The following is a 51,223-nucleotide window of genomic DNA, read 5'->3' on the forward strand; positions in this document are numbered from 1 at the left end:
GAGAGGTGACCCTGAGCTCGCCCTCGGTCAATCAGCTGGTCGAGGGTCGTGGGTGGGGTCGCCACGGCGGTTCGGGGCATGAGGACACCTCCTCCATACGGAGTCGAATTCGATCAGACCAAGATTGTGGTGGGGCGGCTGCGGCCGCTCGGCGCACCAGTATCAATAACGCTGTTCAGCGCTATTTGTTCCCGGAGGGACAAAAAAGGGGGCGGACCGCCCTAAAGGTGACCCACCCCACACGCGAGGAGCGTCACTCCCCGGTGGTGAACTCGCCTGGCTTCACCTCGGGCATCGGCATGGGCTGGGCGTCCTCCATGCGCTTGTCCGTCCAATACTCGATGACCTTCTGCGGGTCCGGGTTGAGCTCCTTGGACACGACGGTGCCATCGCTCGGCGTGGGCGAGACGGTCAGCTCCGAAAGCTGATCGTTCTGGACGGACGGCGGCTGGGCGGACGGTTCCTTCTCCACCACTGCTCTGGTCTCCCTGCCGACCCTCTCGAGCCTGCCCGCCGAGGCGGCCGCCGCGACTGAGACTCCGCCGACGAGGATCACACCGACGACCGCCGCGGATGCCCACATCTTGCGGGTCTGGTTCATGAAGGCTCCCTCCTTGCTCTCCTCCATAAGACGCACCCGCAACTCATCAGGTTCCTGTCCTAAGGCTAACGAGATCCGTTTTACCATTCGCTAGCAGTGGCAAACGGGACATCAGTCGCAGTTGGCGCGGCGCGGCGTAGGCGGGGAGCCGGTCGGCGGCGTAGGCGCGGAGCTGATCCAGCGTGGGCGGGCCCGCGGGGTCTGCGGGCACCACGACGGCGACCACGATCTCGCCCCATTCGGGGTCCGGCCGGCCGATCACGGCCACGTCGGCCACCTCGGGGTGGGCGCCGAGCACCTCGGCCACCGAGGCGGCCACCACCTTCTCACCGCCGGTGTTGATGACGTCGTCGGCCCTGCCCAGCACGCGCAGCCGGCCTCCGGTCAGCTCGCCCAGGTCGGAGGTGACGTACCAGTCGCCGTCGAAGGGGGCGGGCTCGCCGAAGCGGTAACCGGAGAACAGCACCGGACCGGCGACGCGGATGCGCCCGTCGTCGCCGATTTTGAGATCTACATTGTAAAGGGGCTGGCCGTCGTACACGCAGCCGCCGCTCGTCTCGCTCATCCCGTACGTCGTGAACACCCGAGCACCGAGCGCCCGAGCCTCGGCGACCAGGCCGGCCCGCGGGGCGGCGCCGCCGAGCACGATGGAGCGGAACACCGACAGGTCGGCGTTCAGTTCGACCAGCCGGTGAAGCTGGGTCGGCACCATCGACACGTGTTCGGCGCCCGAGGTGAGCACCTCGTGGGGGTCGAAGCGCGGGTGGATGATCGGCTCGCTCTCGCAGAGCAGGGCGCGGACCAGCACTTGCAAGCCGGACACGTGGGAGGGCGGCAGGCAGCACAGCCAGCGCTCGCCCTTGACCGCCTCCAGGCGGCGCAGTGAGGAGGCCGCCGAGGTGCGCAGCGCGGTGGCCGACAGCATCACGCCCTTGGGCGCTCCCGTGCTGCCGCTGGTGGCGATCACCACCGCCACGTCGTCGGGCACGCCCTCGCCGTCGTCCTGGCGGGCGCCGTTGACGTGCGTCGGGCGGAGCGCGCCGGGGGCGCTTGCGGCGGGCAGGGGGAGGATCGCCGGGCCGTCGCCGGACAGGGCAGCGCGGATCGCCGCGAAGAGCTCAGGTCCTGGGGGTCCGACCACGGCGTGCAACGGCCGGTCCGGATGCGACGGCTTCCTCAACATGCTCGTAAGGTTAATGGCGACAGGTCGGTCAGCGGTGCAGGGAGGGTCGTGACGCGTTCTCCCGTGCAATTCCGGGCTCCCGTCGTCTTCCGGGTCGCGATGCGCACCCGTTTCCGTGGTCAGACCGTCAGGGAAGGCGTTCTGCTGCACGGTCCGGCCGGTTGGGGCGAGTTCTCGCCCTTTCCCGAGTACGGTCCGCGCGAGTGCGCCCGCTGGCTGGTGTGCGCCCGCGAGGCCGCCTTCGAGGGCTGGCCGGAGCCGGTGCGCGACAGTGTGCCGGTCAACGCGACCGTGCCCGCCGTGGCCGCCGAGCAGGCCTTCGAGCTCGTACGCGGGTCGGGCTGCGCCACGGCGAAGGTCAAGGTGGCCGAGCGGGGTCAGACGTTCGCCGAGGACCTGGCCCGGGTGGAGGCGGTGCGTGACGCGCTCGGCCCGGCGGGCAGGCTGCGCGTCGACGCCAACGGCGCCTGGGAGGTCGGCGAGGCCGTACGCCACCTGAAGGAGCTCGACCGCTTCGACCTGGAGTACGCCGAGCAGCCCTGTGCCACGCTCGAGGAGCTGGCGGCGGTGCGGCGGGCGGTCGACGTGCCGATCGCGGCCGATGAGTCGATCCGGCGCGCCGAGGACCCGTTGCGGGTCAGGGCCGCGGAGGCGGCCGACATCGCGGTGGTGAAGGCGCAGCCGCTCGGCGGGGTGCGTAACGCGTTGCGGGTGGTGGAGGCGTGCGGGCTGCCGGCGGTGGTGTCGAGCGCGGTGGAGACCTCGGTGGGGCTGGCGGCGGGTCTCGCGCTGGCCGCGGCGCTGCCGGAGCTGCCGTACGCGTGCGGGCTGGGCACGATGCCGCTGCTCACGGGTGATGTGGTGGACGATTCGCTGGTGCCCGTGGACGGGCGGCTGGCCGTACGACGTCCTGCGGTGAATTTTCAGCTTTTGTCGGCATTTGAGATTGAATCTCCCTCGTGGCTTCGCCGGATGCAGGAGGCGTCACTGTGAACCCCGCTACCGCGCTGGCCACGGTCCTGGTCGACGAGCTGGTGCGCTGCGGCCTCACCGACGTCGTGATCGCGCCCGGCTCGCGCTCGGCCCCTCTGGCGCTGGCGCTGCACGCCGAGTCGCGGGTGCGGCTGCATGTGCGCATAGACGAGCGCTCGGCCTCCTTCCTGGCGCTCGGGCTGGCCAGGCGCGCCGAGCGGCCGGTCGCGCTGATCTGCTCGTCCGGCACGGCCGCCGCCAACTTCCATCCGGCCGTCGTCGAGGCGAGCGAGTCGGGCGTCCCGCTGCTCGTGCTCACCGCCGACCGCCCGCCCGAGCTGCGCGGCACCGGCGCGAATCAGACGATCGACCAGATCAAGCTGTACGGCTCGGCGGTGCGCTGGTTCGCCGAGGTGGGCGTGCCCGAGGACCGGCCGGGGCAGGTGGCCTACTGGCGGTCGCTGGCCTGCCGGGCCTACCAGCGCGCCTCCGGGCCCGCCGCGCCGGGGCCGGTGCACCTGAACCTGGCGTTCAGGGAGCCGCTGATCCCCGACGGCGACACCTCGTGGTGTGAGTCGCTCGACGGCGACGCCAACGGCCCCTGGGTGCGCGCCCGCGTCGCGCCGCCGCCCATCGCCCTGCACATCCCGCCGACCAGGCGCGGCGTGCTGGTGGTCGGCGACGGCGCCGCGAACGTCCGCCGCTACGTCGCCGCGGCCGGCATGGCGGGCTGGCCGGTGGTGTCGGAGCCGAACGGCGGCGGGCGCTACGGCGACCACGCCGTGTCCACCTATCACTATCTGCTCGGCACGCCCGAGTTCGCCGACGCTCACCGCCCCGACGTGGTGGTCACGCTCGGCCGTCCCGGGCTGTCGCGGCCGCTGCTGTCGTGGCTGCGGCGGGCCGGGGAGCACATCGTGGTCGCCACCGACCTCGATCGCTGGCCCGATCCGACCCGGTCGGCGACGCAGGTGGCGCAGGCGGTGGAGATCCCCGTCGCCTCTGGTGACGACACGTGGCTGCACGCCTGGCGGCAGGCCGATCAGGCGGCCAGGTCGGCCATCGACGAGGTGCTCGACGCCTCGGGCACCAGCGAGCCCCGGCTGGCCCGCGACCTGGTCGACGCGATGCCGAACGGGGCGCTGCTGTTCTGCGGCTCCTCGATGCCGATCCGGGACCTGGACCAGGCGATGCGCCCCCGGCGGGGGCTGCGGCTGCTGGCCAACCGGGGCGCGTCGGGTATCGACGGGCTGGTGTCGTCGGCCATGGGGGCGGCGCTGGCGCACAACGGGCCGTCGTACGCGCTCATGGGCGACCTGTCGTTCCTGCACGACCAGAACGGCCTCATTCTGGGCCCCCGGGAGCCGCGGCCCGACCTGTGCCTTGTGGTGGTGAACAACGACGGCGGCGGTATCTTCTCGTTGTTGCCGCAGGCGGCGGTGAGGGATCCGTTCGAGCGGGTCTTCGGTACGCCGCACGGCGTCGATCTCGGTTACGTGGCCGCTTCGACGGGCACCCCGTACCAGCTGGTGGAGGATCTGTCCGACCTGCCCAAGGCGCTGCGCGGCGAGGGGCCCCGCCTGGTGGAGGTGCGTACGGACCGGGAGGCGAACGCCGTGGTGCACGCCCGGCTGCGCGAGGCCGCCCATGCCGCGATCCGGGACTGCATGACCTGATCCGTCAGGTGGGTGATTCCCGGTGATTTGGCCGGTCTTCGCGTATCGTGCGGCTGATGGCCGCCTCCAGCGAGCGGGCCCGGTCGCTGGAGCTGTCGCAGCTGCGGTACGCGCAGGGGCCCTGCCTGGACTGCCTCGGCGGTGGCGAGGTCGTGCACTGCCCGGACAGGTACGGCGCCGAGGCGCGCCGGAGTTGGCCGCGCTTCGCCCAGCGGGCCCGCGGCCATGGGTTCGCCGCGGTGAGCGCGCTGCCCCTGCGGGTGCGCGAGGAGGTGGTCGGCGCGCTCGACCTGTTCCATGAGGCCCCTGGCGACCTGCATGCCGAGACCGTCGCGCTGGGGCAGGCACTGGCCGACATGGCCACCATCGGGCTGCTGCACGAGCGGGCCGTGCGAGCGGAGCGGCTGCTCGCCGAGCAGCTGCGGAGCGCGCTCACCAGCCGCGTGGTCATCGAGCAGGCCAAAGGGGTGCCGGCCGAGCGGGACGGCTGGGCGATGGATGAGGCGTTCGCGCGGTTGCGCGGGCATGCCCGCGACCACAACCGGCGGCTGGCGGAGGTGGCGCGGGAGGTCGTGTCGTACGGGGGCGACCTCGACGACCCGTCCCTGGGGCGCCGTTAGTCCTACAGGGGTTTGTACGGCGGCGGGCCTGTGGGGAACTGGCGGTTGAGCCCGGTGATCAGGAGTAGCCGGTCGATCTGCGGTGGGACCCCGGACAGCAGCAACGGTATGGCGTTGCGCCGCGCGTGGTCCTGAATGCTCACCAGAGCGCCCAAGCCGGCCGCGTCGATGAACGACAGCCCGCTCAGCTCCATGACGACCTCGTCGATCTTCCGGTGTCCGTTGGAGGTCTCCCTCAGGATGTCGAGCAGGTGGTCACGCAGCACCGATGTGGTGGCGATGTCCAGCTCCCCGGAGACGTGCACGATAACTTTCGCCCCCTGACGGTTTGTTGTCAGGTGCAGTGGCTCCATGTGCTCGGCTCCCCTGTTGTGTTCCCACACTGGAACATCTGCCGACTGTGGGAGCCTTTTGGGGTATGCCCGGCCGCCAACTTCGACACCTGACGTGGCGCGGGGTCCGGACGCCACGAGGAATCGCAAATGCGATTTGCACCAGATGTGTGGATTGTCACTTTATGTAACCGTGTGCTTCCAGAACGAAGTGTACAAGTCCTTTAGCGCTCGTAGGGTCAAGAGCTGTGATACCAGCCAGAAATGATGACCACAGTTCACTAACTGCTCTGACGGGCGCCTCTGAGGCTGGAGCCTTCCGGCACCAGCCGCGCAGGCGTTGGAGGCCCAGTCGGCGCCGGTCAGGTGGGGTTCGTGGGCACGGCGCCACGCATGGCCTCCTGCGTGGTCCTGATCAGAGCGTCCAGGGAGTGCCGTGCACGGGCGAGCTCGTCCGACTGGGCGTCGATGAGGTCGCGCTCGGCGGTGAGCTGGCGTAGTACCGCCGGAGGGCAGCATCCCCCGGGATCCTTGAGATGTGGCAGCAGCGCGGCGATGACCTTGCCGGTCATTCCTACAGCGAAGAACTGCCTGATCAAGAGCATCCGGCTCACGGCGTCCTCGTCGTAGTGGCGCTGCCCGCTCGCACTGCGCTCGCTGGAGAGCAGGCCCTGCTCCTCGTGGTGGCGCAGGGAGCGCACGCTGGCGCCGGTCCGCTTCGCGAGATCGCCGAAGTGGCGCGCCTCACTGGCCGCTGGACGTGGTTTCGCGTCGCGCGCACGAGTCGTTCCAGCGGCAGTTCCGGCCGAAGGCCGAGTCTGCCCGACCGGGCTTTCAGTGTTCGCGGTGCGGCCCCGGCCGCCGGCGATGGGCAGGGCGCTGCGGTCCGGGGCTCCGGTGGGGCGAGCGAGCAGGGTTGCCACGCTGGGCGCGATGAGCCCCGCCAGGCTGTCGGCTCCGATCCCCGCGCGAGCGCTGGCGCCGTCGAAGACCACGCTGAGCTGCCGGGCCAGCAGGTCCGGATCGCTCGCCTCACCCTGTTCGGCCTCGGCCCGGAAAAAGGCCGTCAAGTTCCCCTTCTCTTGGTAGATGAGCGTGCCCGCCGCCCGGTCGAGGAGCCCGGACAGCGGGGTCGTCCCGTCGCAAGGACCTCACGCAGTGCGTACCCTCACGATCATGTTTCCAGCAGGACGCGCACGTCCCAGGGGCCGAGCCGTACCTGTGCGCCGGGCTCGTGCCCGATGTCGTCGAGCACATCGCGCACTGCGACCGGGATGGTCACCGTCGTCTCCTGCCAGGTCCAGTTGTGCAGGAAACGGACCCGGCGGCCGTCCGTGGCGGTGGCGCCGGTGCAGGTGACGCCGGTCGGCAGCAGCCCCCAGGGTCCGGCATCCGGCAGCAGCCAGCGGAACAGGGACTCGCCCAGGGCAGGGTTCGGGATGGTGCCGACGTAGGTGATCCGGCCCTGCCCATGTCGGTGGGTGGTGACGGCGGCGAACCGCCCGAAGTGCGGGTGGTCATAGGCGGCGAGAACGTCGGCGCCGTCGGTGTGCAGCCCGTCCGCCCAGCGGGTGCCGGCCGCGTCTTCGGGCAGGGTCAGCGGCGAGTCGTCAGGGGCCTGCAACGGCAGCTCCGCGTCGAGGTTGCTGAACTCGTCGTACCAGGCTCCGGCGGCGTCGGCGAGGCGGGCGGGCTGGACGTCGCGGCGGGCGCGGGCCTCGTGGTCGGCGTAGCAGGACCGCGGCCCCAGGACCAGGTGCCCGCCTGCACCGGCGTAGGCGGCCAGCCAGTCCAAAGTGGCGTCGCCGGCCACGTACAGCCCGGCGGCCACCATCACCGGGTGCCTGTTGGCCATTTCGGCCGGGTCCTCGGCAACGGCTTGCCCGGCATGCAGCACTCGCGTCTGAAGGCCGGCGTCGAACGCGCCCCGGTAGAAGGCGTCGAAGATGGCCTCGTACGAGCGCCCGTCCGGGCCGCCGTCGGATGTGGCCAGGGCCGGCTGGGCGATCATGGCCCACTTGCTGGGGTGGGAGTACAGCATCGCGACGTCCGCGTCCGGCGTCAGATTCGCGACCAGGTCGCCGGCCCGCTCCAGCTCGACGCCGATGCGGGCGATCTCCCGATAGGTGCGGCCGGGGCGCCCGCTGTGGGGCAGCACGCCGCCCCAGTAGGTTTCGCCGCCGAACACCAGCGTCCGCCAATGCCAGTACTCGACCATGGACGCGCCACGGGCGACGAGCGCCCAGGCGGCCTGGCGCCACTGCCCGTCGTATCCGGGCTGGTTGACCCAGGACGGGCCGATGGCTTGGGCGTTGGTCTCGGTGACGAGGAACGGCTCCTGGCGGGAGGAGTACATCCTGTCGGCCGCTCGGTAGAACGCCCACGTGTCCTGGCTCGCCCAGTTCTGGCCGCCGCCCCGCTGCGCCGGCAGGGCGAGAGCGTCCTGCATCCCGTAGTAGGGGTTGCCGGTGGCGACGTCGAGCCGCCGGGTCAGGTCGTCGTCGGCGACGGCGGGCCGATCGTAGGCGATGCAGGTGGTGACGAACTGGCCGGGGCGGCTGTACTCCCTGACGATTTCGGCCTGCCAGGCGATGAACTCGGTGACCTGGTCGACCTGGAAACGCCGCCATGCCTGCTCGTACTGCGGTTGGGTGTTGCCGTCCGGCGTCCACAGATCGGCCCAGTCCAACAGCCGGTGCGACCAGTAGACCAGGCCCCACTCCTCGTTCAGCCTCCGCACGTCGCCGTACTGTTCGCGCAGCCGGTTCACGAAGCGCTGGAAGACGCCGTGGTTGTGCAGCAGGTGCGGGCCCGGCTCGTTGTCGACCTGGTAACCGATGACGGCTGGGTGATCGGCATAGCGCTCGACGACCTTGCGGATGATGCGCTCGGCGTGGAAGCGGAACGCCGCGTGGGTGAAGTCCATTTCCTGGCGCGCACCCCAGCCCATACGTTGCCCGGTCGCCGCCTCGCCGGCGATCTCCGGGTAGAGGCGGGCCAGCCATGGCGGCGCGGCGTAGGTGGGCGTACCGAGGATGACGCCGATGCCGCGCTCGTGCGCGCCGTCCAGCGTCGGTTGCAGCCAGTCCAGGTTGAAGTGGCCGTCGTCCGGCTCCCAGGTGGACCAGACGGATTCGCCGACCCGGATGACGGAGAAGCGCGCCTCGGCCATCAGGTCAAGGTCGGTCTTCAGCAGTTCGGCGGGGTGGTATTCGGGGTAGTAGGCGGCGCCGAACAGTACTCGCGACATGCGGATTCCTTTGCGGTCGTGGTCTCGGACAGGAAGGCGCGCTCGCTGCTGGTGAGCACGCGGGGCTTGCCGATCAGCTCGAACGATCCGGTCAGCGCGCGGTCGTCGGAGTCGAAGCCGAGGAAGACCTCGACGGTGGCGGGTTCGACGGCGAAGTCGTGGGCCAGGTTGGTGCAGCCGAGCTGGGCGGCCGAGACGTGGAAGGTGACGCGGCAGGACTGGCCGGGGGCGAGTTCGACGCGGTGGAATCCGGCGAGCTGCTGCGCCGGGCGCGTGACGCCCGAGGTGTTGATCCGCAGGTAGAGCTGGACGACCGTGGCTCCGGCGAGCGTTCCGGTGTTGGTGACGGTGGCGCTGATGCCTGCCGTGCCGGTCGTGTCCACCTCGGGATCGCATGCCAGGTCAGTGAGCGTGAAGTCGGTGTAGCTCAGACCGTGGCCGAAGGCGTACAGCGGTGTGGCCTCCATGTCCAGGTAGTGCCGGGGGATGTGGGCCGGGAGCGGGCTCCGGTAGCCGGTGCCTGCCTTCTGGTGGTGATGGACCGGGATCTGGCCGCTGTGGCGGGGGACGCTGTAGGGCAGCTTGCCACTGGGATTGACGGCGCCGAAGAGCACCTCGGCCACCGCCTTGGCCCCGTACGGCCCGCCGAAGGTGCTCACCACGATCGCGGCGGCGTCGCGTACCACCTCGGGCAGCGCGTAGGCCCGCCCCTGGACGAGCACCACCACGAGTGGCTTGCCGGTGGCGGATACCGCCTCGGCGAGCCGGGCCTGAGCGGCGGGCAGCGAGATGTCGGCGGAGTCGCTGTCCTCTCCCTCGGTGCGTTCACCGGTGAACCACAGACTCGCGCCGCCCAGGGCGAGCACCACGACATCGGCTCCGCGGGCGGCTTCCACGGCCCGCTCCACCGCCTCCTGCCCCAGTGGCCGGGTCATCGTGCAGCCCGGCTCGGGCAGCACGTCGCCGGCGAATGTGGCGATCTCCTCGGCGAGCGGACGGGCTCCATAGCGGTCGCGGGCCAGGGCCGCCACGTCCACCGGTGAGAACAGCCTGTCGAACCATGAGGATTTGATCTCCTCGGCGCCCGCCATGGTGCCGTGTTCGCCGAGCTCCAGGCCGTTGACCGCTTCCCGCCACGCCGGATAGGTGTAGGCGGCGAACTGCCGGAGCACGGCGTCGGCGTGCGGGCCGATGACCGCTACGGTCAGCCCCTCCTGAGGCAGGGGCAGGGTGCCGTCGTTCTTGGCGAGCACCACCGACCGGCGGGCGAGCTGCTGCGACAGCGTCTCGCCCTCGCGTGCCACGGCGGTGATGTCGATGTGCTCCTGCGGATACGGGTTCTCGAACAGCCCGAGCTCGAACTTGGCCCGCAGCACCCGCCGTACGCAGGCGTCGACGTCGCGAACGTCGAGCCGCCCCTCTTCCACCTCCGCGACGAGCGCGGACCCGTAGGCGAACGGTGTTGGGAACTCGACGTCCAGCCCGGCGGCGATCGCCAGCCGGCCCGCCTCGCCGGGGGTCGACGCGGCCCGCTGCCGGGTGACCACTTGTTCGAGGGTCGCGTAGTCGGCCGACACGAAACCGTCGAAGCCGAGTGTCCCGCGCAGCAGGCCGGTGAGCATCTCCCGGGAGATGCCCGCTGGGACGCCGTCGATGTCGGCGTAGCCGTTCATCACCGACTTCAGGCCGGCGATCTGGATCGCCGCCTCGAAGGGGTAGGCGAACAGGTCCCGGGTCTGCCGGGAACCCGCCTCGAACGCCGACTGGTTGCGCCCGCCCGCCGTGACGGCATAGCCGAGGAAGTGCTTGCCCGTGGCGACCACGCCCTCGGCGAGGTCGGCGCCCTGCAGACCGCGGGTGAAGGCGACGCTGAACGCGGCCGCCAGGTACGGATCCTCGCCGTAGGTCTCGTGCACCCGGCCCCACCGGGGATCGAGCGCGACGTCCATCACCGGTGACAGCGCATGCGCCAGCCCTGTGCGGCGCATCTGGCGGCGGATGAGGTCCGTCATCTCCTCCACCAGCTCAGGGCTCCAGGTGGCGGCGAGCCCGATGGCGGTCGGGAAGACCATGTGACCGCCCGCGAGGAACCCGTTCAGCGCCTCGGCATGGAGCAGCGCCGGAATGCCGAGCCTGGTCCCCGTCACGAACCGATGCTGGATCGTTCCTACCAGGCGTGCCAGTTGAGCGGGGTCGTCGACGATCAGCTGGGCGACATGACCCGGCGGATTCACCAGCAGCTCCTCGGCGCCCTCCGCGGCTGAGCCGTCCGCGCGGACCAGGGACCACGGCATGACCGAGGTGAGCTGGCCGCACTTCTCCTCCAGGGTCATCTCCCTCAGCAACAACTCGGCTCGGTCATCGGCCGGCAAGCCGGTATCGCAATGGTTCGTCACTGTCGGTTCCTCAGTCGATGAAGGTGTGGGTGCCCGGACCGGCGCTCTCGTGACGGCCGCTGGGCAGGACGACGGTGGCCTCGGTTCCGGCGGGCACGGCCAGGCGTACGTGAACAACGCCGTCGTCGAGCCGCCACCCGGCCTCGATCCGCCCGTACGGCGACTCGTGGACCGCCTCAGCCCAGGTCAGGCCGCCGCCGGGGCGAGGTCGCACCAGGAAGCGCCGGTAGCCCGGTTCGAGCAGCTCAAGTCCGGCCACGTAGCTGTGCAGGAACGAGACGACCGCGCCCTTGGAGTAGTGGTTCAGCGACGCGGTGGCCTCCCCGTCCGAGGAGATGCCGTCCCAGTGCTCCCAGACGGTGGTCGCACCCCGGTCGATCATGAGGAGCCAGGACGGCTCGGTGTCCTGCGTCAGCAGTTCGTAGGCGAGATCGAGGTGACCGGTGTCGGCCAGCACCGGCAGCAGGTACGGTGTCGCCAGGAATCCGGTGCCCAGGTGTGTGCCAGCCTCGCGTACGAGCTCGGCCAGCCGTGCGGCCACAGGGGGCCGCAGGGCATCGTCGACGAGATCGAAGGCCAGGGCGCGCACGTGATCGGCCTGCGTCAGCGGCCCGCCGGCGTACTCGGCCTGCCACGCGGCGCGGACCTTCTCGCTAAGATCGCGATACCGCTCCGCCTCCTGCCTCCGGCCGAGCACCTCGGCGATCCGCGCCGCCAGCCCTGAGCTGTACGCGTAGAAGGCGGTGGCCAGGGCTCCGTGGTCGAGCCGGGCAAGGTCGGCGATGTCGAGGTGTTCGCCGGGCGCGCACCATTCGCCCCAGTGTGCGCCCGTATCCCACAGATATTCCTCATGAGGCGCGGGAACGGCTGTTCGCAAGGGGTGCCGCCGGGTGCGGGCGAGGTGTTCGGTACGGTTCAGCCACGCCACGACGCTCGGCCACGCTTCGGCCAGGATCTGGACGTCGCCGTAGGCCCGGTACAGCTCCCACGGCACGATCACGGCGGCGTCGCCCCACCCGGCCGATCCGTGGAGGTGGGCGGCCAGGCTGCCCTGCGCGTCATGCGGAGAGCAGGGAACGACGTTGGTGACGGTCCCGTCGGGCCACTGGTCGGCGGCCAGGTCGCGCAGCCATTTGGTGGAGAATCCGGCCACGTCGAACAGGAACGCGGCGGTGGGCACGAACAGCTGCCAGTCCCCGGTCCAGCCGGCGCGCTCGCGCTGCGGGCAGTCGGTCGGGATGTCGCACGCGTTGCCGCGCAGGCTCCACACCGCCGCCTCGTGCAGCCGGTTGATCCGCTCGTCGCTGCAGGAGAACCAGCCCGTGCGCCGCAGATCGGTGTGCACCACGACGCCGGTGACATCCTGCGGCGTCAGGTCCTCAGGGTGGCCTTCGATCCGGACGTACTGGAATCCATGGGTCGTGCGGCGTGGTTCGAAGACGTCACCGGGGACTCCGGCCGAGATCACCTCGTCGATCTGCCCGGCCGGCAGCGGCTCCGCGACGCCGGGCACCCACGGGCGCAGGTGGTCGGTCGTCACGTCGCCCGAGGCGTCGAGTGACTCGCCGTGGACCAAGCGGATCGTCGTCCCCGCCGGGCCGAGCTCGGCCAGCCGGACCCAGCCGTTGATGTTCTGCCCCAGGTCGACGACCTGCCGGTGCTCATCCAGCCGCCGTACCGACACCGGCGTCAGCTCCTGCACCCGCCGCACGGGCGGCGCGGGGGAGCCGACCAGCTCATCGAGGCCGCGCGGGTCGGTCGTGACCGGTAGCCATGCCGAGTCGTCGAATCCCGCCCGTGACCAGCCGCGCGGCAGACGGCGCAGATCCCACCGCTCCCCGGCGATCAGGTCGGCGGCCACCACGTGGCCTTGCGCGCCGCGCCACCCCGGCCCGGTGCCGAGCACCGTCATCGTGCCGTCGGCATGGGTCAGGTGCAGTTGCGTCAGCAGGGCCGGCCGTTCACCCCATTGATCGGCCACGCGGAAGTAGCCGATGAGGCCGCGGTACCAGCCATCGGCCAGGATGACGCCGAGCGCGTTGCGGCCCGGCTGGACAGCGGCCGTGATGTCGTAGGTCTGCACCTGCAGCCGGGTGCGGTACTGGGTGAAACCCGGCGCGAGTTCGGCGTCCCCGATCCGTTCGCCGTTGAGAAAGCCCTCGTAGATGCCGTGCGCCGTGCCGTACAAGCGGGCCGAGACGATGGGTGCGGCCACCTCGAACTCCCACCGCAGCAAGGTCGCGGGCCGCTCGCCGGGCGGGCCGTCGGGGCTCTCACCGGGGATGATCCATTCTGCCTGCCAGTCGGCGGCGGCGAGCAGTCCCATCTCAAAGGCGGCCGGCGCCGACCACTCACTCTCGCCGGTGTCGGTCCACACCTTGACCTGCCATTCCACCTGTTCGGCCGAGCGCAACGGCGGTCCGGCGTAGGGCACCAGGACGCTTTGGGCAGAGGAGATCCGGCCGCTGTCCCAGCCGTTGCTCGTCCGGATCCGATAGGCGCTCTGTTCGGCGGAGCCTGCGGGCGGCCGCCATGACAGCCGGGGTTGGGTGACGCGGATGCCGAGCGTCTCGTCGAGGTGCTCGACACGCAGGGTTGTCGCAGGGGGCCTCATGTCACTTCCTGGTGCGATGAGTGAGGATCATGTCGCGGTACGCGCGCCTTCAGGGTTCACCGGAAGGCGCCGGGGCGGATGGGCACGACGCCGTGGCGCTCGGGAGGGGAATCCGGATCGTGTGCAACGTTCGACACGGGAGCGTATAGACGCGATTTAAGCCACGTCAAGGACGTTCTGGGTCGTTTAGGCAACGGTCTACACAGATCCGATACTCTGGCCCGTGTGGACAACGGCGCGGCCGACACTGCTCAGGGGAACGACAAGGCCGATCCGGGCCCTGGTTCAGGTGCCGGACAGACGGCGCGGCGCCGGGCACGAGGTAGTTCCGCGCTGCCGTCCTCCGACCCGCATCGCGTGACGATTCATGACGTCGCACGTGAGGCGGACGTCTCGATGTCGGCCGTCTCGAAGGTGGTGCGCGACGCCTACGGCGTCAGCCCCGAGATGCGGGAGAAGGTCACCGCGGCGATCGAGAAGCTGGGGTACCGACCCCACGCGGGCGCGCGGGGCATGCGAGGGCGCTCGTACACGATCGGGGTCATGCTCACCGAGCTCACCTCTCCGTTCCAGCCGGAGATCGTCCAAGGGATCACCGGCGAGCTCGAGACCAGCCCGTTCCAGGAGATCCTCATCGCCGGCGGCACCACGCCCGAGCGCCATCAGCGCAGCATCGAGGCTCTCGTCGATCGGCAGGTCGACGGGCTCATCCTGATCCAGCCGTGGACGAGTCAGGCCTGGCTGGAGCAGCTCGCGTCGAGACTGCCCACCGTGGTGATCGCGCGCCACGGCCACACCTTCGTCTACGACACGGTCGTGGACGACGACCATGCGGGCGCGCGTCTCATGGTCGATCACCTCGTGGCTCTCGGTCACCGGAGCATCGCGCACATCAGCGCACCGTCGCAGGACCTGCCGGAACCCTTCATCCTTTCCCACACGGCGCGCTGCCAGGGCTACGTCAAGGCCATGCGCCGGCACGGGCTCGAACCGTACGTCATCGAGAGCACATACTCGGAAGAGGGCGGCTATCGGGCAGCCGCCGAAGCGCTCGCCGGCCCCACTCCGCCGACCGCCATCTTCGCCGGCGCGGACATCGCCGCGCTCGGCGTGCTACGCGCGGCGGAAGAGCGCGGTATCCGAGTGCCGGAGGACCTCACGGTGACGGGCTACGACAACATCTACGTCACGACGATCGGCCGGATCTCTCTCACCACCATCGATCAGTCGGGCAACCTCACCGGCGCGAGCAGCGCGAGACTTCTTCTGGAACGACTCGACGGTCGCACGCAACCCGTCAACTACGTCGTGGCGCCGCGCCTGATGGCCCGCCACACGAGCGCGCCGCCGCCCCGGTCGTAACGGCCGGGCCGAGACATCTGAAGCTGCTTCCTGCCCCGCTGCCCCATTGCCGCCGCCTGGCGTGCAACGTTGCACGCTCATTCATGCGAGGACCGATCGTCCTCGGAGCGAGCGACGAGGAGCCAGTCCCGGCCGTCCGGCTTCGCCGGGACGGCAAGCGTCCCGCCTACGGGCTCTGCCCGTTCCTCTTCGACGCGCCAGTGCCCCTCGCGTGGGTCGAACCAGTCCAACCTGTACGGCACCGCCCGCAAACCAACAAAATCGGCGCGGCCTTCCATGCGGTAGGTCTCCCCGAAGTGAGCCACAACGGTGGTCATGTCCTCGTCGGCGGACACAGAGGGTGCGTACATGTGGTTGTTATGGATGTACGTCGCACGGAAGCAGTAAGGGTCCGGACGCAGGCGTGACCAGCCGACCTCCTCATAGAAGCGGCGGAAGTGGCCGAGCTGCTCGGCGCCCGGGAGATCGACTCCCTCACGCCAAGGCATGTCGCCCCACATGCTCGCCCGCTCACCCGGCTCCCAGGCCGCGTTCCAGCAGCCCTGCGCGCCATAGGTGTAACCGCAGCATCCCGACTGCATGGCCCGGTAGGCGACCTGGCGGACCATGGTGTCCGTGACGGGGCGCGCCCGGCGCGCTCGACCGTGAGCAGTCCTTCGTACAGGCTCTCGCCCTCCACCAGAGGCCGGCCGGGATGTGTGGCCAGGTGGGCGCGGTAGTGGTCCGTGGACAGGTCGAAGTCCCCGTGCGCGTGCTGGTTGAGCGTCAGGTCGAGCCAGTCCTCGTCCTGGTAGTAGGGGACGATCGGCCGCTCCGCCGTGGCGTGGGCGGTGATCGGGTGACGTCGCCGGCATCGATCCATTGCCGGCCGACTTCGACGTCCCGGTCGGTGGTGTCGAAGGCCGCTATTACCTCGCCTACCTCGGCCACATGCAGCCCCGCCGGCGGACCTTCTCACTGCGCCCGGGGCCCGCTACCGGGCCGACATCGTCGACACCTGGAACATGACCATCACCGAACTACCCGGCAGTTACGAAGGAGAATTCGCGCTGCCGCTGCCCGGCCGCCCCTTCCACGCGATCCGCCTGCGGGCGATCGAGGACTGACTCGATGAGCCGGCTTCCCAACCCGTTGATTCCCGGATTCAATCCCGGTCCCAGCTGCGTCGTCGTCGATGGAACGTACTACCTGATCACCTCGTCATTCGAATACTGCCCGGCATCCCGATCTACCGCAGCACCGACTTCGTCACCTGGGAGCACATCGGCAACGTCGTGACCCGTGAGGAGCAGGTGGGCATCGCCGAGACACCGGCGTGTGGGCGCCGACCATCCGCCACTACGAGGGACTGTTCTACGTGATCGTCTGCGTGGCGGCGAGCCCACGGGGCTGCGTCGTGTTCACCGCGCGCGACCCGGCCGGGCCGTGGAGCGACGGCGTCACCATCGACGGCGTCATCGGGATCGACCCCGATCTGGCCTGGGACGAGACCGGCACGGCGTACGTCACCTACAGCGATCTCGAACTGGACGGCACCCTGGTGGTGGCGCACCGGGGCATTCTGCAGGCCCGGGCCGACCTCGTCGGGGGAAGGCTGCTGGAGAAGCCTCGGCGGCTCTGGTCCGGCACCGGCCTGGTCGCTCCCGACGGGCCGCACCTCTACCGCCGCGACGGCTACTGGTATCTGCTCATCGCCGAAGGCGGCAGCGGCTTTGCCCACGCCGTGAGCATCGCCTGCGGTCCCGGCATCGAGGGTCCTTTAGTGGGCGCGCCGGGCAACCCGGTCCTGAGCCCGTCCGGCACAGGCAGCCCGGTCGGCTGCGCGGGACACGCCGACCTGGTCCGCGGCCCGCACGGAGACGACCTGCTCGTGCTCCTCGCGACGCGCAAGGCCGGCTCGCACTCGCCGCTGGGACGGGAGACGTTCGTCACCGGCGTCGAATGGGACGACGGCTGGCCGAAGCCGGCCCCGGTCGAGCTCAACCCACGCTCGCAGCCGCTGGAGGAGTACTTCGACTTCGCCGACGACAACGCCTTGGCCGACCCCGGCTGGCTGGCCGTGGGACGAACGCCCGCCGAGATCGCGTCCGCCGGTGAGCGGCCCGGTCATCTCACCGTCCGTGCCGTCTCCGGCGGCCTGGGCGCGTTCCGGCCGGACTTCATCGGCCGGTCATGGACAGTCCGGGTGGCAGGGGATGAGGTCCTGCTGCGCATCGAAACGGACCATCCACCGCTCGGCCCGCCTTGGACGGGAGCGGGCGACCGCATCCGGCTGATCGTCGCCGACGAATCAGGCACCGAGACGCACCTGGCCGAGCTCGACGGCCGCTTCTGGGCAGCCGAGACGGCGGCACCGTTCACGGGCCGAGTCGCCGGCATGTTCGCCGAGGAAGGCGTCGTCCGCTTCGCGCACTGCCGCTACCAGGGGGAAGGCCATTCATGAGGTGCCGCGCAGCGTGTCCGGGCCACACCTCGCGGTGGCGAAGGCCATCCGCGGATCTCGCCCCCCGCACGTAGCGGCTGTGGCCGTTCTGGGCGGCGAAACCCAGGTTTCCGAAGGTTAGACCTACGTTCCAGAAATCGAAACTTTTCCTCAACTGCCTCTTCCCTGAGCGGTGAAGTCTGAGCTAGTCTCGCCGCACGTTCCACAGAATCGATTTAAGTTCCAATAAATGGAATTCCTGGATGTGATAGCCCATGGGCCGCAGTTCTAGGTGGTACGCCGGCACCGACCGCAACGCCTACATTCACCGGGCGTGGATGCGGCGAGGGCTGCCGTCTCGCGCCTTCGACGGCCGGCCGCAGATCGCGATCGCCAACACCGCCTCCGATCTCGTCCCCTGCAACATGCACCTGGATGAGGTCGCCGAGCATGTCGAAAGGGGCGTCTGGGAAGCGGGCGGTGTCCCGCTGAATCTTCCGGTGGTCTCGCTCGGCGAGACGCAAGTACGGCCGACCGCCATGTTGTGGCGCAACATGGCGGCGATGGCGACGGAGGAGATGCTGCGGGCCAACCCGATCGACGGCGTGGTGCTGCTCGGCGGCTGCGACAAGACCATCCCCGCCCTGCTCATGGCCGCCGCCTCGGTGGACCTGCCCGCGGTCGTCGTCCCCGGCGGCCCGATGCTCACCGGTCACTTCCGTGGCCGGCCGCTCGGCTGCGGCACTGACGTGTGGAAGCTGAGCGAGGAGGTGCGCGGCGGGACGCTGAGCGAGGCCGAGTTTCTGCGCTCGGAGTCGTCCATGATCCGCAGCAAGGGCCACTGCAACACGATGGGCACCGCTTCCACCATGGGCCTGCTGGCCGAGGCGCTCGGTATGACCCGGCCCGGCCTGGCCGGCACCCCCGCTCCGGACAGCCGTCTGCTGGCGGGCGCCCACGAAAGCGGCGGCCTCGTCGTGGAGATGGTCGCCGCCGGACGCCGTCCCAGCGCCGTGCTCACGCGTGCATCGTTCTCCAACGCCATCGTCGCTCTGGCCGCGATCGGCGGCTCCACCAACGCCGTGGTGCACCTGCTGGCCATCGCCGGCCGACTCGGCGTCGAGCTGACGCTCGATGACTTCGATCGCACCGGCTCCGGCGTACCGCTGCTGGTCGACCTGCAGCCCGCAGGCCGGCACCTCATGGACGACCTGTACCGCGCCGGCGGCCTGCACGCGGTGCTGCACCAGGTCCGTGACCTGCTCGACCCCGAGGCGATCACGGTCACCGGCCGCCCCCTCGTCGATCACCTCGACGAGGCCACCATCCACGACGGCGACGTCATCCGTACCCGCGACCAGCCCGTGCTGCACGACGCCGGCATTGCCGTGCTGTACGGCAACCTCGCCCCTGACGGCGCCGTCATCAAACCGGCCGCCGCCTCCTCCCACCTGCTCAAGCACCGCGGGGCCGCCCTCGTCTTCGACTCCGTCGAGGACCTGTACGCCCGCCTCGACGACCCCGGCCTGGACGTCACCCCGGATTCGGTGCTGATCCTGCGCGGCTGCGGCCCCAAGGGCTACCCCGGCATGCCCGAGGTCGCCAACCTCCCCCTGCCTCCCAAGCTGCTCGCCCAGGGCGTCCGTGACATGGTCCGCATCTGCGACGGCCGGATGAGCGGCACCGCGTACGGCACCGTCGTGCTGCACGTCGCTCCGGAGGCCGCCGCCGGCGGCCCCCTGGCCAAGGTCCGCACCGGCGACATGATCATCCTCGACGTCCCGGGGCGGCGGCTCGACATCGACATCCCCGACGAGAAACTGGCCGCGCGCGAACCCGCTCCGGCCGCCGTGAACGCCTTCGCCCGCCCATCCCGCGGCTGGCAGCGCCTTTACCTCGAAACGGTCCAGCAGGCCAATACCGGTGCCGACCTGGACTTCCTCGTCGGCTCCAGCGGCGATCACGTGCCGCGTGAATCTCACTGAAAGGACAGCATGCGCACCGCGCTCATCACCGGCGGCGCCGGCGGCCTGGGCAAGGCCGCCGCCGCCCGTCTGGCGGCCGAAGGCGTCAAGGTCATCACCCTCGACATCGCCGACGACGCCGACATAGTGTGCAACGTTGCCCACGCCGATGCCGTGCAGGCCGTCGCCGAAAAGGTGGGCCCGATCGACATCCTCGTCAACTCGGCCGGAGTCGTCGGACCCACCGCACCGCTGTGGGAGATCCCTCTCGACGGCTGGCGAAGCACCTTCGAGGTCAACGTGCACGGCACCTTCCACACCTGCCGGACCTTCGTGCCCGGCATGCGTGAGCGCGGCTGGGGCCGCATCGTGAACATCGCCAGCATGGCCGGCAAGGACGGCAACCCGAACATGGCGCCCTACTCCGCCACCAAGGCCGCCGTCATCGCGCTCACCAAATCGCTCGGCAAGGAGCTCGCCACCAGCGGCGTGCTCACCAACGTCATCGCCCCGGCCGTCATCGAGACCCCGATGAACGCCGACACCGGCCCCGAGGCGCTGGCGCACATCACCAGCCTCATCCCCATGCGCCGGATCGGCCGGCCCGAGGAGGTCGCCGAGCTCATCGCCTGGCTGACCTCCGACAAGGTCAGCTTCTCCACCGGAGCCGTCTACGACATCAGCGGCGGCCGCGCCACCTACTGACCGACCTTTCCCTTCTGGAGGAAACGATGGCGACAGTCCTCAGCCACGAGGTGCGGCGCCGCGCGCCCCGAGCCCGTCCACCTGGCCGGCGCCGCACCATCGGCCGGAACCTGTGGTGGTTCGTCATACCGGGCCTCGTGCTCTACCTCTACGTGGTGGTGATCCCCACCGCACAGGGCGTCTACATGTCGTTCACCAACTGGAGCGTGTATTCGCCGTCCCGCGACTTCGTGGGGCTGCGCAACTACAAGACAATCTTCAACGACGCCACCTCGTCCGACATTCTGGTGCGCACGCTGGTCATCGCCGTGGCGACGACGATCATCCAGAACGTGCTGGGCATGGTCTTGGCGCTGGTCCTGAACGCGCGGGTTTTCGGACGGAACGTGCTGCGGACCGTCATCTTCGCACCCGTCATCGTCTCGCCGCTGGTCTGCGGCTACCTGTTCAAGTACCTGTTCGCTCCGCCGGGCATCGGAGCCGTCAACGACATCCTCCAAGCGGTCGGGCTGGGGAGCCTCCAGGAGGACTGGCTCGGCCGGCCGGGCACCGCGCTCACGGCGGTGATCGTCGTCGTCTGCTGGCAGTTCGTCGGCATGTCGATGGTCATCTACCTGGCCGGCCTCCAGGGCGTGCCGGCCGAGATCGTCGAGGCGGCGTCGATCGACGGCGCCGGCGCGGTGCGGAGGTTCTGGTACGTGGTCCGGCCGATGCTGGCCCCGGCCATCACGATCAACCTGATGCTCGGCCTCATCGGTGGCCTGAAGATCTTCGACCAGATCTACGCGACGACGCAGGGTGGCCCGGCCGGGCAGACGGAGACGATCTCCACGTTGATCTTCAAGCAGTTCAACATCGTGGGTGACTACGCCGCGTCCGCGGCGCTCGCTGTCGCGATGGCCGTCGCCGTCGCCGTCCTGTCCCTGATCCAGTTCACGGTCCTACGCCGGCAGAAGGGCAACTCATGAACGCCAAGCGGCTGGGCAGCGCGCTCAACCATGTCTTCGCGTACGGCAGTGCCCTGCTCTTCGTCGTCCCCCTCTACATCTTGATCAACCTCGCCATTCGACCCGTCGACGACCTGTCGCCCGCGTTCCTGCCGACCACCCGGCCCACGACGGACAATCTGACCCGAGCACTCACGGAGTCGAACCTCGGCCCGGCCATGGTCAACAGCACTGTCCTGACGACGATCTCCTGCCTGGCCATCGTCGTGCTCGCCACGATGGCGGCCTACCCCCTGGCCAGATCGACGGCCAAGCTGTCCAACGCCACCTTCTACCTGTTCCTCGTCGGCTTGCTGCTGCCCTTCCAGGTGGCGTTGCTGCCGCTCTACCTGACGATGCGGGACCTGGGGCTGCTCGGGTCGGTATGGTCGCTGATCATTTACTACGCGGGCCTGCAGATGCCGTTCGCGATCTTCCTGGTGACCACGTTCCTCAGAACCAGCGTGCCCTTGGAGTACGAGCACGCCGCGCGCATCGACGGCTGTGGCGACGTGCGTGCCTTCATCCACGTCGTCGTGCCGCTCCTGCGGCCCGTCCTCGGCACCGTGGTCATCCTCAACGCCGTGGGCATCTGGAACGACTTCTTCACGCCGCTGCTCTACCTGGCCGGCAGCCACCAGGAGACGACCCCGGTGGTCATTTTCCAGTTCGTCGGCCAGTACACCGTCGAATGGCCGCTGGTCTTCTCCGGACTCCTCATCTCGATGGCCCCGATCCTGCTCCTTTATCTCGTCTTCCAGCGCTACGTGATCCACGGATTCGCCGGAGGGCTGAAGGGCTAACCCTTCGGCCCCAACCCCCCTGGAGAAAGTCAATGCGGATTTCCACCAAGGCGATGGGCTGCGCCCTGCTCGCCGGGCTCTCGCTGGCCGCCTGCTCGACCGCGCCCGCCGACAGCGGCGGCCCCGCCCCCACCTCCACCGCGTCGGGAGCCATCGGCGGCACGCTCACCATCCTCTACGTCAAGATGTTCCAGCCCGCCCTCGAGCCGGTCGTCAAGGCGTTCGAACAGAAATACCCCGGCACCAAGGTCGACGTGAACTACGTCAGCGGGGACGTCGGCAACCTCATCGGAACGCAGTTGCAGGCCGGCACCGCCGCCGACATCTTCGTCACGCTGCCGGGATCCGGCGGCGTCATGAACGTTCACACCCTCGCGGCGCAGGGCAAGCTCCTCGACCTGTCGGACTCGCCGTGGGTGGCCGGCATCCCGCGGCTGTGGCAGGGCGACATGTCGTTCAACGGCAAGACGTACGCGTACCCGGGAACGCTCCAGGGGCTGGGCGCCATCTACAACATGACCAAGCTCAAGGAACTGGGGCTGAAGCCCCCCAAGACCTGGAGTGAGGTGCTCGGCCTGTGCAAGAGCGCCAAGGACCACGGCCTCTACGCCTACGCGCAGGGGCTCAATGACAGCGCGGGCCCCCAGATGATGTTCCTCGCCCTGTCCGCGGACCTGGTGTACGGACCTACCCCGGACTTCTCCACCCAGCTCAAGGAGAAGAAGACCACGGTGCCGGCCTCGCCGTGGCGGCAGGTCCTCGACAAGTACAAGCAGATGAACGACGCCGGCTGCTTCGGCGAAGGCGTGATGGGCCGGACCCGGCCCCAGGGTACCGATGAGGTGGCCGCCGGCAAGGCCCTCGGGATCGTCGACGTGGGCGCCGCGATCGCGCCCATCGAGAAGGCGGCGCCGAAGAGCGAGCTCACGATCCTGCCCATGCCGGCCACCGACGATCCCGCCGGCACCTACTTCCCGGCTCTGCCCGGTTTCACGGTTTCGGCCAACGCCCAGGCCAAGAACCCGGCCGCGGCCAAGGCGTTCCTCAACATGCTGGCCGAGCCGGAGAACATCAGCGTGTACGCCAAGGGCTACGCGAGCGTGCCGCTGATCCCCGTCCCCGGCTTCAAGCCACCCGCCAACCTGGCGGCCCTGAACGAGGCCATCGCCGCCGGGAAGTCCGCCAAGATCGCCGACTGGCCCAACCCCAAGGTCAACGACGTGGCCCAGCAGGGTGTGCAGGCGATCTTGCTCGGCAAGGACACCATCGACGAGGTGCTCCAGAAGATGCAGGGAGCGTTCGAAGGCTAGTCATCCCGACCTCGCGCGTACACACCTCTCGGAGCATCCAATGAAAAGAACGCTGCCACTTACCAGCGCGGTCACCGTCGGAGTCCTGCTCGGCCTACTACCGGCGCAGAGCGCGAGGGCGGCCCAGGCCGCCGAGTGCGCGGCCCGCACGCCCGGCGGGCCCGTGTGGGTCACCGCCGGCTGCGTCGACCCGCAGTACGACCGCCCCGTCATCGACAGTGAGACGGACCCGGCCGGCCCCGCGCCGCATCACAAGGTCTCGGGCCACTTCGAGGGCACCACCGTCAAGTTCACCGTCTACCTCCCACCCAAGAGCCAGTGGAAGGGCCGCTTCTTCCAGTACGTCTACCCCCTCCAGGACGAGAACGCCACAGACGACAACATCCGCTTCGGTGCGGACAGCGGCGCCTACACCGTCCAGATCAAGGGAACCATCGGCTACCGGGCCGATGCCGCGGCGGCCAAGTTCGCCAGGACAGTCGCCGCGAACTACTACGACGAGCAGAGAAGGATCTACGGCTACATCTGGGGCGGCAGCGGCGGCTCGTACCAGACCATCGGTGCCATGGAGAACACGACGGGCGTGTGGGACGGCGCGGTGCCGTTCATCCCCGGGGTGCCGACCTCGATCCCGAACAACTTCTTCGTCCGCGCCTTCGCCCGGGTCGTCCTGCAGGACAAGGCGCAGCAGATCGCGGACGCGGTGAGCCCGGGGGGCTCGGGCGACCCCTACGCCGGTCTCACCTCGGTGGAGCGCGCGGTGCTGCGTGAGGTGACCAGGATGGGTGTGCCGCTGCGGGGCTGGGAGGATCATTCCTACCTGCTCGGCTTGACCGACCCCCAGGGCCTGCTCGGCTACGCGGGCACGATTCGCGCCACAGACCCCACCTACGCCGACGACTTCTGGAGCAAGCCCGGCTACCTGGGCACCGAGCAGGCGCCGCTCGGCGAGCTGTTCCGCGCCGCGAAGGTCGACCACCTGGCCACCATCACGCACGTCGATCCCACGAGCCTGGCCCTGGACAGCGCTCCACCGGCGAGCAGGACCTTCCTGGACTTCACGGTCTACGCCGCCGACGGCACGACAAAGATCGGCGCCCTCACGGGTTCGCTGAACGGCAAGGTGTTCACGCTCGGCAGCGGCAACGCGCCCGAGGTGCTGAAGGCGCTCGCGGCGGGCGTCAAACTGCGCGTCGACAACCGCTGGTCGCTCGCGCTCACCTCCTACCACCGCCACCAGGTCCCCACCCGGCCCGGCTTCTACGCCTGGGACCAGTTCCGTGACGCGAACGGGCGGCCGCTCTACCCGCAGCGCGCGGTCGAGGTGGGCCCGCGCGTGTCCCTCGGCGTCAGCGGCGGCGGCACGCACACCGGCACGTTCAGCGGAAAAGTCATCATGGTCGCCAACCTGCTGGACGTCGATGCCTTCCCCTGGGACGCCGACTGGTACCGCAAGCAGGTGGGATCGGAGGAGAACTTCCGTGTCTGGTTCACCGACAACGCCGACCACATCGGTCCCCACACCCCTTACCTGATCGACGGCACGGGCATCCTGCAGCAAGCGCTGCGGGATGTGAGCGCGTGGGCCGAGCGCGGGGTGACACCTCCGAAGTCCACTCGGTACAACGTGACCGACAGCCAGGTCGCCGTGCCGGCGAGGGCCGCGGCACGCCGAGGCGTGCAGCCCGTCATCGACCTGACCGCGCGAGGTCGTACCACCGTCGAGGTTCCCGCGGGCAAGCCGGTCACCTTCAAGGCCGAGATCCAGACACCTGCGGGAACAGGCACGATCGTGTCAACCGAGTGGGACTTCAAGGGCGACGGAACGTTCAGCGCGCGACCCTTCGGCCCTGCCCGCGGTTCCGCGGAGGTGCGCATGACGTTCACCTACACCAAGCCCGGGACCTACTTCCCGGCGTTGCGCGCCATCGCCCAGCGCGACGGTGGCGCGAACACACCCTTCACGAAGATCCAGAACCTGGGCCGCATGCGGGTCGTCGTCCGTTGACCGGCTCCACGAACGGAGAGGAAACACCCTGATGACCTTGGTAGAGACCGGTTTCGACAAGGTGGCGGACGCCTTCTTGCGCACCGTCGCCGGCGACGGGCGCGCCGGCGCCGCGCTGTCGGTGTGGATCGACGGGACGCCGGTCGTCGACCTGCGGGCCGGTGTCGCGGATGAGCGCACGGGGCGCGCGTTCACGTCCGACACCCTCGTGCTGACGTACTCATGCACGAAGGGCATGGCGTCGGTCCTGGTGGCGATGCTCATGGAACGCGGTGCGCTGCCCGCGCTGGACACCCCGGTCGTCGAGCTCTGGCCCGAATTCGGCGTACACGGAAAGGACGGGGTGACCATCGGCGACGCTCTGGCGCACCGGGCCGGTCTGTCGGCTCCGCGCCGCGACCTCACCTTCGAGGAGGTGCTGGACAACCTGCTGACGGCGGACGCCCTCGCCGCCCAGGAGCCGCTGTGGGCGCCCGGCGAGCATCACCAGTACCACGCGGTCACGCACGGGGCGATCACCGCCAAGCTCGTCACGCTCGGCACCGGCCAGGTGATCGGGCGCTGCTTCGAGGAGCACGTCGCTCGCCCGCTGAAAGCCGACGTCTGGATCGGGCTTCCGGACTCGGAGGAGCCACGCGTGGCCCGTGTCGTCACAGACGCGCTGGAGGAGGCAACGCCGACGGGCGACCCCGAGGCGATCTTCTGGCTGGAACGCGCGATCAACCTGGGTTGTGGTCTCACGATCGACCACCTCGCCGAACCGCGCTTCCGCCGTGCCGGCCTGGCCGGCGTGACCGGCATGGCGACGGCGAGCGGACTGGCCCGGATGTGGTCGGCGACCGTCACGCCGACGAACGGCGTGCGCCTGATCAACGACGACACCGTGCACGCGCTTTGCGAGGTGCGCAGCGAGGGCGCCCCGTACTTCTTCGTGGGGCCGCCGCCCTATCAGTCCTGGGGCGCCGGGGTCATGGTGCCCTCGGACTGGCAGCGATACCTGTCGCCGACGTCCTTCGGGCATGACGGGGCGGGCGGACAGGTGGCGTTCGCCGATCCTGAGGCACGGATGGGGTTCGCCTATCTGACGAACCGCATGGGCGATGGGGATCGCGGCAAGTCCGTCGTGGCGGCCCTCGCCCAGGCACTCGGCTGAAGCCGGTTGAGAGGAGAACTTCCTGCTTTTGGAATGATGGTCTAACATTCGGAATCATGTCCGAGCCTACGGAGGAACCCAAGCTCGTCGGGTCCGATCGGGTGCTGGCGGTGCTGGCCGAGCTGGCCCGCCACCCCGACGGGATCGGCCTGGAGGAGATGGCCCGCGCGGTGGCCAGCCCCAAGCCGACCGCGCATCGCGCCCTGGCCGCGCTGCGCCGTGCCGGGTTCGCCGCCCAGAACGGCCACGGCCAGTACGTGCTGGGGGATGAGTTCCTGCGGATGGCCTTCGCCCATCACGAGGCCCGGCCCGACCACGTCCGGGTCACCCCGATCCTCAAGGCACTGTGCGAGCGATACGGCGAGACGGCGCATTACGCGGTGCTGGACGGCGCCTCGGTCGTCTACCGCTCCAAGCTGGACCCGGCCGCCGGTGCGGTGCGGCTGACCTCGGTCGTCGGCGGTCGCAACCCGGCCCACTGCACGGGGGTCGGCAAGATGCTGCTCGCTCACACCTTGCCGGACGAGGAAGCGGTGCGCGCGTGGGTGGGCGGCCGGACGCTGGAGCGGCGGACCGAGCGCTCGCTTGGCACGGCCGAGGAGCTGCACGCCGAGCTGGTACGCGTGCGCGAGCAGGGCTACGCCGTCGACGACCAGGAGAACGAGCCGGGCGTCAACTGCGTGGCGGTCCCGGCGTACCTGAACTCACCCGCCGTGCCCAGTGGCGCGATCAGCGTCAGCGGCCTGGCCTACCGTACGCCGCTGGACAAGCTCGTCGCCGACCTGTCCGCCATCCGCGCCATCGTGTCCGGCAAGGACCTCTCGTGAGGCCCGCCACCGCCCTACTGCAGATTCACGGAGACTGATCTTGTACCTCATGCGCATCGGCGCCCCCGGCGCCGAAAAGCCCGTCGTCCGCGTGGACGACACCCACTACGTGGACGTCTCTGATCTGACGCCCGACTTCGACGAGCGCTTCTTCGGCGCCGGCGGCACGGCTCTGCTGGCCGGGCCGGTCGCCGAACGTATCGCGGCCGGCCAGGTGGCGGAGTTCGCCGGCGAGCGGGTCGGCGCGCCGATCGCCCGGCCGCACCAGATCCTGTGCATCGGCCTCAACTACAGCGACCATGCCGCCGAGACCGGCCAGGCCGTCCCGGATGAGCCGATCCTGTTCACCAAGTCGCCCAACACGCTGGTCGGTCCGTACGACGAGGTGCGCATCCCGCGCGGCTCGACGAAGACCGACTGGGAGGTGGAGCTGGGCATCGTCATCGGCCGCCGTACCTCCTACCTCGATTCGGTCGAGCAGGCCCGCGCGGCCATCGCCGGTTACTGCGTGGTCAACGACGTCAGCGAGCGCGCCTTCCAGATGGAGCGTGGCGGGCAGTGGAGCAAGGGCAAGTCCGCCGAGACGTTCAACCCGGCCGGCCCTTGGCTGGTCACCCCTGACGAGATCGCCGACGTCACCAATCTCGGCATGCGGCTGGACGTCAACGGCGTGCGCCGCCAGACCGGCACCACCAAGACGATGATCTTCGACCCGTACGTCATCGTGCACCATCTGAGCCAGTTCATGGTGCTGGAGCCCGGTGACCTGATCAACACCGGCACCCCGCCCGGCGTCGGCATGGGCCACGACCCGCAGATCTGGCTCCAGCCCGGCGACGTGATGGAGCTCGCCATCGACGGGCTCGGCAGCCAGCGCCAGCGGGTCGCAGGGCCCCGCTAGTGCGCGCCCTCGTCCTGACCGGCCCGGGTAAGGCCGAGGTGCGGGAGGTCGAGCCGCCGATCGCCGTCCCCGGCGAGGTGGTCGTGGACGTCGAGCGGGTGGGCGTGTGCGGCACCGACGTGGAGCTGTTCACCGGCGAGATGAGCTATCTGCGCACCGGCCGGTCCTGGTACCCGCTGCGCCCCGGTCACGAGTGGACCGGCGTGGTCAGCGCGGTCGGCGAGGGCGTGGACGGCGGCTGGCTGGGCCGCCGGGTCACCGGCGACACCATGCTCGGCTGCGGCCACTGCGACCGCTGCCAGGCCGGCAACCACCACGTCTGCGCCGACATGGTGGAGATCGGCATCAGCCGCGGCCGTCCCGGAGCCCTGGCCGAGCAACTCGCCGTGCCGGCCACGGCCCTGCACGCGCTGCCCGACATGATGGACGCCACGCTCGGCGCACTGGTCGAGCCGGGCGCCAACGCGCTCAGGGCCTTCCGCGCCGCCGGGCTGCGGCCGGGGGAGCGGCTGCTGGTCCTCGGCACGGGCGCGATCGGCCTGCTCGTGGCCTTGTTCGCCCGCGCGGAAGGCGTAGAGGCGCACCTGATGGGGCTGCACACCCCGGATGTCGCGCGGGCCCTCGGACTCACCGGCGTCTGGACTCGGCAGACGCTGCCCGAGCTGCCGTGGCATGCCGTGGTCGACGCCTCCAACGCCCCGCAGCTGCCCGCCCTGGCGCTCGACCTCGTCGAGCCCGCGCGACGCGTCGTCTACATCGGTCTGGCCGGGACACCGAGCACCCTCGACACCCGCGACCTGTTGCTGCGGGACGTCACCGCCGTCGGCATCCTCGGCGGCTCGGCAGGGCTGGCGGGCGCCATCGCCGCCTACGCCGACGGTTCGCCGGCCCCCCGCCCGCTGGTGGCCGCCACGGTCGGCCTGGCCGCGACGGCCGACGTCCTGGCCGGGCACCGGCCTGACGACGCCGGGCCAGGCCCGAAGATCCACATCGATCCGCGACTGTGAGAGAAGCACGCGTGAGCAGCACAATGCCCCTCCCCGATGCCGCCGTACTGTCGGCGGTGGAGGCAGCCGTCCCCGGGATCGCCCGCACCAGGGCCAGTGACCGGCTCGGCATGGCGCACGACGCCTCGCACTACCTGCTCACCCCGCAGGCGGTGCTGGTGCCCGAGAGCGCGGAGCAGGTGGCGGCGCTGCTGCGTACGGGCCTGCCGCTCACCTTCCGTTCCGGCGGCACCAGTCTGAGCGGGCAGGGGGTCAGCGAGCACCTGCTCGTGGACACCCGGCGGCATTTCCGCGGCATCGAGGTGCTGGACGGCGGGGCGCGGGTGCGAGTGCAGCCAGGCGCGGTGCTGCGGCAGGTCAACGCCCGCCTCGCGCCGTACGGCCGCAAGCTCGGCCCGGACCCGGCCAGTGAGTCGGCGTGCACGATCGGCGGCGTCGTGGCCAACAACTCCAGCGGCATGACCTGCGGCACGCACGCCAACACCTACCAGACCCTGGAGTCGATGACGCTGGTGCTGCCCAGCGGCACCGTCATCGACACCGCCGCCCCCGACGCCGACGAGCGGCTGCGCGCCCTGGAGGCCGCGCTGGCCGAGGGCCTGGAACGGCTGCGCGACCGCGTGCGCGGCAACCCTGACTCGGTGGCCCGCATCGCCGCCCAGTTCTCGCTCAAGAACACCATGGGCTACGGCCTCAACAGCTTCCTCGACCACTCATCGCCCGCGCAGATGCTGGCCCACCTGGTCATCGGCAGCGAGGGCACCCTGGGCTTCGTCGCCGAGGCGGTGCTGCGCACGGTCCCCGCCCACCCGCTGGCCACCACCGGCCTGCTCGTCTTCCCCACCCTGCGCCAGGCCATGGCCGCGATGCCCGATCTGGTCGCCGCCACGCCCGCCGCCGTCGAACTGCTGGACGCCGAATCCCTGCGCGTGGCCCAGACCGACCCCAAGGCCGACGAGGTGCTGCGCACGCTCGCCGTCGCCGAGCACGCCGCCCTGCTGATCGAATGGCAGGAAGCGGACCCAGATCTCCTGGCCGAACGAGAGCGGACGGCCGAGGAGCTGTTCCCGCGGCTGGCGCTGTCGGCCCCGGCCCGACTGAGCAGGCAGGCGGGCGGCCGGGCCGCGTTGTGGCATATCCGCAAAGGCTTGTACGCCTCCGTCGCCGGTGCCCGCCCCAGTGGGACCACCGCCCTGCTGGAGGACGTCGCCGTTCCGGTGCCCGCCCTGGCCGACCTGTGCGACGAGCTGATCACCCTGTTCTCCGAGCACCGCTACGAGCGCAGCGTCATCTTCGGCCACGCCAAGGACGGCAACCTGCACTTCATGCTCAACGAGCGCTTCGACACCGACCTGGAGCGCTACGCCGACTTCACCGAGGACATGGTGCGGGCCGTCCTGGCCCGGGGCGGCACGCTCAAGGCCGAGCACGGCACCGGCCGCGTCATGGCCCCGTTCGTGCGCCGCCAGTACGGTGATGAGCTGTATGAGGTGATGCGCGAGGTCAAGCGCCTGTGCGACCCGGCCGGCGCGCTCAACCCCGGCGTCGTCCTGACCGACCGGGACGACGCGCACCTGCGTGACCTCAAGGCCGTCATCACCGTCGAGCCCGAGGTGGACCGGTGCGTGGAGTGCGGCTACTGCGAGCCGGTCTGCCCCAGCCGCGACCTGACGACCACCCCGCGCCAGCGCATCGTGCTGCGCCGCGAGCTGGCCGCCGCCCACGCCGCGGGCGACCACGAGCTCGCCCGCCAACTGGAGGAGGAGTACGGCTACGACGCCGTGGACACCTGCGCCGTGGACGGCATGTGCGCCACCGCCTGCCCGGTCCTGATCAACACCGGCGACCTGACCAAGCGCCTGCGCGGCGAGCGCCACGGCCGTCTGGCTCAGAAGGGCTGGAAGGCCGCCGCCAAGCACTGGAGCGGGGTGACCGGCGCGCTCGACCTGGCGCTGGACACGGCGAAGGCGGTCCCGCCCCTTTTGCCGGAGGCGGCCAGTCGTGCCGCTCGCGCCGTCACCGGCTCCGAGACCGTTCCGGGGTGGACCCGCGACCTGCCGCGGGGCGGAAAGCGCCGCCGGCCGGATCCGGTGGAGAACGCGGACGCGGTGTACGTCCCGTCCTGCCTGAACACCTTGTTCGCCCCCGCCGACGGCGGCCCCGGCGTGATGGACGCGTTCACCCGCCTGGCCGCGCGCGCGGGCGTGCGGCTGCACATCCCGGCGGGGATCGGCGGCCTGTGCTGCGGCACTCCCTGGTCGTCCAAGGGCTACACCGGCGGCCATGACCTCATGGCCCGCCGCGTGCGCGACAGCCTGCTCGAAGCCTCCGGCCAGGGCCGGATCCCGGTCGTCAGCGACGCCGCCTCCTGCACCGAGGGCTTCCACCGCCTGACCGACTCGCTGGGACAGGACCTCCGGGTGCTCGACGCGGTCGCCTTCACCGCCGAGCACCTCCTGCCCCGCCTGACCGTACTCCGCCGCCGCCCCTCTCTGGCCCTGCATCCGACCTGCTCCTCCACCCGCCTCGGCCTGGACGCCGCCATCACTCGCGTCGCCGAAGCGGTCGCCGAGCGGGTGGTCGTCCCTGACGGATGGCAGTGCTGTGCCTTCGCCGGCGACCGCGGCCTACTTCACCCGGAGCTCACCGCCTCGGCCACCCACGCCGAAGCCGGCGCTGTACGGGCCGGCGACTTCGCCGCGCACGCCTCGGTCAACCGCACCTGCGAACTCGGCCTGACCCGGGCCACCGGCGAGCCGTACCACCATCTGCTCGAACTCCTCGACCAGGCCACCGCCTGAAGATGAACGTCCGCCTATGGCGGTCGGCCGGGCTAGGGTTGCTGCGTGCACATCGACGAACTGCTGCAGGCCATCCCGCCCGCGTGGCTGTGTGCCCTGGTCGGCCTGGTGATCGGGATCGAGAGCCTCGGCATCCCGCTGCCCGGCGAGATCGTGCTGGTCAGCGCCGCGCTCTTGTCCGCCAAGGGCGTCGTCAGCCCCGTGTGGGTGGGCGTCTGCGCGAGCGCGGGGGCGATCGTCGGCGACTCCATCGGCTACGCCATCGGCCGCAGGGGCGGCAGGCCGCTGTTCGAGCGGCTCGGACGGCGCTTCCCCAAGCACTTCGGCCCTCACCACATCGGCAAGGCCGAGCACTACTTCGACCGGTTCGGGGTGTGGGCCGTGTTCGTCGGGCGCTTCATCGCGCTGCTGCGCATCCTGGCCGGGCCGCTTGCGGGGGCGTTGCGCATGCCGTACTGGAGGTTCCTGGTCGCGAACGTGCTCGGCGGGATCGTCTGGGCGGGCGGCACCACCGCGGTGATCTTCTATCTCGGCATGGTCGCCGAGAAGTGGCTGAAGGGCTTCTCGTGGGTGGGGCTCGTGGCGGCGGTGCTGTGCGGCATCGCCACCACCTGGTACGTCAAGCGGCGCGCGGCCTCAGCGCTCGATGAGGGTGACCTCAAGGGAGTAGAGCGAGGCCCGGTAGACATGTGAGCCGTGCTCGACGGCCCTGCCCTGGTCGTCGTAGGTGGTGCGGAGCATGGTCAGGAGCGGGGCGCCGCGCCGCTCGTCCAGCAGTTTGGCCTCGGCCTGGTTCGCCGCGCGGGCGCCGATGCGCTGGTTGGCCACCCGCATCCGCACGCCCGCGCCGCGCAGCAGCTCGTACAGGCCGCGGCCCTCCAGGTCGGCCGCCGTCAGCTGGGCCAGACCCAGCGGCAGCCAGTTGTGCAGCACGGCCAGCGGCTCGCCGGCGGCGAAGCGGAGCCGTTCGAGGTAGAGCACGTCGGCGCCGGGCTCGACGCCCAGGACGGCGGCGATCTCCTCGCTCACCGGCCGGGGCTCCAGGGCGAGGACCTGGGTCGCCGGCTCCTGGCCCGAGCGGCGCAGGTCGTCGTAGAGGCTGGTGAGCTCGACCGAGCGCTTGACCTGCCCGTGCACCACCTGGGTGCCGACGCCGCGCTTGCGGACCAGCAGGCCCTTGTCCACCAGATATTGGATGGCCTGGCGGATCGTGGGCCTCGACAGGCCCAGCTTGTCGGCGAGCAGGATCTCGTTGTCCAGCCGGGAGCCGGGCGCCAGGTCGCCTCGCCGGATCGCCTCGGCGATCTGCTCGGCCACCTGGAAGTAGAGCGGCACGGGGCTGGAGCGGTCCAGGTCGATCGCCAGGTTCGCGGTCATGCTGATCAGATTAACCCAGGTCAGAATGTCCTGACAAATCTCGCGCGTAGGCAGTAGGTCATGACAATCTGCTGTCTTGACATAATAAGAGAAGTACGTCGAATGCCCGGAATTGGGCATGACCGTGCTGATGAGCGTGAAGTGCCCCTGGAGGAGACATGGACGCGACACAGTTGCTCGACACCGCCTCGGAAGCGGCCAGGGCGGTCGGGCCGAGGCTGCGCAAGGCCTTCAGGTCGAGGCCGCCGGTCGCCACCAAGCGCGACTTCCACGACCCGGTCACCGAGCATGACCGGGCGGCGGAGGAGACGATCCGCGCCGTCATCACCGCCCGCTGGCCCGGCAGCGCGATCGTGGGGGAGGAGGGCGGCGTCACCGGCTCGGGCGAGCTGCGCTGGTATGTCGACCCGATCGACGGCACCGCCAACTTCGCCGCCGGCCTGCCGTTCTTCTGCGTCTCCATCGCCGCCGCGGTGGCGGGTGAGCTGGTGGCGGGCGTCGTGTACGACCCGGTGCGTGAGGACGAGTTCACCGCCTCCACGCTGGGCGCCTGGTGCAACGGCACCCCGATCCGCAGCAAGGGGGCCACCCGTGACAGGGAGGCGATGCTGCTGTCCAGCTACCCCACGCCGCTGGACCTGGAGCTCGACGGGGAGCGGGCGCTGCGCCGCTACGGCCGCTTCCTGGAGTCCTTCTCCGCCGTGCGCCGGCCGGGCAGCGCCGCGCTCAAGCTCGCGCACGTCGCCGCCGGGTGGGCCGACGTCGCGTACGGCACCCGCTCCCACCCGTGGGACGTGGCGGCGGGCGCTTTGCTGGTCCGGCAGGCGGGCGGCGTCTACGTCGGCGACCCGCTGGAGGCAGGCGACTATCTGGCGCATGTGGGCGGCTTCGACCTGCGCGGCTCCGCCCTCGCCGAGGTGGCGCCCTGAGCGGCGGTTCATGCGCCGCCGTACCCCATGGGCGCCGCGCATACCGCGCGCGCTGGCGGTGTTCGCGGTCGTGGTGCTCCTGTTGGTCACGTACGGCAGGGACCAGGGGCCGGAGCGGATCACCTCGGCCACGTCGAAGGTGTGCCTGCCCTGGAAGATGTCCGTGTTCTTGAACAAGCAGCCCACGCCCGCGGAGCGGAAGCCCGCATGCGTCTGCGCGGTCAGGCAGCGCCTGGCCTTCAACGGGCGCTACGCCGACGTGCCCGATGAGAGCCTCGTCAAGATCGGCCGGCACCTGTGCCAGGTGTCGCTGCGTCATGAGCAACGCGAGATGCAGACCGTCATGGAGACGCGTGGCTTCGTGGTGGACACGGAGGCGAACTCGAAGGCGCTGGGATATCTGTGCCCAGAACTCAATCGGCGCCAGGCAGCCGAAAAGGAGGCGGTCCGGAAACGGGAACAGGACGTCATCGTGACCGCCCGGCGGCGCTGCGCCTCCCTACCGTCTATCCGGGGACGTCCGCACGGACTCAGGTGCTCAAGTGACCACTCTTGCCGTGATGAGATGGAGATCATCATCGGTGATGATCGGCGCATGAAACGCATGAGCGTCGTGCTGTTGGCAGCCGGTCTGCTGAGCATCGCGATTCCCGGCGGCGCCGTTCACGCGGCGCCCGAATCGGGCTCTCTCGACTCCGTCGTCAGAGCCGTCAAGAAGCAGTTCGTGAAGAAGAGCAGCGTGCGCTTCTCCGTCAAGCGGCGCGGCGGACCCGCGGCCTCCTGGGACATCAAGGCGTCCGGTGCGTACCGCTTCAAAGCCTCAGGCGTGTACGCCGCCGACACCACGACGATCTCCCAGGAGGCAGAGGGGACAGGCCGGTCCCGGGGAATCAGCATCGGCCGGGAGTTCTACTCACAGGCCTACGTGCGTTCCAAGGACGGCAAGTACCCCTATAAGTCGCCGTCGACGGTGGGGAAATGGATCAACCAGCGGAACCTGCCCGGGGTCATCTGGGGAGAGGACCTGATCAACGGGATCAACCCGGGCTTCCTCAAGCTGGTCGCCTCTCACGGTGCGACCAGCGCCGACGGCGGAACTTTCGAGGGAGTGAAGACGACCCTCCACAGCGGCACGGTGACGGTTCCCAGGCTGAGTGAGAGGCAAGCCGGGATAACCTTCGGGACCGAGGAGGAGGAGGGCATCGGGAGCGGGCCGATCACCTGGAAACTCTGGGTGGGCCCGGACAACCTGCCCAGACGTTTCCACGCCATCATCAGGTCCACCCGGCAGGAGGGCGGTAAGGCCGAGACCATGACGATGAACATCATCTATCGAGGGTGGGGAGAACCCGTCAAGATCACGGCTCCGCCCAAGCACCTCATCACCGACGAATGGTGATCGACACCGCCGCCGCCTGAGCTCTCAGCCTTTGGGCCGGCGGCCGAAGTCCGTGGCGAGCCAGGTCGCGAGGTCGTCGGCCGGCCGGTCGCGGTCGCTGGACCCCGGTTCCCCGCCTCTGGCTCCCGCACGCGGTCGAGGCGGAACACCCGCCAGTCGCAGGCGTCGAGGTCGTGGGCGAGAACGTACCAGCGTCCGCGGGTGTAGACGCACCGCACCGCCTCCACCCGCCGCCGGCTGGCGGTCCCGCCCGGTGAGGCCGACGACCCCGTCGCGGCGTACGCCGAGGTCGGCGAGGTCGTCGCCGCCGCGGTCGCCGAGAACCGCGTCTCCCGCACCGTTCTGCAGAGCAGCGTCGGAGCGGAGCTGCGCGAGGGCGCCGGTGAGATCGACGGGCTGGCCCTTGTCGAGGAGGCGCTGGACCGGGTCGTCGCCAAGCACGCCGATCTCGCCGTCACCCACCTGCGGTGCGGCTACTTCTTCAGCAACCTGCTGTTCGAGCTCGACAGCATGCGCTCGGGCACCGTGGCCGTGCTCCTGCCCACCGGCCAGCCGTTCTCCTGGGTCGCGCCGGCCGACATCGCCGCAGTGGCCGCGTCCCTGCTGCTGCGCGCCGACTGGTCGGGACGCCGGGTGCAGGCCGTGCACGGACCACAGGACCTGTCCTGGGACGACGTCGTGGCCGTGGTCGGCGACGTCCTGGGCCGCACGGTCACCGCCCACCGCGTCGCCGACGATGACATGCGCGCCACGCTGGCCGGCGCCGGCATGTCCCCGGCGCAGGTCGAGGCCATCATGGGCATGTCGACCGGACTGCGTGAGGGATTCGTCCCCGAGCAGCCGAGGACCCCCGTGACCACGACCGACACGACGCTCGGAGCATGGGCCTGGGCCGAACTCCGTCCCACTCTCGACGCGACCGGGTGACGCGTGCCCGGCCTGTGACGACCACTGCCTGGTGACAGAATCTCCGCACGCCGGCGGCGAGACGACCTGGTAGGGCGTCTTCCGCTTCCACCTCCACGTGGTCCCCCGCTTCGAGCCCACCGACCGCACGCCGCCGCTGGTGCTGTTCCTCGCGCTGCAACGCCGGTTCGTCGAGGGCTACACGTTCTCGGGGGTGTCCGGCTGAGGGCGGTCAGTGGCCCTTGCGGTAGTCGCCGGCCAGGCGTACGTGCTCGATCATGATGTGCTCGGCCGCGGCGCCGTCGGCGGCGGCCAGAGCGGCCAGGATGCCCTCGTGCGCGTCGAGTTGCAGCTTGACCTGCTCGTCGTCGAGCCACAGCGACGCCCCGGCGGGCACGGGGAAGCTGTCGCGGACCGCCCTGGCGTGCTGGCCGAGGAAGGCCGGGCCGCCGATGTCGGCGATGCGCAGGTGGAAGTGCCTGCTGTGCTCGCCCAGCCGCTCGTGCCGGCCCTCTTCGGCGTCGCGGATCATCGAGGCGTGCAGCTCGCGCAGCGCGGCCAGGTCGGCGGCGGTGATCCGGGTGGCGGCCAGCCGGGCGCCCAGGCCCTCGACGACCGCCCGCAGGCCGTAGTACTCCTCCACCGCGTCGTCGCCCAGGTCGACGACGGTCGCGCCGTGGTGGGCCTCGTAGCTGATCAGCCGGTCCTTCTCCAGCCTGCGCAGCGCCTCGCGGACCGGCGTGACCGAGACGCCGAGCCTGCGGGCCACCGCTCCGGCGCGCAGGGCGGTGCCACCGGGGATCCTGGCCGTGCGGATCTCCTCGAGCAGCACGTTGTAGACGTATTCGGCCTTGCTCATGGGAGGACGCGGCTCGCTGGTCGGCATGACCATCAGTGTCCCGCAATCTGAGAAGCGTATTGACCTATGACATATTTCTTATAAGTTACATCGTTATGACGAGCCTTGCCGACCTGCGGGTCATCGACGCCGCGACGTTGTTCGCCGGGCCATCCACCGCGATGATGCTCGGCGACTTCGGCGCCGACGTGATCAAGATCGAGCATCCCCGCCGCGGCGACCCCTCGCGCGGGCACGGCGCCTCGGTCGACGGGGTGGGCCTGTGGTGGAAGACGCTGTCGCGCAACAAGCGCGCCGCCGCCGTCGACCTGTCGCGCGCCGAGGGGCAGGAGATCCTGCGCCGCCTGGTCGAACGCTCCGATGTGCTGGTCGAGAACTTCCGCCCCGGCACCCTGGAACGCTGGGGCCTGGCTCCCGGCGACCTCATGGACATCAACCCCCGCCTGATCGTGGCGCGGATGACCGGCTTCGGGCAGTTCGGCCCGATGTCCGGTCAGCCCGGGTTCGGCACGCTGGCCGAGGCGATGAGCGGGTTCGCGGCCATGACCGGCCAGCCGGACGGCCCGCCTACCCTGCCGCCCCTGGCCCTGGCCGACGGCATCGCCGGGCTGGCCATGTCGTACGCGATCATGGTCGCCCTGCGCGCCCGCGAGCAGAGTGGGCGCGGCCAGGTCGTCGACATGGCCATCATCGAGCCGATCCTGGGCATCCTGGGCCCGCAGATGACCGCGTACAAGGCGCTCGGCGTCGTGCCCCAGCGCACCGGCAACCGCTCCAGCAGCAACGCGCCGCGCAACACCTACCGCACCCGCGACGGCCGCTGGCTGGCCATCTCCACCAGCGCCCAGCCCATCGCCGAACGCGTGGTCACCCTGGTCGGCCGGCCCGACCTGGTCGAGCAGCCCTGGTTCGCCAGCGGCCAGGGCCGGGTCCAGCACGTCGACGAACTCGACGAGGCCGTCGCCTCCTGGATCGCCGAACGCGACGCCGACGAGGTCATCGCCCGCTTCAAGGAGGCCCAGGCGGCGGTCGCCCCCATCTACGACGTCTCCGACATCGCCAAGGACCCGCAGTACGCCGCCCTCGACACCTTCATCGAGGTGCCGGACGAGGAACTGGGCACGGTCACCATGCAGAACGTGCTGTTCCGCCTGTCCGACACACCCGGCGCGGTCTCCTGGCCGGGACGGCCCCTCGGCCAGGACACCGACCAGGTGCTCGGCGAGCTCGCCTACGGACCCGAGGAGATAGCCCGGCTGCGCGAGGACGGGGTGATCGCGTGAGCACCCCCGTCACCTGGCTGTACGTCCCAGGGGACCGGCCCGAGCGGTTCGACAAGGCCGCCGCCTCCGGGGCGGACGTGGTCATCATCGATCTGGAGGACGCGGTCGCGCCCGTCCGCAAGGACGAGGCCAGGGCCAACGCCGCCGCCTACCTGGCGAGCCGAGGCAGTAGCGCATCCGTCGAGATGCACGTCAGGATCAACGACCTGGCGGGCGGGCGCGGGCGCGACGACCTCGACGCGCTGGCCGGTCTGCCGGGGCTCGACGCGGTCCGGCTGCCCAAGGTCGAGTCGGCCGCCGTCCTGGACGGGCTGGGCGTCAGAGCGTACGCGCTGCTGGAGTCCGCGGCCGGGATCGTCGCCGCGCACACCATCGCCGCCCACCCGGCCGTGGCGGGCATCGCGCTCGGCGAGCAGGACCTGGCCGCCGAGCTGTCGATCACCGACGAGATGGCCATGAACCACCTGCGGCTCCAGATGGTCATCGCCGCCGCGGCCGCCGGACTGCCGCCCGTGCCGATGTCGGTCTACCCCGACGTCAAGGACGAGGCCGGTCTGGCGGCCTCCTGCCGGGCGGGCCGCGCGCTGGGCCTGTTCGGCAGGACCGCGATCCATCCCCGCCAGATCCCGGTGATCAGGCGGGCGTTCGCTCCCACACGGGAGGAGAGGGACCGGGCCGCCGAGATCGTCCAGGCGGCCGAGCAGGCCGAGCGGGCCGGGGCGGGCGCCGTCGCGCTGCCTGACGGCCGCTTCGTCGACGCGCCGATCGTCGCCAGAGCCCGCCGTACGTTAGACCTCGCCGAGCGGCTCGCGCCCGAGGACTGACCTTTCACAGCGGCCGACTTGGCACGTCCGAGGGCTGACCTTTCGCGGCGGCTGGTTTTCCCGCCCCCGAAGGCTGATCGTTTGCCGCGGCCGACTTTTCCGCGCCCGAGCACCGACTCCACAAGCCGCAGCTCACTTTTCGCCACCACCCCCAACGGAGGCCATTTCGCCATGGGCATCGCCGTCTGGGCGCTCGTCGCCTATATCGCCATCATCGTCGTCTGGAACGGCGTCCTGAAACGCAACATCGGTGAGGCCATGCTCATCGGTTTCCTCGGGGTGTGCCTGTTCGGCGGTACCGGTTTCCTCAGCCTGGCCTGGGCGGGAATCTCCGACGCGCTGGCCGAGGAGGTCGTCTTCGCCGCCCTGGCCTTCGTGTTCATGGGCTACCTGCTCACCAAACTGGGGCTGATCCAGGAGCAGGTGACCGTACTCAACTCGATCTTCGGGCGGCTGCGCGGCGGCGCCGGGTACGTCTCCACCTCCGCCGCGGCGCTGCTCGGCGGGCCCGCCGGTTCCGGGTCCGGCATCGCCGCCTCGGTGGGGTCGGTGACGATCCCGTGGATGACCAGGTCCAACTGGCGGCCCGACCTGGCCGCCGCGCTGGTGGCGGGCAACGCCGGGCTGGGCATCTCGATCCCGCCGAGCTCGTCGATGTTCCTGCTGCTCGGCTCGGCCGCCGTGGCGCCCGTGCTGACGGCCGACCAGCTGTTCGTGCCCGCGCTCGTCGGCGGGCTGTGGACCGTGCTCTACCGCTTCGTCGTCGTGTTCGTCTGGGTACGGCGCCACCGGATCGAGGCCACCGACGCCGCCGACCTGATCCCGCTGCGGGCCGCCCTGCGCGCCGGGTGGACGTCGCTGCTGGTGTACGCGGGCATCGCCGTACCGGTGCTCCTGACCCTCGACTTCGGCGTCAAGTGGATGGAGTCGCGCGTCGGCGAGGCCGCGGACGACATCAGCATCGTCGTCTGGATCCCCGTGCTGACCATCCTGGCCACGCTGGCCGTGGCCTGGAAGCGGCTACCGCGCACCGGGCGGGCCTGGAACGAGCTGCTGGGTGACATGGCGCCGCGCTACGCCGTGATCGGTGCGACGCTGTTCTTCGCCTTCGCGGCCGCGGCCAGCCTGGGCGAGCTCGGCCTGGTCGACCAGCTCACCGCCATCATGAAGGGGCTGAACGCGCCGGTCGCCGTCATCGCCACGCTGGTCGGGCTGCTGATCGTGATCATCGCGGCGCCGCTGACCGGGAGCGCGACGATCGCCGCCGTCGGCGGGGTGGCCTTCAGCGCCCTGACGGCGGCCGGGGTCTCGCCCGTGGCCGCGGCCACCGCCATCATGATCTTCGCCTCCACCGAGGGCGCCTCTCCTCCCGGCGCGGCCCCCATCTACATCGCCAGCGGCATCGCCGGGGTGGACCCGGCCAAGACCTTCGGACGGCTCATCATCTGGTTCGTCATCCCGATCCTGGCCCTCGGCGTGCTGGTGGCGACCGGCGTGCTGCCGATCTGATCTGATCTCCCCGAAAGGAATCCGCAGTGGACACCCTCAAGCGCGTGACGATGGCGCTGTTCAAGATCGGGCTCGTCGTGTTCCTCGTTCTCGGCGTCGTGGTGGTGCTGATCCAGGCCGTCGGCCTCGTCGCCGGCACCCCGGGGCTGGTCTCCGGCGCCGTGTCGAGCCTCGGTATGGCGATGACCGTGGCTGCCGGGGTCACCGGGCTGTTCGGCTTCGTGATGTCGTACCTGTTCCACTGGAAGGCGGGGGAGGACTGAGGCTCCCGTTGGAAGGCGGGATCAGGGCGAGCCGGGCGTCCAACGGGCCCGCAGTTCGGCGTCCTGCGGCGGCGGGCCGGGCAGCGGCCGATGGGCCGGCGGCCGCCGCAGCGAGTCGAGCAGCAGCGCCAGGTAGCGGTGCCGCAGCTGCTCGGTGCGATCGTGCTCGCCCAGCTTGACCGAGGCCAGCTGCTCGAACAGCAGCGCCACGTCCGACACCGTGACGTCCTGCCGCAGCACACCGGCGGTGGACGCCTTGCCGTGCACCCGGGTCGCCAGGTCACTGGCCCGTACGGCGGCCTGGTACAGCTCCTCCGTCGGCTGGAACGTCCCGGCCAGCGCGATCGTCAAGGAGTGGGTGTCGGCCTCGACGATCTCCCGCATGTACGTGGCGAAGGCGTCCCAGGGGTCGCCCTGGTCGGCCAGCGCCTTCTCCGAGGCGGCGATGTACAGCATCAGCCCGTCGAAGCAGAGCTTCTGCAACAGGGCTTCCTTGCTGGGATAGCGGCGATAGAGTGCGCTGATCCCGACGCCCGCCCGCTCGGCCACGGCGGCGATCGGAGCGCCCGGGTCGGCGGTGAACACCGCCCGTGCCGCCTGGAGGATCAACGCGTCGTTGCGGGCGGCCTGCGCCTTGCGGCCGCTCATCGGTGCTGAGGTCGTCATCCTCCCAGCATACGGGAACGTACGATTCCGTTCTACTTTCAGGGGTTCGGCCAGGTAGGCGGCGTAGAATCAAGGGTGATCGCGGCTCCTTGTCGCTCGTCCTTCCTGGAATATGTGGCGATCATCATGTCCTGACATCAGGACGAAACCATGATTGTCACCATTGGTCCGCATGTCTATACAAGCAGATGACATTGGGGTAGAACCAGGGACGAGCCCGTTGGTCTTGGAGGTGTCGGATGAGACGAATCCCGATCGTGGTGGCGTTGCTGGGCGCTCTGGCGTTGAGCGGCTGTTCCTCTGCGCCGCAACCCGCCGCGCAGAGCAGCGCACCCGCCGCAGGATCCGCGCCCGCCGCGGCGAGCGGCGGCACCTTCGCCGTCATCACCCACGCAGGACCCGGAGACTCCTTCTGGGACGTGGTGAAGAACGGCGCCGAGGCCGCCGGCAAGCAGTACGCCGTGAAGGTCACCTACCAGGGCGACGGCGACCCGGCCAAGCAGTCGCAGCTCATCGACCAGGCGGTTTCGGAGAAGGTCGACGGCGTCGTGGTGTCCATGGCCAACCCCGACGCCCTCAAGGAGGCCATCGGCAAGGCCGTCGCCGCCAAGATCCCCGTCGTGACGATCAACTCCGGCGCCGACTCCTCCAAGGCGTTCGGCGCCATCACCCACGTCGGCCAGTCCGAGGAGGTGGCCGGGCGCGGCGCGGGCGAACAACTCAAGGCGGCCGGCGTCACCAAGCTGCTGTGCGTCATCCACGAGGCCGGCAACGTCGGCCTCGACCAGCGGTGCAAGGGCGCCGAGGCCACGCTGGGCGGCACGGTCGAGCGGCTGCAGGTCGACGTGAGCAACCTGGCGGACGTGACCTCCAAGGTCACCGCCAAGCTGCAGTCCGACAAGCAGCTCAACGGCGTGCTCACGCTCAACCCGGCGGTCGCCATCGCCGCCCGCGACGCCATCAAGGACGCCGGGACGCAGACCAAGCTGGGCACGTTCGACCTGTCGGGCGACGTGGTCGCCGCGATCAAGGACGGCGAGATCCTGTTCGCCGTGGACCAGCAGCAGTACCTCCAGGGCTACCTGCCGATCGTCTTCCTCTACCTGTACAAGAACAACCTCAACACCGTCGGCGGCGGCCTGCCCGTCAACACCGGCCCCGGCTTCGTGACCAAGGACAACGCCGAGCAGGTGGCCAAACTGGCAGAAGCGGGCACCAGGTGACCACTGTTCCCGCCGATGAACGGATCGGCAGCGTCGGCCTGGCCCGCCGGCTGCTGATCCGCCCGGAGCTGGGGGCAGTCGTCGGCCTGGTCGCGGTGTTCGCCTTCTTCGCCGCCCAGTCACCGGTGTTCCGCTCACCCGCGGGCATCGCGAACTGGCTCGACCCGGCCGCGACGCTCGGCATCATGGCCGTCGCCATCGCGCTGCTGATGATCGGCGGCGAGTTCGACCTGTCGGCCGGCGTGCTGACCGGCACGACCGGGCTCATCCTGGTCACGCTCGCCACCCGCTACGGCTTCGACGTGTGGACGGCCATGCTCGTCGGACTGGTCGTCGCGCTGCTCATCGGACTGGCCAACGGGCTGGTCGTCACCAGGACACGGCTGCCCAGCTTCATCGTGACGCTGGGCACGTTCCTCATGCTGCAGGGCATCAACCTGGGCGTCACCAAGGCCCTGACCGGCACCGTACAGGTCAGCGGTCTGCGCAGAGCGGCGGGCTACGAGACCGCCCGGACGATCTTCGCGGGCACCATCGACATCGGCGGCACCTCCTTCCGCGTGGCGATCCTTTGGTGGGTGCTGGTCACCGCCGCGGCGACCTGGGTGCTCATGCGTTCCAGGGCGGGCAACTGGATCTTCGCGGTCGGCGGCAACGAGCAGGCCGCCCGCGCGGTCGGTGTGCCCGCCGCCCGTACCAAGATCGCGCTGTTCATGACCACCGCGGTCGCCGCCTGGCTCGTCGGCTCGATCCTGGCCCTGCGCTACACCTCCGTGCAGGCCAACATCGGCATCGGGCAGGAGTTCATCTACATCATCGCCGCCGTGATCGGCGGGTGCCTGCTCACGGGCGGGTACGGCTCGGCGATCGGCGCCGCCATCGGCGCGGTCATCTTCGGCATGGCCGACAAGGGCATCGTCTTCCTGGGCTGGGACGCCGACTGGTTCAAATTCTTCCTCGGCGCCATGCTCCTGCTGGCCACGCTGGCCAACCGCCTGGTCCGGCGGTATGCCGAGGAGGTGAAGCATTGATCATCCAGACGCGCGACATCGGCAAGACCTTCGGCTCGGTCCTGGCGCTGCGCGAGGTGTCGATGAGCGTCGAGGCGGGCCAGGTCACCTGCGTCCTGGGCGACAACGGCGCCGGCAAGTCGACACTCATCAAGATCCTCGCCGGGGTGCACCAGCACGATACCGGCTCCTTCCTTGTGGACGGCGCCGAGGTGCGCTTCGGCAGCCCGCGCGAGGCGCTGGACCGCGGCATCGCCACCGTCTACCAGGACCTGGCGATGATCCCCCTGATGTCGGTCTGGCGGAACTTCTTCCTCGGCTCCGAACCCCGCAAGGGCCTGGCCTTCGACGTCGCCACGGCCCGGCGGGTGGCCCGCGAGGAACTGCGGGCCATGGGCATCGACATCCGCGACGTCGACCAGCCCGTCGGCACGCTGTCCGGCGGCGAGCGGCAGTCGGTGGCGATCGCCAGGGCCGTCCACTTCGGCGCCCGGGTGCTCATCCTCGACGAGCCGACCTCGGCGCTGGGCGTCAAGCAGGCGGGCGTCGTCCTGCGCTACATCGCCAGGGCCCGCGACCGGGGCCTCGGCGTGGTCTTCATCACGCACAACCCGCACCACGCCTATCCGGTGGGGGACCGGTTCCTGCTGCTCAACCGGGGGACGAGCCTGGGGGAGTACGGCAAGGGGGACATCACGCGGGAGGAGCTGACGGGGCTGATGGCGGGGGGAGCGGAGCTGGAACAGTTGTCGCACGAACTGTCCCAGGAGCCGGACCGGGACTGAGCGCGGGGACGCGCTGCCGAGCCGTCAGAACATCGTCTAGACCTCGACGTCTAGACCTCGATCGTCGGTATGGACGCCGTGGGCCCGTACCTCCCGGCCGGGTTTTGTCGGTGCCCTCGTTCATGATGCTCACATGACGTCGTGGAAAGAGTTCGAGATCCAGGCCCCCGAGTTGGCGGCGGTCGCTCGGGGGGTGATGGAGCGTCACAAGCACAAGGTGCTGGCCACGCTCCGTAAGGACGGCTCTCCCAGGGTGAGCGGCACCGAGTCGCGCCTGGACGGCGGCGAGCTGTGGATGGGGTCCATGCCCGGTGCGGTCAAGGCGCTCGACCTGCGGCGAGATCCGCGCATGGCCATCCACGTCACCTCGCCCGACCCTGATGAGGCGGATCCGTCGTCATGGGCCGGCGACGTGAAACTGGCCGGCCGGGCGGTGGAGGTCACCGACCCGAAGGTGCTGGCCGAGGCGGGCCTGCCCAGCACCGACTCGCACCTGTTCAGGATCGACCTGTCCGAGGTGGTGTGGACTCGGGTCGAGGGCGACGAACTGGTCATCGACACCTGGCACGAAGGCGCGGAGGTCCGGCATATCCACCGCAAGTAATCTACAAAGTAAAGGCGCTCGGCTGATTCAGTGTACGAAAAAGCCACCGTCGACAAACAGCATCTGGCCGGTGACAAACGCGGAGGCGTCACCGGCCAGAAACACCGCGGCACCAGCGAAATCGTCTGGCACGCCGTTACGGGCGACCATGTGGCGCGCGGCGAGCGCCTCGACCCGGCCGGGGATGGCCTGAGCCGGCTCGGTCAGCGGCGTCAGCACGAATCCGGGGATGATCGTGTTGACGCATACGCCCCGGCTTGACCAGGCTTCGGCCTGCGACCGCGTGAGGCCGCCGATCCCGGCCTTGGCCGCACCATATACACCGCTGTTGCCGAAGGCGCTGACGGTCTGCTGGGAGCCCACATTGATGATCCGCCCCCAGCCCCGCTCGGCCATGCTCGGCCCGAAGTGCTGGCCGAACAGGTAGGGGGCGGTCAGGTTGACCGCGATGGTCTGCTCATAGTCGTCGTCGGTGAGCTCGGCCATGGGCTTGCGGATGTTGTTGGCGGCATCGTTGACCAGGATGTCGATCTGGCCGGCGCCGGCGCAGACCCGCTCCACGGCCGCGCGGTCGCCGAGGTCGGCGCTGATGCGGGAGGCCGTCACGCCGTGCTGCCGCAGCTGGTGCACGGCCTTGTCGAGCTCGGCCTCCCGGCGAGCCACGATCACCACCTCGGCCCCGGCACGGCCGATCGCCTCGGCCATGGCATAACCGATCCCTGAACTGCCGCCGGTCACCAGGGCTCGCCGACCGTCCAGGGAGAAGAGACCACGAAGATAGTCAGACACGAAGGGCCAAGCTAGCATCCGGCGCACGGCCGTCCGCGACGGGGCAGGGCCGGAGGGCATGGGGTTGTTGATCTACGACCGGAGTCTTCCGGGAGATCGACGGGGTGCGGGCTGGCCAGGTCGACGCCAGTGTCCGTCCAACGTCCACCTCGTTCGCAGACTCGCCGATGGTGGCGGACGTCGGCCAACGTCTACCGGTTCACGAGGCGCCCCCATGGCAGGAAGCGGTGGACCGGGCCTTTCGCCGCTTACCGGCGGATTGCCCTGCTACCAGGGCCGGCGGGTAGCCGGCTCTCAGGTGTCCGAGTCAGCACCGACGGGGCCTCCGCACCGGGTTTTGGTAGGGGCGGTGGCCCGGGGGTTTATGTGGTGGGGAGCGGGTTCTGGCCGAGGAAGCGGTGGCCGTTGTCGGCGGAGGCGCGTACTGCGGCGAACCCGTAGCCGGTCATCGCGGCTTCGTATGCGCGCAGCGCCGCGACCAGTGGGCGTCCGTGTGCCGCCTCGTTCAGTGCGTCCGCCAGCGTGGCCGCGTCGCGCAGCGCGGTGTTGGCGCCCACCCCGCCGGCCGGGCTCATCGCGTGGATGGCGTCACCGAGCAGGGTGACGGCGCTGGTGGGCCATGGCTCGATGGGGACGCTGGTACGCAGGATGGCGGGGAAGATGCTGGCCGGGTCCCACTCCCGCACGATGCGCTGGACGCGGGGATGCCAGCCGTCGATCAGGTCCAGCACCATCGCGCGGAGTTCGGTGCCGGTCATCCGGTGGAGTTCGTCGTCGGTGCGGGGGAGGTGCTCGCGGCGGGTTCCGAAGCTGACGGTCATGTAGTTCCGTATGTCGTGGAGCTGTACGTCGGGGGCGTGCCGGGCGACGGCCTGGTCCATCGGCTCCGGGAACTCCACTGGAGCCACGCCGACGAAGGCGCTGCCGGGGCCGACGATCGCGGTGAAGACGTTGAACATGTCGTCGCTGAACAGCGCTCTGGTCTGGGCGGTCAAGGGGATCCTGCCGTAGAGCTGGCGCAGGCCGGTGTCGATGACGCGGGCGTGGGGGAGGAGCCGGCGGCGGATGACGGAGTTCACGCCGTCGGCGGCTACCAGTACGTCGCCGGTCAGGGTGCTGCCGTCGGCGAAGTGGGCGGTTATGCGGCTGTTCGCGGTGGCAACGGGATCGTTCGCGGCGGTGTCACGGCCGTTCGCTGTGATGTGGCTGCGCGCGATGACGGTGTGGTTCATCGCGGTGTCGTCGGTCGTGGCGTCGTTGGTCGGGGTGGTTTCGAAGCCGGTGCATGTCTTGCCGAAGGTGACGACGTCTTCCAGTCCGGTCAGCAGTATCTGACGCAGGGTCAGCCGGTCGGCCGCCAGGGGCGCGGGCCCGGAGTCCGCCTCTGCCGTCCATCGCGGAAGGAGTTGTTCGTCGAGGAACACCGAGCGGGGGCCAGGTGTCCCCGCCGTGGCCAGGAAGAGTCGCCATAGCCGTGGTGGGAGGGCGTGTTCGAGGGCGCGCCGGCCGTCGGCGTTGATGTGGAGGCGGTAGCCCTGGTGGCGGAAGACCGGCGTGGTGTCTCGCTCGTGTACGGAAACGCTGATGCCGAGACGGCGCAGCCGTTGGGCCAGGCACAGGCCGCCGAGTCCGGCGCCGATGACGATCACATGCATGGTGGTGATTCCCTTCTGGTCATCGGCAACTGTCGGCCTCGGACCGGGGTGAAGGCGATCCAGGTGCTGTGACGCGGCGGTTTCCGGCATGGTAGGCAGGCGATCAGCCGGAATCCGGCGAGCGGTCTCAGGTCGGGCCGAACCTCTCCTACCGGAAGTCGAACCTCTCCTATCGGAGGCGGGGGCCTGTCCTATCGGGGGCCGGGGCTCTCTTGGCGGAGGCCGGCCGGACTCCCTGCAGGAAGGCGGACTCCTCCCGGCGGGAACGGGCCCCTCCTAATGGAAGCCGGGCAGGATGGCGCCTGCTCGCTTGACGGTCCGGATCAGGGGCGCCGTCTCTACATGCCGTACGGCCTTCAAGGATCCGATGCGCTCGGTCAGGTACCGATACAGGTCGCGGGAGTTGCGGCAGGTGACGCCGGCGAAGAGGTTGGCCGGACCCGTGGTGGCGGCGGCGACCGTGACCTCCGGGTGCTGGGCCAGGGCTTCGCCCACGGCGGCGAGCTTGGCGGGCTTCACGGACATCCACAGCCAGGCTTCGGCGTGGAAGCCGAGGGGTTCGGGTGGGATGTCGACGTCGAAGTAGAGGATTCCGGTCTGCCGCAGGTGTGCCATGCGCCGTCGTACGGTCGACTCCGACCAGCCGGTGATCGCGGCCAGGTCGGTATGGGTGGTCCGCCCGTCCTTCGAGAGGGTCTCCAGCAGCGCGTGGTCCGCCTCGTCGAGCTGGAGGGTTTCGTCGATGGGCGAGGCGGTTCCCTCATGCGCGACCGGATCGACGAGGAGTGCGGCTGCTTGCTCGGTGGACAGCGCTCGCAGGCCCGCCCAGCCTGCCGGGCCGCCCGCGAACCTGTGCAGCATGCGGTGCGCGGTGACGCCCACCACTTGCCGGCTGCGGGGGAGTTTCTCCAGCAGGAAGGCGTCGCGTTCGGCCGGCGTCCGGGCCAGTGTGCCGCAGGCGATCTCGGTTCCGCCGGAGAGCAGACTCACCCAGGCGGTGTCACTGCGGCGTGCCAGGGCGGTGGCGACCGCGCTCGCGGCGTCTGGTGTGCAGCGCAGCCGGATCGCCCAAGAGACGTGATCGAGCCGGAGCCCGTCGACCACGCCGACGACGCGGAGTATCCCGGCCGAACGCAACCGCTGGTATCGGCGGGCGATGGTGTTCTCGGAGACGCCGAGCACTTCGCCGATCTTGCTGAAGGGTGCTCGGCCGTCGATCTGGAGCGCGTGTGCCAGACAGCGGTCCAGGCGGTCCAGGGTGACGGTTTCCATCTGGGTACGGTATCCCGGCGCCGGTTTACGGCATGATGATCGCCGCGCGGGTGGTGGGATCGACGGCCGGAGGCTGAGAGACAGCTCGCCCTGCCTGAGTGGCTTGTCGCCCTGTCCGAGCGACAAGCCGCGCTGCCTGAGTGGCAGGTCATGCTGCCTGAGCGGCAGGTCATGCCGCTGTCGCCGCGGGGTCGGCAGCTCGCGCCGCCGTCGACGAGTGATCGTCCTGCTATATTCGCGGCCAGTTGGGAGATCGTGTCCCGTACCGGCGAGATCCGGCTGGAGCGATTGCGGCGGCCGTGCATGCGCGGTGGCGTCAAAGGTGAACAGCGCTTCAGGCTCGCGACGCGGGTTGTCATGGCGCCTTTATGGCGTCATAGTGATGTCATGGATCTCGCGCCGTACGTCGACAATCTGCGCCGCGAACTCGCGGCCGCCGCCGAGGCGGGTGGCGATGACGCGCGCGCCCTCGCCGAGCGCCTCACCTTGCCGTTGGAGTCGGCGACGCGGCTTGTTCTGCTGGAGGCGTTGTCCGCCGCCGCCGATGAGATCACCCGGGAGCTCGCACCGGGCTCGGTCGACGTACGGTTGCGCGGGCGCGACCCCTCCTTCGTCGTGACGCCGCCGCCCACGGACCGCCCGTTCGAGGGCGGGGGTGAGGGCGGTTTTGACGCGTTGCCCGGTGTGGCGGGTGGTCGGCGGCGGACGGCTTCGGGCGGCGCGGGCGCTCCAGGGGCATCTGGCGTTCCAGGAGCTCGGGGGGCTTCGGAGGCTGGGGCGCCGGTCGGTGTGGGGGTGCCGCAGGAGGGGGAGGACGGCGGCACGTCGCGGATCTCGCTGCGCGTCCCCGAGCACCTCAAGCCGCGCATCGAGGAGGCGGCCGGTCGCGAAGGACTCTCCGTCAACGCCTGGCTCGTCCGGGCGGTCTCGGCCGCACTCGAACCCGATGGTGGAGGGCGCCGTTCTGGATGGCGCGAGGAGCCGAAGGGCGGCCGCCGCTACACCGGCTGGGTGCGTTAGCGCCACTCGCTACACCGGCTGGGCCGCTCGCCGCCGCTCACCAACCACTCCGCCGCCTGGCTGGAGGTGACCTCCCACTTCGGCACCATCACTTTGTTCGTTCACCGCGGCGACGTCGCCGTGGGCGGAGCGCCAGGTCAGCGTACGGAGCCGGGGCCGGCCGCTACGAGTAACCCCTTCGGGGCAAAGGTAAAGCCATGGTCTAGCGTGATCGCCATGAGGGCGGCGGCTTGGTATCTGTGCCGGCTGGTCTGGGCGCAGAAGGGCCGGGTCACGCTGGGCGCGATGCTGGGCACCCTGTGGATGGTGGGCCTCACGCTCCCGCCGTACCTGCTGTCCAGGGCGATCGACGACAACCTGGCGCCCGGCTGGGTGCTGGCGCTGCTCGGCGCCGGCCTCGCCAACGCCTGGCTGGCGATGATGCGGCACCGCACGATGACCAAGATCCGGATGGACGCCAACTTCCGCACGGTGCGCGCCCTGGTGGAGCAGATCAACACTCTCGGCGCGGACCTAACAAGCGCACCTCGGCAGGCGAGGTCGTGACGATCGGCATCGGGGCACACCGAGCAGCACCACCACGGCCAGCACCACGGAGACCTGCAGCAACAGCGCCGCCACCACCCCGTAGCTGATCACCGCGCCCACCCCGGGACCTGTCACCGTCAATGACGCGGCGATCGTGATGACGTCGCCTCGCTGGACAACGAGCTCGGTTCGCACACGGTCGGTACCGAACTCGGCCCCGACCGTGTGCAGCAGCTCGCCCTGGCCCGGGTCATCCTGGCCGACCCGCACACGGTCATCCTCGACGAGGCCACCGCCATGCTCGACCCGCGTACGGCCCGGCGCGCCGAACGGTGGGGGTATCACTCTAGGTGTGGAAATGATCACCGAACGTAGACGGAAGTCTGTAAAGATCATTCACCATCTCGGGGGAAAACACGATCATGTCCA

At 70.1% G+C, this 51,223-nt stretch carries 46 protein-coding genes and 3 pseudogenes (1 of these 49 cut by a window edge); 31 read left to right on the plus strand and 18 right to left on the minus strand.

Going from position 1 to position 51,223, the window contains the following annotated elements:
- The 3 genes from AB0L53_RS33815 to AB0L53_RS33825 form a co-directional block, all read right to left on the minus strand.
- Positions 1–80 carry the 5' end (the start) of an RNA polymerase sigma factor gene (locus tag AB0L53_RS33815; RefSeq protein WP_364002645.1) on the minus strand. The gene continues 1,246 nt to the left of window position 1, outside the view, so only the first 80 of its 1,326 coding nucleotides appear in the window; the start codon lies at positions 78–80; its stop codon lies off the left edge, out of view.
- A gap of 173 nt (positions 81–253) precedes the next feature.
- Entirely contained in the window at positions 254–601 is a 348-nt protein-coding gene (locus AB0L53_RS33820; RefSeq protein ID WP_364002648.1) for a hypothetical protein, read from the minus strand.
- 46 nt (positions 602–647) lie between these two features.
- Complete coding sequence (locus AB0L53_RS33825; RefSeq protein WP_364002651.1) at positions 648–1,784, minus strand: AMP-binding protein; 1,137 nt, start codon at positions 1,782–1,784, stop codon at positions 648–650.
- Between the two features lie 48 nt (positions 1,785–1,832).
- Between AB0L53_RS33825 and AB0L53_RS33830 the strand changes: the two genes are divergently transcribed.
- Genes AB0L53_RS33830 through AB0L53_RS33840 form a run of 3 tightly spaced genes read left to right on the plus strand, consistent with a single transcriptional unit; the run spans position 1,833 to position 5,052 of the window.
- Positions 1,833–2,777 (plus strand): o-succinylbenzoate synthase, encoded by a 945-nt coding sequence (locus AB0L53_RS33830; protein ID WP_364002654.1) that lies wholly within the window; start codon positions 1,833–1,835, stop codon positions 2,775–2,777.
- The gene (menD, locus tag AB0L53_RS33835; RefSeq protein WP_358447502.1) at positions 2,774–4,432 is read left to right on the plus strand and encodes a 2-succinyl-5-enolpyruvyl-6-hydroxy-3-cyclohexene-1-carboxylic-acid synthase; all 1,659 of its coding nucleotides are present in this window, start codon (positions 2,774–2,776) and stop codon (positions 4,430–4,432) included. Before AB0L53_RS33830 ends, menD begins: the two co-directional genes overlap by 4 nt.
- A gap of 56 nt (positions 4,433–4,488) precedes the next feature.
- Positions 4,489–5,052 (plus strand): GAF and ANTAR domain-containing protein, encoded by a 564-nt coding sequence (locus tag AB0L53_RS33840; protein ID WP_364002657.1) that lies wholly within the window; start codon positions 4,489–4,491, stop codon positions 5,050–5,052.
- Positions 5,053–5,054: 2 nt separating this feature from the next.
- On the opposite strand, the gene AB0L53_RS33845 is transcribed toward AB0L53_RS33840, so the two are convergent.
- The 5 genes from AB0L53_RS33845 to AB0L53_RS33865 form a co-directional block, all read right to left on the minus strand.
- Positions 5,055–5,405: an STAS domain-containing protein gene (locus tag AB0L53_RS33845; RefSeq protein WP_364002660.1), complete on the minus strand. Its 351-nt coding sequence runs from the start codon at positions 5,403–5,405 to the stop codon at positions 5,055–5,057.
- A gap of 341 nt (positions 5,406–5,746) precedes the next feature.
- Entirely contained in the window at positions 5,747–6,454 is a 708-nt protein-coding gene (locus AB0L53_RS33850; protein ID WP_364002663.1) for a MerR family transcriptional regulator, read from the minus strand.
- A gap of 104 nt (positions 6,455–6,558) precedes the next feature.
- Positions 6,559–8,634, minus strand: a complete 2,076-nt coding sequence (locus tag AB0L53_RS33855; protein ID WP_364002666.1) for a beta-galactosidase — start codon at positions 8,632–8,634, stop codon at positions 6,559–6,561.
- Positions 8,574–11,006 (minus strand): glycoside hydrolase family 3 N-terminal domain-containing protein, encoded by a 2,433-nt coding sequence (locus AB0L53_RS33860; RefSeq protein ID WP_364002669.1) that lies wholly within the window; start codon positions 11,004–11,006, stop codon positions 8,574–8,576. The genes AB0L53_RS33855 and AB0L53_RS33860 overlap by 61 nt, the downstream gene beginning before the upstream one ends.
- A 34-nt stretch (positions 11,007–11,040) precedes the next feature.
- Complete coding sequence (locus tag AB0L53_RS33865; RefSeq protein ID WP_364002672.1) at positions 11,041–13,644, minus strand: glycoside hydrolase family 78 protein; 2,604 nt, start codon at positions 13,642–13,644, stop codon at positions 11,041–11,043.
- A gap of 357 nt (positions 13,645–14,001) precedes the next feature.
- Here AB0L53_RS33865 and AB0L53_RS33870 point away from each other — a divergent pair, with 357 nt between their 5' ends.
- Positions 14,002–15,006, plus strand: coding sequence for a LacI family DNA-binding transcriptional regulator (locus AB0L53_RS33870; protein ID WP_358447482.1), 1,005 nt, complete (start codon positions 14,002–14,004; stop codon positions 15,004–15,006).
- A 77-nt stretch (positions 15,007–15,083) separates the two neighbouring features.
- On the opposite strand, the pseudogene AB0L53_RS33875 reads toward AB0L53_RS33870, so the two are convergent.
- Positions 15,084–15,623 (minus strand): annotated as a pseudogene (locus tag AB0L53_RS33875) (DUF4038 domain-containing protein); the annotation flags it as partial.
- 32 nt (positions 15,624–15,655) lie between these two features.
- Positions 15,656–15,868 (minus strand): annotated as a pseudogene (locus tag AB0L53_RS33880) (DUF4038 domain-containing protein); the annotation flags it as partial.
- 68 nt (positions 15,869–15,936) lie between these two features.
- Between AB0L53_RS33880 and AB0L53_RS33885 the strand changes: the two are divergent.
- From AB0L53_RS33885 to AB0L53_RS33950, 14 genes and pseudogenes are all read left to right on the plus strand, one after another.
- Positions 15,937–16,112: pseudogene (locus AB0L53_RS33885) on the plus strand (DUF5605 domain-containing protein).
- 209 nt (positions 16,113–16,321) lie between these two features.
- Positions 16,322–17,449 (plus strand): family 43 glycosylhydrolase, encoded by a 1,128-nt coding sequence (locus AB0L53_RS33890; protein WP_364002674.1) that lies wholly within the window; start codon positions 16,322–16,324, stop codon positions 17,447–17,449.
- A gap of 254 nt (positions 17,450–17,703) precedes the next feature.
- Positions 17,704–19,413: an IlvD/Edd family dehydratase gene (locus tag AB0L53_RS33895; RefSeq protein ID WP_364002677.1), complete on the plus strand. Its 1,710-nt coding sequence runs from the start codon at positions 17,704–17,706 to the stop codon at positions 19,411–19,413.
- Positions 19,414–19,422: 9 nt separating this feature from the next.
- The gene (locus AB0L53_RS33900; RefSeq protein ID WP_357952954.1) at positions 19,423–20,097 is read left to right on the plus strand and encodes an SDR family NAD(P)-dependent oxidoreductase; all 675 of its coding nucleotides are present in this window, start codon (positions 19,423–19,425) and stop codon (positions 20,095–20,097) included.
- Between the two features lie 26 nt (positions 20,098–20,123).
- The gene (locus tag AB0L53_RS33905; protein WP_358194451.1) at positions 20,124–21,065 is read left to right on the plus strand and encodes a sugar ABC transporter permease; all 942 of its coding nucleotides are present in this window, start codon (positions 20,124–20,126) and stop codon (positions 21,063–21,065) included.
- A complete protein-coding gene (locus AB0L53_RS33910) occupies positions 21,062–21,886 on the plus strand; it encodes a carbohydrate ABC transporter permease (RefSeq protein WP_357952951.1) in 825 nt (274 codons plus the stop codon). The genes AB0L53_RS33905 and AB0L53_RS33910 overlap by 4 nt, the downstream gene beginning before the upstream one ends.
- Positions 21,887–21,918: 32 nt before the next feature.
- Positions 21,919–23,196, plus strand: a complete 1,278-nt coding sequence (locus tag AB0L53_RS33915; protein WP_364002681.1) for an extracellular solute-binding protein — start codon at positions 21,919–21,921, stop codon at positions 23,194–23,196.
- 40 nt (positions 23,197–23,236) lie between these two features.
- Complete coding sequence (locus AB0L53_RS33920) at positions 23,237–25,204, plus strand: PKD domain-containing protein (RefSeq protein ID WP_364002684.1); 1,968 nt, start codon at positions 23,237–23,239, stop codon at positions 25,202–25,204.
- Between the two features lie 31 nt (positions 25,205–25,235).
- Positions 25,236–26,357 (plus strand): serine hydrolase domain-containing protein, encoded by a 1,122-nt coding sequence (locus AB0L53_RS33925; RefSeq protein ID WP_364002687.1) that lies wholly within the window; start codon positions 25,236–25,238, stop codon positions 26,355–26,357.
- Between the two features lie 56 nt (positions 26,358–26,413).
- Positions 26,414–27,184: an IclR family transcriptional regulator gene (locus tag AB0L53_RS33930; protein WP_364002690.1), complete on the plus strand. Its 771-nt coding sequence runs from the start codon at positions 26,414–26,416 to the stop codon at positions 27,182–27,184.
- 40 nt (positions 27,185–27,224) lie between these two features.
- Positions 27,225–28,085 carry a fumarylacetoacetate hydrolase family protein gene (locus AB0L53_RS33935; protein WP_364002693.1) on the plus strand — a complete coding sequence of 287 codons (861 nt, stop codon included), beginning with the start codon at positions 27,225–27,227 and terminating at the stop codon, positions 28,083–28,085.
- On the plus strand, positions 28,085–29,092 hold the full coding sequence (locus AB0L53_RS33940; RefSeq protein ID WP_364002696.1) for an alcohol dehydrogenase catalytic domain-containing protein: 1,008 nt from the start codon (positions 28,085–28,087) through the stop codon (positions 29,090–29,092). Before AB0L53_RS33935 ends, AB0L53_RS33940 begins: the two co-directional genes overlap by 1 nt.
- Positions 29,093–29,103: 11 nt before the next feature.
- Complete coding sequence (locus AB0L53_RS33945) at positions 29,104–31,893, plus strand: FAD-binding and (Fe-S)-binding domain-containing protein (protein ID WP_364002699.1); 2,790 nt, start codon at positions 29,104–29,106, stop codon at positions 31,891–31,893.
- 45 nt (positions 31,894–31,938) lie between these two features.
- Positions 31,939–32,586, plus strand: a complete 648-nt coding sequence (locus tag AB0L53_RS33950) for a DedA family protein (RefSeq protein WP_364002702.1) — start codon at positions 31,939–31,941, stop codon at positions 32,584–32,586.
- Here AB0L53_RS33950 and AB0L53_RS33955 read toward each other — a convergent pair.
- The gene (locus tag AB0L53_RS33955; protein WP_357952934.1) at positions 32,530–33,270 is read right to left on the minus strand and encodes a GntR family transcriptional regulator; all 741 of its coding nucleotides are present in this window, start codon (positions 33,268–33,270) and stop codon (positions 32,530–32,532) included. The two genes, AB0L53_RS33950 and AB0L53_RS33955, sit on opposite strands and share 57 nt — an antisense overlap.
- A gap of 158 nt (positions 33,271–33,428) precedes the next feature.
- Between AB0L53_RS33955 and AB0L53_RS33960 the strand changes: the two genes are divergently transcribed.
- Both AB0L53_RS33960 and AB0L53_RS33965 read left to right on the plus strand, forming a co-directional pair.
- Positions 33,429–34,199 (plus strand): inositol monophosphatase family protein, encoded by a 771-nt coding sequence (locus tag AB0L53_RS33960; protein WP_364002705.1) that lies wholly within the window; start codon positions 33,429–33,431, stop codon positions 34,197–34,199.
- A gap of 10 nt (positions 34,200–34,209) precedes the next feature.
- Complete coding sequence (locus AB0L53_RS33965) at positions 34,210–35,598, plus strand: hypothetical protein (RefSeq protein WP_364002708.1); 1,389 nt, start codon at positions 34,210–34,212, stop codon at positions 35,596–35,598.
- Here the strand turns inward: AB0L53_RS33965 and AB0L53_RS33970 are convergent.
- The gene (locus tag AB0L53_RS33970) at positions 35,529–36,056 is read right to left on the minus strand and encodes a WYL domain-containing protein (RefSeq protein ID WP_364002711.1); all 528 of its coding nucleotides are present in this window, start codon (positions 36,054–36,056) and stop codon (positions 35,529–35,531) included. The two genes, AB0L53_RS33965 and AB0L53_RS33970, sit on opposite strands and share 70 nt — an antisense overlap.
- 52 nt (positions 36,057–36,108) lie before the next feature.
- Between AB0L53_RS33970 and AB0L53_RS33975 the strand changes: the two genes are divergently transcribed.
- Complete coding sequence (locus tag AB0L53_RS33975; RefSeq protein WP_364002713.1) at positions 36,109–36,525, plus strand: hypothetical protein; 417 nt, start codon at positions 36,109–36,111, stop codon at positions 36,523–36,525.
- Between the two features lie 211 nt (positions 36,526–36,736).
- Here the strand turns inward: AB0L53_RS33975 and AB0L53_RS33980 are convergent, their stop codons facing one another.
- Complete coding sequence (locus AB0L53_RS33980; RefSeq protein WP_364002716.1) at positions 36,737–37,390, minus strand: GntR family transcriptional regulator; 654 nt, start codon at positions 37,388–37,390, stop codon at positions 36,737–36,739.
- Between the two features lie 68 nt (positions 37,391–37,458).
- Here AB0L53_RS33980 and AB0L53_RS33985 point away from each other — a divergent pair, with 68 nt between their 5' ends.
- The 4 genes from AB0L53_RS33985 (at position 37,459) to AB0L53_RS34000 (ending at position 41,242) form a co-directional block, all read left to right on the plus strand.
- On the plus strand, positions 37,459–38,646 hold the full coding sequence (locus tag AB0L53_RS33985; protein WP_364002719.1) for a CoA transferase: 1,188 nt from the start codon (positions 37,459–37,461) through the stop codon (positions 38,644–38,646).
- Complete coding sequence (locus AB0L53_RS33990; protein ID WP_364002722.1) at positions 38,643–39,470, plus strand: CoA ester lyase; 828 nt, start codon at positions 38,643–38,645, stop codon at positions 39,468–39,470. The genes AB0L53_RS33985 and AB0L53_RS33990 overlap by 4 nt, the downstream gene beginning before the upstream one ends.
- A gap of 171 nt (positions 39,471–39,641) precedes the next feature.
- A complete protein-coding gene (locus tag AB0L53_RS33995; protein WP_364002725.1) occupies positions 39,642–40,979 on the plus strand; it encodes a TRAP transporter large permease subunit in 1,338 nt (445 codons plus the stop codon).
- A 26-nt stretch (positions 40,980–41,005) separates the two neighbouring features.
- Positions 41,006–41,242, plus strand: coding sequence for a hypothetical protein (locus tag AB0L53_RS34000; protein ID WP_364002728.1), 237 nt, complete (start codon positions 41,006–41,008; stop codon positions 41,240–41,242).
- Between the two features lie 21 nt (positions 41,243–41,263).
- Here AB0L53_RS34000 and AB0L53_RS34005 read toward each other — a convergent pair whose 3' ends face one another.
- On the minus strand, positions 41,264–41,908 hold the full coding sequence (locus AB0L53_RS34005; protein ID WP_364002731.1) for a helix-turn-helix domain-containing protein: 645 nt from the start codon (positions 41,906–41,908) through the stop codon (positions 41,264–41,266).
- A gap of 239 nt (positions 41,909–42,147) precedes the next feature.
- On the opposite strand from AB0L53_RS34005, the gene AB0L53_RS34010 reads away from it, so the two are divergent.
- The 4 genes from AB0L53_RS34010 (at position 42,148) to AB0L53_RS34025 (ending at position 45,530) form a co-directional block, all read left to right on the plus strand.
- Positions 42,148–43,131, plus strand: a complete 984-nt coding sequence (locus tag AB0L53_RS34010) for a sugar ABC transporter substrate-binding protein (RefSeq protein ID WP_357952917.1) — start codon at positions 42,148–42,150, stop codon at positions 43,129–43,131.
- Positions 43,128–44,162 (plus strand): ABC transporter permease, encoded by a 1,035-nt coding sequence (locus AB0L53_RS34015; protein WP_364002734.1) that lies wholly within the window; start codon positions 43,128–43,130, stop codon positions 44,160–44,162. The genes AB0L53_RS34010 and AB0L53_RS34015 overlap by 4 nt, the downstream gene beginning before the upstream one ends.
- A complete protein-coding gene (locus AB0L53_RS34020; protein WP_358447426.1) occupies positions 44,159–44,926 on the plus strand; it encodes an ATP-binding cassette domain-containing protein in 768 nt (255 codons plus the stop codon). The genes AB0L53_RS34015 and AB0L53_RS34020 overlap by 4 nt, the downstream gene beginning before the upstream one ends.
- Positions 44,927–45,059: 133 nt before the next feature.
- The gene (locus AB0L53_RS34025) at positions 45,060–45,530 is read left to right on the plus strand and encodes a pyridoxamine 5'-phosphate oxidase family protein (RefSeq protein ID WP_364002738.1); all 471 of its coding nucleotides are present in this window, start codon (positions 45,060–45,062) and stop codon (positions 45,528–45,530) included.
- Between the two features lie 27 nt (positions 45,531–45,557).
- Here AB0L53_RS34025 and AB0L53_RS34030 read toward each other — a convergent pair whose 3' ends face one another.
- From AB0L53_RS34030 to AB0L53_RS34040, 3 genes are all read right to left on the minus strand, one after another.
- Complete coding sequence (locus AB0L53_RS34030) at positions 45,558–46,379, minus strand: SDR family oxidoreductase (protein WP_364002741.1); 822 nt, start codon at positions 46,377–46,379, stop codon at positions 45,558–45,560.
- Between the two features lie 302 nt (positions 46,380–46,681).
- Positions 46,682–47,974, minus strand: coding sequence for an NAD(P)/FAD-dependent oxidoreductase (locus AB0L53_RS34035; protein ID WP_364002744.1), 1,293 nt, complete (start codon positions 47,972–47,974; stop codon positions 46,682–46,684).
- A 276-nt stretch (positions 47,975–48,250) separates the two neighbouring features.
- Positions 48,251–49,246 (minus strand): Lrp/AsnC family transcriptional regulator, encoded by a 996-nt coding sequence (locus AB0L53_RS34040; protein ID WP_364002747.1) that lies wholly within the window; start codon positions 49,244–49,246, stop codon positions 48,251–48,253.
- A 387-nt stretch (positions 49,247–49,633) separates the two neighbouring features.
- Between AB0L53_RS34040 and AB0L53_RS34045 the strand changes: the two genes are divergently transcribed.
- Positions 49,634–50,266: a hypothetical protein gene (locus AB0L53_RS34045; protein ID WP_364002750.1), complete on the plus strand. Its 633-nt coding sequence runs from the start codon at positions 49,634–49,636 to the stop codon at positions 50,264–50,266.
- A 216-nt stretch (positions 50,267–50,482) separates the two neighbouring features.
- Positions 50,483–50,812, plus strand: a complete 330-nt coding sequence (locus AB0L53_RS34050; protein WP_364002753.1) for a hypothetical protein — start codon at positions 50,483–50,485, stop codon at positions 50,810–50,812.
- Here the strand turns inward: AB0L53_RS34050 and AB0L53_RS34055 are convergent.
- The gene (locus tag AB0L53_RS34055; RefSeq protein WP_364002756.1) at positions 50,780–51,064 is read right to left on the minus strand and encodes a hypothetical protein; all 285 of its coding nucleotides are present in this window, start codon (positions 51,062–51,064) and stop codon (positions 50,780–50,782) included. The two genes, AB0L53_RS34050 and AB0L53_RS34055, sit on opposite strands and share 33 nt — an antisense overlap.
- Between the last annotated feature and the right edge of the window lie 159 nt (positions 51,065–51,223).

This window comes from Nonomuraea sp. NPDC052129 (genome assembly GCF_040680095.1).
GTDB lineage: Bacteria > Actinomycetota > Actinomycetes > Streptosporangiales > Streptosporangiaceae > Nonomuraea.

Bases quoted from the DNA above. Each gene is read 5' to 3' on its own strand.
- AB0L53_RS33980 (WP_364002716.1), bottom strand. From the start codon at position 37,390: ATGCCGACCAGCGAGCCGCGTCCTCCCATGAGCAAGGCCGAATACGTC.
- AB0L53_RS33820 (WP_364002648.1), bottom strand. From the start codon at position 601: ATGAACCAGACCCGCAAGATGTGGGCATCCGCGGCGGTCGTCGGTGTG.
- AB0L53_RS33995 (WP_364002725.1), top strand. From the start codon at position 39,642: ATGGGCATCGCCGTCTGGGCGCTCGTCGCCTATATCGCCATCATCGTC.
- AB0L53_RS33960 (WP_364002705.1), top strand. From the start codon at position 33,429: ATGGACGCGACACAGTTGCTCGACACCGCCTCGGAAGCGGCCAGGGCG.
- AB0L53_RS33855 (WP_364002666.1), bottom strand. From the start codon at position 8,634: ATGTCGCGAGTACTGTTCGGCGCCGCCTACTACCCCGAATACCACCCC.
- AB0L53_RS34050 (WP_364002753.1), top strand. From the start codon at position 50,483: ATGAGGGCGGCGGCTTGGTATCTGTGCCGGCTGGTCTGGGCGCAGAAG.
- AB0L53_RS33825 (WP_364002651.1), bottom strand. From the start codon at position 1,784: ATGTTGAGGAAGCCGTCGCATCCGGACCGGCCGTTGCACGCCGTGGTC.
- AB0L53_RS33920 (WP_364002684.1), top strand. From the start codon at position 23,237: ATGAAAAGAACGCTGCCACTTACCAGCGCGGTCACCGTCGGAGTCCTG.
- AB0L53_RS33955 (WP_357952934.1), bottom strand. From the start codon at position 33,270: ATGACCGCGAACCTGGCGATCGACCTGGACCGCTCCAGCCCCGTGCCG.
- AB0L53_RS34025 (WP_364002738.1), top strand. From the start codon at position 45,060: ATGACGTCGTGGAAAGAGTTCGAGATCCAGGCCCCCGAGTTGGCGGCG.
- AB0L53_RS33905 (WP_358194451.1), top strand. From the start codon at position 20,124: ATGGCGACAGTCCTCAGCCACGAGGTGCGGCGCCGCGCGCCCCGAGCC.
- AB0L53_RS33845 (WP_364002660.1), bottom strand. From the start codon at position 5,405: ATGGAGCCACTGCACCTGACAACAAACCGTCAGGGGGCGAAAGTTATC.
- AB0L53_RS34045 (WP_364002750.1), top strand. From the start codon at position 49,634: ATGGATCTCGCGCCGTACGTCGACAATCTGCGCCGCGAACTCGCGGCC.
- AB0L53_RS33975 (WP_364002713.1), top strand. From the start codon at position 36,109: ATGCGCTCGGGCACCGTGGCCGTGCTCCTGCCCACCGGCCAGCCGTTC.
- AB0L53_RS34030 (WP_364002741.1), bottom strand. From the start codon at position 46,379: ATGCCCTCCGGCCCTGCCCCGTCGCGGACGGCCGTGCGCCGGATGCTA.
- AB0L53_RS33915 (WP_364002681.1), top strand. From the start codon at position 21,919: ATGCGGATTTCCACCAAGGCGATGGGCTGCGCCCTGCTCGCCGGGCTC.
- AB0L53_RS34035 (WP_364002744.1), bottom strand. From the start codon at position 47,974: ATGCATGTGATCGTCATCGGCGCCGGACTCGGCGGCCTGTGCCTGGCC.
- AB0L53_RS33985 (WP_364002719.1), top strand. From the start codon at position 37,459: ATGACGAGCCTTGCCGACCTGCGGGTCATCGACGCCGCGACGTTGTTC.
- AB0L53_RS33900 (WP_357952954.1), top strand. From the start codon at position 19,423: ATGCGCACCGCGCTCATCACCGGCGGCGCCGGCGGCCTGGGCAAGGCC.
- AB0L53_RS33930 (WP_364002690.1), top strand. From the start codon at position 26,414: ATGTCCGAGCCTACGGAGGAACCCAAGCTCGTCGGGTCCGATCGGGTG.
- AB0L53_RS33895 (WP_364002677.1), top strand. From the start codon at position 17,704: ATGGGCCGCAGTTCTAGGTGGTACGCCGGCACCGACCGCAACGCCTAC.
- AB0L53_RS33965 (WP_364002708.1), top strand. From the start codon at position 34,210: ATGCGCCGCCGTACCCCATGGGCGCCGCGCATACCGCGCGCGCTGGCG.
- AB0L53_RS34005 (WP_364002731.1), bottom strand. From the start codon at position 41,908: ATGACGACCTCAGCACCGATGAGCGGCCGCAAGGCGCAGGCCGCCCGC.
- AB0L53_RS33840 (WP_364002657.1), top strand. From the start codon at position 4,489: ATGGCCGCCTCCAGCGAGCGGGCCCGGTCGCTGGAGCTGTCGCAGCTG.
- AB0L53_RS34040 (WP_364002747.1), bottom strand. From the start codon at position 49,246: ATGGAAACCGTCACCCTGGACCGCCTGGACCGCTGTCTGGCACACGCG.
- AB0L53_RS33910 (WP_357952951.1), top strand. From the start codon at position 21,062: ATGAACGCCAAGCGGCTGGGCAGCGCGCTCAACCATGTCTTCGCGTAC.
- AB0L53_RS33925 (WP_364002687.1), top strand. From the start codon at position 25,236: ATGACCTTGGTAGAGACCGGTTTCGACAAGGTGGCGGACGCCTTCTTG.
- AB0L53_RS34010 (WP_357952917.1), top strand. From the start codon at position 42,148: ATGAGACGAATCCCGATCGTGGTGGCGTTGCTGGGCGCTCTGGCGTTG.
- AB0L53_RS33865 (WP_364002672.1), bottom strand. From the start codon at position 13,644: ATGAGGCCCCCTGCGACAACCCTGCGTGTCGAGCACCTCGACGAGACG.